The 43,205-nt window shown below is 41.7% G+C and carries 38 protein-coding genes and 1 other annotated feature; of the genes, 28 read left to right on the top strand and 10 right to left on the bottom strand.

Going from position 1 to position 43,205, the window contains the following annotated elements; translation table 11 throughout:
- Window positions 1–132: 132 nt before the first annotated feature.
- A complete protein-coding gene (locus tag BFI01S_RS09865; protein ID WP_048010845.1) occupies window positions 133–765 on the bottom strand; it encodes a GNAT family N-acetyltransferase in 633 nt (210 codons plus the stop codon).
- Between the two features lie 222 nt (window positions 766–987).
- Between BFI01S_RS09865 and acsA the strand changes: the two genes are divergently transcribed.
- Complete coding sequence (acsA, locus tag BFI01S_RS09870) at window positions 988–2,706, top strand: acetate--CoA ligase (protein ID WP_061792470.1); 1,719 nt, start codon at window positions 988–990, stop codon at window positions 2,704–2,706.
- A gap of 117 nt (window positions 2,707–2,823) precedes the next feature.
- Here acsA and BFI01S_RS09875 read toward each other — a convergent pair whose 3' ends face one another.
- On the bottom strand, window positions 2,824–5,724 hold the full coding sequence (locus tag BFI01S_RS09875) for a transglycosylase domain-containing protein (RefSeq protein ID WP_061792471.1): 2,901 nt from the start codon (window positions 5,722–5,724) through the stop codon (window positions 2,824–2,826).
- A gap of 154 nt (window positions 5,725–5,878) precedes the next feature.
- Window positions 5,879–6,104: a binding site (T-box leader), on the top strand.
- Window positions 6,105–6,179: 75 nt separating this feature from the next.
- On the opposite strand from BFI01S_RS09875, the gene tyrS reads away from it, so the two are divergent.
- Window positions 6,180–7,439: a tyrosine--tRNA ligase gene (gene tyrS, locus BFI01S_RS09880; RefSeq protein WP_061792472.1), complete on the top strand. Its 1,260-nt coding sequence runs from the start codon at window positions 6,180–6,182 to the stop codon at window positions 7,437–7,439.
- A 179-nt stretch (window positions 7,440–7,618) separates the two neighbouring features.
- Here the strand turns inward: tyrS and rpsD are convergent, their stop codons facing one another.
- Window positions 7,619–8,221, bottom strand: a complete 603-nt coding sequence (gene rpsD / locus BFI01S_RS09885) for a 30S ribosomal protein S4 (RefSeq protein WP_035330337.1) — start codon at window positions 8,219–8,221, stop codon at window positions 7,619–7,621.
- Window positions 8,222–8,784: 563 nt separating this feature from the next.
- On the opposite strand from rpsD, the gene BFI01S_RS09890 reads away from it, so the two are divergent.
- Both BFI01S_RS09890 and megL read left to right on the top strand, forming a co-directional pair.
- Entirely contained in the window at window positions 8,785–10,653 is a 1,869-nt protein-coding gene (locus BFI01S_RS09890) for a diguanylate cyclase domain-containing protein (RefSeq protein ID WP_061792473.1), read from the top strand.
- Window positions 10,654–10,883: 230 nt separating this feature from the next.
- Window positions 10,884–12,071, top strand: a complete 1,188-nt coding sequence (gene megL, locus BFI01S_RS09895; protein WP_061792474.1) for a methionine gamma-lyase — start codon at window positions 10,884–10,886, stop codon at window positions 12,069–12,071.
- A 53-nt stretch (window positions 12,072–12,124) separates the two neighbouring features.
- Here the strand turns inward: megL and msrC are convergent, their stop codons facing one another.
- A complete protein-coding gene (gene msrC, locus BFI01S_RS09900; RefSeq protein WP_061792475.1) occupies window positions 12,125–12,604 on the bottom strand; it encodes a free L-methionine (R)-S-oxide reductase MsrC in 480 nt (159 codons plus the stop codon).
- Between the two features lie 237 nt (window positions 12,605–12,841).
- On the opposite strand from msrC, the gene refZ reads away from it, so the two are divergent.
- On the top strand, window positions 12,842–13,444 hold the full coding sequence (gene refZ / locus BFI01S_RS09905) for a forespore capture DNA-binding protein RefZ (protein ID WP_235831146.1): 603 nt from the start codon (window positions 12,842–12,844) through the stop codon (window positions 13,442–13,444).
- Here refZ and hisJ read toward each other — a convergent pair.
- Window positions 13,441–14,235, bottom strand: a complete 795-nt coding sequence (hisJ, locus tag BFI01S_RS09910) for a histidinol-phosphatase HisJ (protein WP_061792477.1) — start codon at window positions 14,233–14,235, stop codon at window positions 13,441–13,443. The genes refZ and hisJ overlap by 4 nt on opposite strands.
- A gap of 463 nt (window positions 14,236–14,698) precedes the next feature.
- On the opposite strand from hisJ, the gene ezrA reads away from it, so the two are divergent.
- Window positions 14,699–16,279, top strand: coding sequence for a septation ring formation regulator EzrA (ezrA, locus tag BFI01S_RS09915; RefSeq protein ID WP_369691496.1), 1,581 nt, complete (start codon window positions 14,699–14,701; stop codon window positions 16,277–16,279).
- A 32-nt stretch (window positions 16,280–16,311) separates the two neighbouring features.
- Here ezrA and brnQ read toward each other — a convergent pair whose 3' ends face one another.
- Window positions 16,312–17,655 (bottom strand): branched-chain amino acid transport system II carrier protein, encoded by a 1,344-nt coding sequence (brnQ, locus tag BFI01S_RS09920; RefSeq protein WP_061792478.1) that lies wholly within the window; start codon window positions 17,653–17,655, stop codon window positions 16,312–16,314.
- Between the two features lie 333 nt (window positions 17,656–17,988).
- Here brnQ and BFI01S_RS09925 point away from each other — a divergent pair, with 333 nt between their 5' ends.
- The 6 genes from BFI01S_RS09925 to rarD all read left to right on the top strand — a co-directional run bounded on the left by BFI01S_RS09925 (window position 17,989) and on the right by rarD (window position 25,160).
- Entirely contained in the window at window positions 17,989–19,134 is a 1,146-nt protein-coding gene (locus BFI01S_RS09925) for a cysteine desulfurase family protein (protein WP_061792479.1), read from the top strand.
- Window positions 19,134–20,339, top strand: a complete 1,206-nt coding sequence (thiI, locus tag BFI01S_RS09930) for a tRNA uracil 4-sulfurtransferase ThiI (protein WP_172581974.1) — start codon at window positions 19,134–19,136, stop codon at window positions 20,337–20,339. The genes BFI01S_RS09925 and thiI overlap by 1 nt, the downstream gene beginning before the upstream one ends.
- Window positions 20,340–20,439: 100 nt before the next feature.
- On the top strand, window positions 20,440–20,643 hold the full coding sequence (locus tag BFI01S_RS09935; RefSeq protein WP_035330326.1) for an alpha/beta-type small acid-soluble spore protein: 204 nt from the start codon (window positions 20,440–20,442) through the stop codon (window positions 20,641–20,643).
- 175 nt (window positions 20,644–20,818) lie between these two features.
- Window positions 20,819–22,408: an acyl-CoA synthetase MbcS gene (mbcS, locus tag BFI01S_RS09940; RefSeq protein ID WP_061792481.1), complete on the top strand. Its 1,590-nt coding sequence runs from the start codon at window positions 20,819–20,821 to the stop codon at window positions 22,406–22,408.
- Window positions 22,409–22,501: 93 nt separating this feature from the next.
- Window positions 22,502–24,097: an amidohydrolase gene (locus tag BFI01S_RS09945; protein ID WP_061792482.1), complete on the top strand. Its 1,596-nt coding sequence runs from the start codon at window positions 22,502–22,504 to the stop codon at window positions 24,095–24,097.
- A 130-nt stretch (window positions 24,098–24,227) separates the two neighbouring features.
- Window positions 24,228–25,160, top strand: a complete 933-nt coding sequence (gene rarD, locus BFI01S_RS09950) for an EamA family transporter RarD (protein WP_061792483.1) — start codon at window positions 24,228–24,230, stop codon at window positions 25,158–25,160.
- A gap of 37 nt (window positions 25,161–25,197) precedes the next feature.
- Here the strand turns inward: rarD and BFI01S_RS09955 are convergent, their stop codons facing one another.
- Window positions 25,198–25,998, bottom strand: a complete 801-nt coding sequence (locus BFI01S_RS09955; protein ID WP_061792484.1) for an NAD kinase — start codon at window positions 25,996–25,998, stop codon at window positions 25,198–25,200.
- 253 nt (window positions 25,999–26,251) lie between these two features.
- On the opposite strand from BFI01S_RS09955, the gene sppA reads away from it, so the two are divergent.
- The 9 genes from sppA (at window position 26,252) to BFI01S_RS10000 (ending at window position 33,972) form a co-directional block, all read left to right on the top strand.
- Entirely contained in the window at window positions 26,252–27,262 is a 1,011-nt protein-coding gene (sppA, locus tag BFI01S_RS09960; RefSeq protein ID WP_061792485.1) for a signal peptide peptidase SppA, read from the top strand.
- 15 nt (window positions 27,263–27,277) lie between these two features.
- Window positions 27,278–27,862, top strand: coding sequence for an RDD family protein (locus tag BFI01S_RS09965; protein WP_061792486.1), 585 nt, complete (start codon window positions 27,278–27,280; stop codon window positions 27,860–27,862).
- Window positions 27,863–27,950: 88 nt separating this feature from the next.
- Window positions 27,951–28,646, top strand: a complete 696-nt coding sequence (locus BFI01S_RS09970; RefSeq protein WP_061792487.1) for a DUF2953 domain-containing protein — start codon at window positions 27,951–27,953, stop codon at window positions 28,644–28,646.
- Window positions 28,647–28,663: 17 nt separating this feature from the next.
- Window positions 28,664–29,128 carry a GerW family sporulation protein gene (gene ytfJ / locus BFI01S_RS09975; RefSeq protein WP_061792488.1) on the top strand — a complete coding sequence of 155 codons (465 nt, stop codon included), beginning with the start codon at window positions 28,664–28,666 and terminating at the stop codon, window positions 29,126–29,128.
- A 130-nt stretch (window positions 29,129–29,258) separates the two neighbouring features.
- Window positions 29,259–29,759, top strand: coding sequence for a thiol peroxidase (gene tpx, locus BFI01S_RS09980; RefSeq protein WP_061792489.1), 501 nt, complete (start codon window positions 29,259–29,261; stop codon window positions 29,757–29,759).
- A 126-nt stretch (window positions 29,760–29,885) separates the two neighbouring features.
- Window positions 29,886–30,869 carry a class I SAM-dependent methyltransferase gene (locus BFI01S_RS09985; RefSeq protein WP_061792490.1) on the top strand — a complete coding sequence of 328 codons (984 nt, stop codon included), beginning with the start codon at window positions 29,886–29,888 and terminating at the stop codon, window positions 30,867–30,869.
- A gap of 292 nt (window positions 30,870–31,161) precedes the next feature.
- Window positions 31,162–32,349, top strand: coding sequence for an acetate kinase (locus BFI01S_RS09990; RefSeq protein WP_061792491.1), 1,188 nt, complete (start codon window positions 31,162–31,164; stop codon window positions 32,347–32,349).
- Window positions 32,350–32,578: 229 nt separating this feature from the next.
- The gene (locus tag BFI01S_RS09995; RefSeq protein ID WP_048008345.1) at window positions 32,579–33,418 is read left to right on the top strand and encodes an EcsC family protein; all 840 of its coding nucleotides are present in this window, start codon (window positions 32,579–32,581) and stop codon (window positions 33,416–33,418) included.
- A gap of 41 nt (window positions 33,419–33,459) precedes the next feature.
- The gene (locus BFI01S_RS10000) at window positions 33,460–33,972 is read left to right on the top strand and encodes a MogA/MoaB family molybdenum cofactor biosynthesis protein (protein WP_061792492.1); all 513 of its coding nucleotides are present in this window, start codon (window positions 33,460–33,462) and stop codon (window positions 33,970–33,972) included.
- A 35-nt stretch (window positions 33,973–34,007) separates the two neighbouring features.
- Here BFI01S_RS10000 and BFI01S_RS10005 read toward each other — a convergent pair whose 3' ends face one another.
- Window positions 34,008–34,322, bottom strand: coding sequence for a hypothetical protein (locus BFI01S_RS10005; protein ID WP_061792493.1), 315 nt, complete (start codon window positions 34,320–34,322; stop codon window positions 34,008–34,010).
- Between the two features lie 240 nt (window positions 34,323–34,562).
- Here BFI01S_RS10005 and pbp4b point away from each other — a divergent pair, with 240 nt between their 5' ends.
- The 3 genes from pbp4b to argH all read left to right on the top strand — a co-directional run bounded on the left by pbp4b (window position 34,563) and on the right by argH (window position 38,743).
- A complete protein-coding gene (gene pbp4b / locus BFI01S_RS10010) occupies window positions 34,563–35,954 on the top strand; it encodes a penicillin binding protein PBP4B (RefSeq protein WP_061792494.1) in 1,392 nt (463 codons plus the stop codon).
- 189 nt (window positions 35,955–36,143) lie between these two features.
- Complete coding sequence (locus BFI01S_RS10015; protein ID WP_061792495.1) at window positions 36,144–37,352, top strand: argininosuccinate synthase; 1,209 nt, start codon at window positions 36,144–36,146, stop codon at window positions 37,350–37,352.
- A complete protein-coding gene (argH, locus tag BFI01S_RS10020; RefSeq protein WP_061792496.1) occupies window positions 37,349–38,743 on the top strand; it encodes an argininosuccinate lyase in 1,395 nt (464 codons plus the stop codon). The genes BFI01S_RS10015 and argH overlap by 4 nt, the downstream gene beginning before the upstream one ends.
- Window positions 38,744–38,780: 37 nt before the next feature.
- On the opposite strand, the gene BFI01S_RS10025 is transcribed toward argH, so the two are convergent.
- Complete coding sequence (locus BFI01S_RS10025; protein WP_048008351.1) at window positions 38,781–39,233, bottom strand: universal stress protein; 453 nt, start codon at window positions 39,231–39,233, stop codon at window positions 38,781–38,783.
- A gap of 109 nt (window positions 39,234–39,342) precedes the next feature.
- Between BFI01S_RS10025 and BFI01S_RS23345 the strand changes: the two genes are divergently transcribed.
- Both BFI01S_RS23345 and ald read left to right on the top strand, forming a co-directional pair.
- Window positions 39,343–39,510 carry a hypothetical protein gene (locus BFI01S_RS23345; protein ID WP_169799749.1) on the top strand — a complete coding sequence of 56 codons (168 nt, stop codon included), beginning with the start codon at window positions 39,343–39,345 and terminating at the stop codon, window positions 39,508–39,510.
- A 142-nt stretch (window positions 39,511–39,652) separates the two neighbouring features.
- Window positions 39,653–40,774 (top strand): alanine dehydrogenase, encoded by a 1,122-nt coding sequence (gene ald / locus BFI01S_RS10030; protein ID WP_061792499.1) that lies wholly within the window; start codon window positions 39,653–39,655, stop codon window positions 40,772–40,774.
- A gap of 111 nt (window positions 40,775–40,885) precedes the next feature.
- On the opposite strand, the gene BFI01S_RS10035 is transcribed toward ald, so the two are convergent.
- Window positions 40,886–41,983 carry a M24 family metallopeptidase gene (locus BFI01S_RS10035; RefSeq protein ID WP_061792497.1) on the bottom strand — a complete coding sequence of 366 codons (1,098 nt, stop codon included), beginning with the start codon at window positions 41,981–41,983 and terminating at the stop codon, window positions 40,886–40,888.
- A gap of 163 nt (window positions 41,984–42,146) precedes the next feature.
- Here BFI01S_RS10035 and BFI01S_RS10040 point away from each other — a divergent pair, with 163 nt between their 5' ends.
- Together BFI01S_RS10040 and BFI01S_RS10045 are read left to right on the top strand one after the other, a co-directional pair.
- A complete protein-coding gene (locus BFI01S_RS10040) occupies window positions 42,147–42,827 on the top strand; it encodes a metal-dependent hydrolase (protein ID WP_061792498.1) in 681 nt (226 codons plus the stop codon).
- 116 nt (window positions 42,828–42,943) lie between these two features.
- Window positions 42,944–43,192, top strand: coding sequence for a hypothetical protein (locus tag BFI01S_RS10045; protein ID WP_061792500.1), 249 nt, complete (start codon window positions 42,944–42,946; stop codon window positions 43,190–43,192).
- Window positions 43,193–43,205: the final 13 nt, after the last annotated feature.

Consider the following 43,205-nt stretch of genomic DNA (forward strand, 5'->3'; position numbering starts at 1 on the left):
CCCCACTTTTCCTCCTTTGATTCCTCTGAGTCTTGAAGTGGGGGTCTTACTGCCCGTTAGACTGCGTTAAAATATATGGAGATACACTCATGCAGGAAAAGTCATAGCATGAACTATGTATTTACACTTCTATTAATACATAAAGCGATTCATAAAGCGCAAGCGGTCAAATTGCTGGACAGAATCCTGGTCTACTCTTTTTCCGATTCGGGCCATCAGGCAGTTTGCAGGGTGAGAACTGATTTCCGGGTCATCTGTGGCGTACCATTCAAGACCGCCTGCATTCATCATCTTTTCCATGATTTTTCGATATTCCCATACATTCAGGCCAGTTCCTTTTAAATCCCAATGCCAATAATACTCTGTCGTTATAACAATATAATCCTCCATAGCATCATCCATCATAGATACTTTCAGCAGGTTCTTGCCTGTTCCAGAACCCCGGAAAGCAGGAATCACTTCTATGGCACCCAATTCAATTAAATTATCCATCTTACCTTCAGACCAGCGTTCAAGAGGATCAGGATACAGGTAAGTAACATAGCCGACAATGGTATGTCTGTCACGGGCTACTATAATTCTGCCCTCAGGCAATCCCGCAATCTCAACCAGGGCTTTATGCTGCTGAGCCGGCGGCCTGAAAGCGACAAGATCTTTATGAAACTCATAATCAGCCAATTTTTCGGGTGTAATTGGCCCCTCAATGATTAATTTTCCATTGGCTGTTTTTAATTCCTTTGCATTATACGTTTTGTTATGTTCCATGTATTCACCACCCAGGTAGCATGATCAATGTATCTTCTATTATACATAAAAACGCGGATGATAAAGCGCTTTCACATAATTTTCTGTGTAATTTAAAAAAGTTTGTGACAATTTTCGAATTTGTTCATAACTTTATTTTTCTCCTCCAAAATTTTAAAAATTGAGAAAATATAATGTTTATACTATAATAATATCAAATCTAAATAAGGGGGAGAACGATTTATGAAAGTGGAAGCGCTGCCAGTAACACAAGGGGACTTCAATTTAAAAAATTATGATGAATTTTATGAGAATTTTAACTGGGCTGATGCAGAAAAAGAATTTTCCTGGAAAGAAACCGGTCGCATGAATATGGCCTATGAGGCGATCGACCGTCATGCGGAATCTTTCAGAAAAAATAAGGTTGCCCTTTATTATCGCGATGGACAGAGAAATGAGAAATATACTTTCAAAGAAATGAAGGAACTATCCAATAAAGCGGGAAATGCATTAAAAGCATATGGCGATGTTGAAAAAGGCGACCGGGTGTTCATCTTTATGCCGCGTTCTCCTGAACTCTATTTTGCCGTGTTGGGGGCTGTTAAGCTGGGGGCTATTGTGGGTCCTCTATTTGAAGCTTTCATGGAAGGGGCTGTCCGTGACAGGCTTGCTGACAGTGAAGCAAAAGTCCTGATTACAACACCTGAACTTTTGGAACGAGTGCCTGTTGACAAGCTGCCTGCTTTAAAGCATGTTTTCCTTGTTGGGGAAAATATTGAGGAAAACGGGCCATATGTTGATTTTAATAAAAGAATGGCTGAATCGGGCAGAAAGCTGCCAATTGAATGGGTTGACGGAAACGATGGGCTTATTTTGCATTATACTTCCGGTTCAACAGGCAAGCCAAAAGGGGTGTTGCATGTACATAATGCAATGATTCAGCATTACCAGACAGCTAAATGGGTGCTGGACTTAAAAGAAGAAGATGTATATTGGTGCACTGCTGATCCAGGCTGGGTAACCGGTACTTCATATGGCATTTTCGGCCCTTGGCTGACAGGGACTTCAAACCTTGTGGTCGGGGGCAGGTTCAATCCGGAGACTTGGTATAAAATGATTGAGGAGTATGGCGTTACAGTTTGGTATAGTGCTCCGACTGCTTTCCGGATGCTGATGGGAGCGGGCGATGAGGTTGTGAAAAAATTTGATTTAAGCTCCCTTCGCCATGTCCTCAGTGTCGGTGAACCGCTAAATCCTGAAGTAGTCAGATGGGGTACAAAAGTCTTCAACATGCGCATCCATGATACATGGTGGATGACTGAAACAGGTGCACAGCTCATCTGTAATTATCCTTGCCTGGAAATAAAGCCGGGATCCATGGGTAAGCCGATTCCGGGTGTTAAGGCAGCCATTGTCGATGATCAGGGAAATGAACTGCCGCCTAACCGTATGGGCAACCTTGCGATTAAAAAAGGCTGGCCTTCCATGATGCATGCCATCTGGAATAACGAGCAAAAATATGAATCTTATTTTATGCCGGGTGATTGGTATGTTTCCGGAGATTCGGCTTATATGGATGAAGATGGATATTTCTGGTTCCAGGGCCGTGTAGATGACGTTATCATGACATCTGGCGAACGTGTAGGACCGTTTGAAGTAGAGAGCAAGCTGATCGAACATCCGGCTGTTGCAGAAGCTGGGGTTATCGGCAAGCCGGATCCTGTCCGCGGCGAAATTATTAAAGCGTTTGTTGCTTTACGGGACGGGCATGAACCTTCTGAAGAACTGGTGGAAGAAATCCGCCAATTTGTTAAGAAAGGCCTTGCTGCCCACGCTGCTCCGCGTGAAATCGAATTCCGCGACAAGCTTCCAAAAACCCGCAGCGGCAAAATCATGCGCCGTGTGCTTAAGGCATGGGAGCTGGATCTGCCAACCGGTGATTTGTCTACAATGGAGGATTAAGAAAGTTCAAGGCCACTGTTCAAAAACAGCGGCCTTCATGTGTTTATATGAAAGGTGCTAAACCAAGAAAAAAGCAGAAATCCAGCTAATGGATTCCTGCTTTTCGTTTTAATCATTTTAAGCAGCTGTGTCTCCGCCTTCACCGGATTCTGATGGTTTTTCTTCCGTGGGCTTTTCTTCGGCTGGCGGGTCTTTTGGTTTTTCTTCCTTAGGCTTTTCTTCTTTTGGTTTTTCTTCCTTAGGCTTTTCTTCTTTTGGTTTCTCTTCTTTAGGTTTTTCTTCTTCCGGCTTTTTGCCGATTTCCACTACATTGGAAGGAGCAGATTCTCTGCCGGCAATGTCAACGGCTGTTACATAGATCGGGCCGCTTCCAGCCTTAAAGCTCAGGGAGGAGCCAGCTTTTATGGTAGCGACTTTTTTGCCTCCGTTATAGACGCGGTAACCTATTACATCATTTTCAGGGTGTGCCCCCCATGTAATGCTTTCACCCGAAGCTTTTATTCCTGGAGCTGCCGGGGCTTTACCGTTGTCTTTGAGCTGGTCAGCGCTAGTGAGTATGCTCTTCCAGCGTTCTTTATTCGGAATAAGAGTACTTAGGTTTGCTTTAATGCCGAACAGTTTTTGAATATAATCCGGATTCACTACCATTCCAGGTTCAGTAAACTCTTCTGGTGTTGAATCAAGGGCCATATATTTTTTATCGCCAATTCGTACAAGTTTTCCATTGCCGAGGCTGTCATCCACTTTTGCAGGAACAAATTTGGCATTGAATAAATCAGTCTCGACTAGGCCAGCTCTGGAACATGCCTCTGAAGGAAGCAGGCCGGAAATGGCACAGAATGAACGTCTTACGATTCCGCCCGGCATTTTAAAGCTTTCGCTTGGGTCCACAAGGTCAGGGGCAACATCATATGCTGCATTCATCAGGTCAGCCCACAGATAATTATTTCGCAGGCTGTAGCTTAATGGGCCAGGGGCCTTCAATGATTTAGGCGTATCATAACCAGACCAGATGCCGAACGTGACATTCGGGTTGGATGCCACAAACCAGGCATCTATGAATTCAGTACCAGTACCTGTTTTCCCCGCCCAGTCAGAACCAAACTTCAATCTGCTCTTAATTGATGTGGCAGTTCCGCTGTTAATAACGTCTCTCATCATATCGATTGTGAGGTACGCTGTCTGCGGGCTAAATACATCAACAGGCTCGGATTTATGCTGGAATATGACGTTCCCTTCTTTATCTGTGATTTTTTCAATCAAATAGGCGTCAATAAATTTCCCGCCATTAGCAAATGTAGTAAAGGCGTTTGTATTTTCTTCTACTGTTACGCCGTATTCAAGTGAACCGATGGATGTAGCCAAGTTTGTATAGTCAGGGCCGATAAGAGAAGTAAAGCCCATTTTTTCCAGGTAAGAAGCAGGCCGCTGTCCGACTATTTCCTTATAGAGCTTTACAGCAGGGACATTGTATGAATGCTTAAGTGCATGTCTGGCCGAAACGAGCCCGCTATAGGTATTTGTATAATTCTTTGGCCAAGGTCTGTTTAGTCCCGGAGCAAGGTGCAGCGGCACATCAGGCAGAATAGTGCCCGGCGCGGCTTTTCCAAGTTCTATTGCCGGGGCATAGACTAAAAGCGGCTTCATGGTTGAACCATTTTGCCTTAGAGCGCTTGTAGCATGGTTCAGCTGCTCGCGTTTGTGATCGCGTCCGCCAACAAAGCTGATAATTTTACCGGTTTTATTTTCAATTAAGATCGCACCTACTTCTACAGGCTCCATGATTTGCTTGTTTTCGCCAGTTTCCGGATCCTTTATTGTCTCAGGTTTGTCAGGGCCGTAATAAGGGTAGTTATCTTTGACCTGCTGCATCTTATCATAAATATCTTTGTTAATGGTTGTATGAATTTGGAAGCCATTCTGGCGGATTGTCCGGTCTGCAAGGGTCCTGTATTCCTCGCGGAGCTCGTCGTCTTCTTTTAAGTCCTGTTCTTCATATCCGTCATTTTTTGCGAGAATCTTAGTCATGATGTTTACTGCACGTTCTTCAATTTCATACGTCAAATATGGATATTTTTCCAAAGGGCTTTCTGAAGCTGCTGTGAAATCCTTTGTCAGGTCATATGCCAAAGCTTCTTCGTATTGCTTCTGGTCAATCTTTCCGTCATCATACATTCTTTTCAGAACGGTTTTCATCCTGGAAAAACCAGGTTCCAGATTCTCTTTGACCGTTCCCTCTCTTGTAAAAGGAGTGTAGCCGAATGGACTCTGAGGAAGCCCTGCAATGAATGCGGCCTGAGGCAATGTTAATTCTTTTGCACTCACTCCAAAAATGCCTTTGGCAGCTGCTTCAACTCCGGCAATATTACGTCCGGATGCATTTCTTCCAAAGGTAGAAACATTTAGATATGCTTCCAATATTTCTTTTTTATCAAAGAATTTCTCAAGCCGCAAAGCAAGCAGAATCTCTTTTGCTTTCCGCTCGAAAGAAACTTCATTCGTTAAGATTTGGTTCTTTATAAGCTGCTGTGTCAGTGTACTTCCGCCGGATTGAACGGATGAATTTGTTACTTCCTGAAACAGTGCACGCATAATCGCTTTTGGCACCACACCGTCATGTTCGTAGAAATATTCATCTTCAGTAGCCACTACTGCGTTAATTAAGTGTTCCGAAACATCATCAAGCTTAACTTCCTCACGTTCCAGGTCTGTTCTGAGCTTTCCGAGATATACATTATTTGCAAAGTATAGTTCTGATGTTTCTTCATAGTCATAAATATCCTTTTTCATGCTGGCATAGGATCGGATGGGTTCATCCTTTACAAGCGATGCGAAATAACCGGCTCCCAGTCCTCCCGCAAATGCACCGCCAATGACAGCCAGTATGATAAAAAGCAAAGTAATATTCCAGATGACCTGGTATGTAATACTTGCTCCTTTAGCTGCTTTCTTATTACCGAAAAGGCCCGGAGTCTGCCTCAATTTATCCATTATCATCTGAAACTTTTCTTTCATCATATCAATCCCCCTAAAATCACATTTATTATAGCACAATGTGACAGCCGAATATGACATGGTTCGCCATTTATCTGAAATTTCCTTTTTTTGCACAGGCATTTGACATTTGGCTCATTTTTATGATAAAAATATTCTATCTTAGACGTTAAATATTTTATAGGCATTGATGGGAATCCAGTAATGCTTCTATCCCTGTTTCAGAAAGCCGGCGTGTGCTGCGAGCCGGTACAAATAGAAGGATGAATTACCTCCCTGAGCTTTCCACTGTCAACCTGCACAGCAGTTATAGCAGTGGACGGATTATCCGTTATTCTGAAAGAGTGGAGGAAATTTGTCCTCAATCTGGGTGGTACCGCGCAAAATGATCATGCGTCCCTGCATAATTGCAGGGGCGCTTTTTGTATGGTTAAAACCTTTAATGCCTTGAAAATAGCCGTTAATTAGGAGGAATTATGATGAGCTTACTTGAAGATCTGCAATGGAGAGGAATTGTTTATCAGCAGACAGATGAAGAGGGGATCCAGAATACTCTCGAGAAAGAGAAAATTTCTTTATACTGCGGTGTTGATCCCACTGCTGACAGCATGCATATTGGACACCTGCTGCCATTTTTAACGTTAAGACGCTTTCAAAAAGAAGGCCACCGTCCAATTGTACTTGTTGGCGGAGCTACTGGACTTATTGGTGATCCAAGCGGCAAAAGCGAAGAGCGGAAGCTGCAGACTCTTGAAACAGTACAGTATAATGTGGACTGCATAAAGGGCCAGCTGAAAAGAATTTTTGATTTTGAAAGTGAAAATGGTGCAATCATGGTTAACAACTACGATTGGGCAGGCTCCATGGATATCGTTACGTTCCTGCGTGATTACGGGAAACATGTCGGAGTCAATTACATGCTCGCTAAAGACACCATTTCTTCCAGACTGGAAACAGGTATTTCCTTTACTGAATTCACTTACACCATTCTGCAGGCAATGGATTTCCTGCATTTATATGAGAACCATAACTGTAAAATGCAAATTGGCGGAAGCGACCAGTGGGGGAATATTACAACCGGACTTGAACTTATCCGCAAAATGGCGCCTGAAGGTTCCAAGGCTTACGGCCTGACAATCCCTCTTGTAACGAAAGCGGATGGAACAAAGTTCGGCAAAACGGAAAGCGGAGCAATCTGGCTTGATCCGGAGAAAACATCTCCTTATGAGTTTTACCAATTCTGGATTAACACAGCAGATGCGGATGTAATTAAATACCTAAAATTCTTTACCTTCTTATCCCGTGAAGAAATTGAAGATCTTGAAAAAGCTGTTCAGGACGAACCGCATCTCCGCAAAGCCCAAAAAGCACTTGCTAAAGAAATGACACTTCTGATTCATGGGGATGCAGCATTAGAACAGGCTATCAAAATTACAGCAGCCCTCTTCAGCGGAGATATAAAAAACCTTTCGGCCTCAGAGATTAAACAAGGCTTTAAGGATGTTCCATCTTATGAGCATTCAGAAGGAGAGGAATTGGGCATAGTTGACTTGCTTGTTGCTGCCAAAATCTCTCCATCCAAACGCCAGGCGCGTGAAGATGTGACGAATGGCGCTGTTTCAGTAAATGGAGAACGCATAACAGAGCTTGATTATACTCTTACTGATAAAGACAAGATTGAAGGTCAATTTACTGTCATTCGCCGTGGAAAGAAGAAATATTTTTTAATTAAATACTAAAACGAAAGCCCTCCTGTGACGGAGGGCTTTATTTAGACATAATTGAATAAAAAATGGGGGTACAGATAGCTGATCCTGTTGATTAACGGTGAAAATGTAGGCAGATCAGGAGAAATGGGAGTTATTCCAGAAGATGCAACAAAAAAAACTGCCGAAATGCTTCGGCAGTTTTAATATTATTAACGAGAGTAGAATTCAACGATTAGAGATTCGTTGATTTCAGCTGGAAGTTCAGAACGCTCAGGCATGCGAGTGAAAGTTCCTTCTAGCTTGTCTGCATCGAAAGATACGAAGTCAGGTACGAAGTTGTTAACTTCGATTGCTTCTTTAACGATGTCAAGGCTGCGAGATTTTTCGCGAAGTGTAATTGTTTGACCAGGTGCTACGCGGTATGATGGAATATCAACACGAGATCCATCAACCATGATGTGACCGTGGTTAACAAGCTGGCGAGCTTGACGGCGAGTGCGGGCAAGACCTAAACGGTAAACAACGTTGTCAAGGCGTGATTCAAGAAGAATCATGAAGTTTTCACCGTGCTTACCAGGCATTTTGCCGGCTTTATCGAATAAATTGCGGAATTGACGCTCATTTACTCCGTACATGTGACGAAGCTTTTGCTTCTCCTGTAATTGTAAACCGTATTCAGAGATTTTTTTGCGCTGGTTTGGACCATGTTGTCCAGGAGCGTAAGGACGCTTTTCTAATTCTTTTCCAGTACCGCTTAGAGAGATTCCAAGACGACGGGATAATTTCCAGCTTGGACCAGTATAACGAGCCATTTAAGACTCCTCCTTTTGTGTTTTTATTTGGGTAAAATAAAAACAGAAACAGATGCGCACAACAATCATGTTCATTTTGTTTTCATGTACCTTCGCCCTAGCAGCAGAGGGTTACACAGTACCCCATCCCCAGAAACATGTAAGTCGCCAAAGGCGGCTGAAGCCAGATAATGCTAACTTCAATGCTCTGGTTGAGGAACAAAATGAGTACATCAAGGTGCTCACATAGGCTGCAATATTTTACACAAGGAGTATTATATAATTTTCAGAGGGTAAAAGTCAAGGTGATCTTTATTTTTTACTTATTTGGATTTAAAGCATGTAGTAATTATAAGGCAAAGTTTTTTTCTAAACCATATTTCACAGTAAATTAGAAAACTAGCAGGAGTCTCTTTGAAACTGTGATATAATAAAGAAAAATTTGGCAGAGGACTATCCTGCTGAAAACCGGAATTGAAACGAAATAGCCACATCTATACCGGGATTATTAATTTTGGTCCGTTATAATATACCTTATTGGTTTAAAGATTCATGATCTGAGACATTTGATGGGTGATAAGAAGATGGATACACTTGAACGCCAAATCATACTTAATTTAAAAAGCCGATTTTTTGATATTATCGATACGGAGAACGGTTTCTTTCATTATGAAAAACTACTGAATGAAATGCTTTCTGCCATTCAAGCCCTTACTGAAGCGGATGAAATAACTCTGTACGTCTTTAATGAATGGAAGCAGGAGTTTTTTGCAGAAGCTTCCACAAATCCGGATGCTTTACATTCACTTGCTTTTTCAGGTGATTTAAAAAGATGGGCTAAAACAAACAGAGAGTTCCTGAGGTTAGGCACTGAGATTAAGGAAGAACAAATTATGATTCCTCTTGTAAAGGGAAGCCAGCTGCTGGGCTGCATGCTTCTAATAGGGGCATCAGGCAGTTTTTACACCTATCCAGAAAAAGTATTTCAGGAACTTAGCGAAGAATGCGGGCAATTCCTCGATAAAGCTCAGGGTATGGCCAAAATTGCTTCTGAAGAAAAACGCTATAAACAGCTGTACCGCGTTACTGAGAAATTCCATTCCTCAATGGATATGGATATGGTGCTGGGGGAAATTATCTTTACTCTCCAGGAAATGTACCCCACGTTTACCTATTATCTTCTGCTGTCCCAGGATAACAATAATCATGGAGATCTGCCAATTAGAGACCTTGAATATGACAGCGAAAATATCGCGGCCATGCAGGCTTATGTCACGGGGGCTGTTCAATTTGAAGATTCCCTGCAGGAAGTTCGCTCTATCCTGTATGCTCCATTAAAAGGGAAACAGGGGGTATATGGCGTGCTTCAAGTTATTGCGCCTAATACCATGATATTCCCTAAAAATGAAATTGAATTTATAACTCTTCTGGCCAATACTGCAGGCAGTGCACTGGAGAATGCGCAGCTTTATCAGCAGTCCAAGCGGCTGATAGCGGATCTTCAATTAATTAATGAAACATCCCACCGCCTGAACTCAAATTTGCGTCTTACAGAAACGATGAACTTTATGTCAGATCAGATTATGCAGTCCTTTGAGGCTGAAGAGGCCGGTTTCATCCTGATATCTTCTGATGATTCTGATGTGAATATAATTCAGGGCAGCACTGAATTTTTTCATACCAAAGAGGCAGAAAGCTATATTCAGTATATGAAGAAAAAGATCATCAGGGAGAAAGAGTCTCTTTTTATTGGAGATTTTTCTTTACAGTTCGAGGGTGCTGCGAGCTGCTATAAATCCATTATGGCGGTTCCGATGACCCAATCTGGAGTATTAAAGGGATTTGCGCTTGTCATGCACAGTTCTCCTTATCATTTTTCATTTGAAACATTCAAACTGCTGCAATCATTGATTCATCATTCCACGCTGGCCTTTACCAATTCAATGCTGAGAGAAGAGCTTGAAAAGATGGTTGTAACCGATCACTTAACAAAGCTGTATTCCCGAAGCTATCTGGATGATCGCATACATCAGTCCATGAATGAAGATCACGAAGGAACCTTTTTGCTGGTTGATATAGATGATTTTAAAATGGTGAACGATACATACGGACATCAGGTAGGCGATGAAATCATTATTCAAGTAGCCAATTTAATAAACAGCAATATTCGCGGCACTGATATAGGAGCAAGATGGGGCGGTGAGGAGCTGGCTCTTTACCTGCCCAATGTTTCATTGCCAGCAGGTGCGCTTATTGCTGAACGGCTTGTCAGAAAGGTATGTCGGATCACAGAACCCCAAGTAACCATTTCATGCGGCGTGTCATATTGGAGCAGGGGGAAAAAAGATTCGTATGCTGCACTGTTTAAACGGGCTGACAGGGCATTATATACTGCTAAGAATACAGGTAAAAATAAAGTGATACTTGAGTCGGCATCAGATTCATTCATATAGGGACTGCCTTAAGGAGAGGCAGTCTTTATTAATGGATAAACATGATTAAATTCTGAAGTTAGATTGCTCCAGGCGTTATCAGCTCAAGATCATAAGCCGATAGGCGAGCGCCTTCGCCTTCCGTTTTTCCAAAACAAAATACTTTCAAAAAATATACTGTTATCATATGCTGAAAGAGGGGCTTATTATGACAAAAAATGTAAGCGTTTTCAGTAAAGGGGAGAGTTATAATGGATAGAAATCAACGGTTTAATTTCGAGACGCAGGTCATCCATGAAGGATACGATGCAGAAAGCTTTAAGGGAAGCTTGGCGCCGCCTATTTTTCAGACGTCTACTTTTACTTTTGAGACAGCACAGCAGGGGGAAAAGCGTTTTGCTGGTGAAGAAGAAGGCTATATCTATTCCCGTCTGGGCAATCCAACGGTAAAGATGCTGGAAGAAAGAATGGCCGCACTTGAAAAGGGAGAAGCTGTCCTTGCTTTTGGTTCGGGTATGGCCGCGGTTTCAGCTGTTCTGTTTGCTTTAACCAAAACGGGTGATCATATTTTATGTTCCCAGGGAGTGTATGGCTGTACATTTGGACTCCTGGAGATGATGGAGGAAAAATATAAAATCAGCCATGATTATTCAGCGATGGAATCAAAGCAGCAGCTGCTTGATGAAATAAAGCCGGAGACTGTCTGTATATATGTTGAAACTCCAATAAATCCAACAATGAAATTGGTGGATTTGAAGATGGTTGCAGAAGTAGGGAGAGAGAAAGGAATTCCAGTTGTGGTTGATAATACTTTCTGTTCTCCATATTTACAGAATCCGATTGAGCTGGGCTGCGATATTGTCATTCACAGTGCGACAAAATACATCGGGGGCCATGGTGACGTAATTGCCGGCCTTGTTGTAGGCTGCAAAGAATTTTTGAATGAAGTAAGGATGACTACTCAAAAAGACATTGGGGGTATTATTTCACCTTTTGATGCCTGGCTGCTGCTCCGCGGCTTGAAAACACTTGCAGTCAGACTTGACAGGCACTGTGACAATGCTGAACAGCTTGCATCATACTTATTAGCGCATCCAAAAGTGGAAAAAGTTTATTTTCCGGGAGACAGCAGTAATGCAGATTATGATATTGCGCAAAAACAAATGAGAAAGCCAGGCGGGATGATTTCCTTTACTCTAAAGGGAAATAAAGAGACTGCTCAGGAATTTATGAACAGGCTGAATCTTATAAAAATTGCCGTGAGTCTTGGGGATGCCGAGACACTAATTCAGCACCCTGCAACTATGACACATGCAGTGGTTCCAAAGGAATACCGTGAAAAAATGGGCATTGAAGATACATTGCTGAGGCTTTCAGTCGGCCTTGAATCATGGGAAGATATCAGGGAGGATCTTTCCCAGGCTCTTGAAGGAGTCTGAAATGTAAAAGAGATGGCCGTTCTCAAATGGCCATCTCTTTCTTTTGAAATCTTTTACAGGAAGGATACAAGTACCATTGAGAAGTCTTCCAGGTATTTTTGGTCAAGTTCATCAAACCGGTTTTTTTCTGGAGAATCAATATCCAGCACACCAAGAAGAGTGCCTTCTTTGACAAGCGGAATGACGATTTCAGACTGTGAAGCTGCGTCACAGGCGATATGTCCAGGAAATTGATGGACATCTTCAACACGGACTGTTTCCATTTGCTTCGCAGCTGTTCCGCACACGCCCTTGCCAAGGGGGATTCTTACACATGCAGGCAGACCCTGAAATGGCCCGAGAACAAGTTCGCCTTCTTCCACCAGGTAAAATCCTACCCAGTTTGTACGTTCCAGGAATTGATTAAGAAGAGCAGATGCATTGCTTAAATTGGCAATGATGTTCGTTTCTCCTTCAAGAAGAGCAGAAAGCTGTTTAATCAATAATTGATAATTTTCTTCACGGGTTCCCTTGTATGATTCGACACTAAACATCACAAATCACCTTGCTTTCTCAAAGATATACGAATTTCCTGGCAGATGAACAGGAAATTAGAAGGACATTGTCGAGAACTTTAAAAAGGATAAGACGATTTTAGCAAGAATGTTTAATTATCACAACAAATCCGTTTTTAACATGCGATGAATTTAGTTCACTCATATGTGTTTGAACCGAGAGTTTACAAAAGAAAGCGAGGCGGGAACTTTGAAAAAAATTCAAAAGAGGCAATTGTGTCTGCCGCTATCTCCTTATTTAATACGAAGGGTTTCTCTGGGACTACCATCCGTGATATTGCAGGCAAAGCTCAGACGAATCCAGCGAATATCGCATACTATTTCGATAACAAACACGGGCTGCTTGAATATTGCTTTACTGCGTTTTTTGAAGGGTATATTCAGGAGATAGAGAAGGGGTTTTCATTTCTTGAGCAGGGGGCGGCCCTGAGCCTGAAAAAAATGGCGCAAAATATCATGGTTTATCAATTTGAACATAGCCATTTAACAAGATTGATACTTCGGGAAATTTCAATAGATTCACAGGTAGTAAGGGAAATCATGTCCACTTATTTAGCAAAGGAAAAGTTTTTTCTTGGCAAGGTGCTCGAAAGGGGCATGAAAACAAAAGAGTTCCGTATCCATTCAGCTAATTATATGATTATCCAGCTGAAAGGACTCCTGTCCATGCCATTTCTGAACACACATTATATGTCTGAAGTTCTGCATGTATTTCCTCATGAAAAATATTTCGCGGACAAATACACAAAAGAGATCTTCAATTGGGTTGATGGAGTCCTGTGCAACCATGCCGGAAAATCTTATGCTGCTGTACTCTAAAGGTGTTTCATTCTATCAAGGCCCTGACCCATTTCCTTTGCCTGATGAGAATCGGACCCATAAACCAATGTAATGCCTTTTTGGGCCGCTGCTTCTGCAGCCCAATCCGGAGGATAGGACTCTTTGCATAACGGCTTGGCAAAACCGGCTCCGTTATAGTCGAGTTCATAGCCTTGATTATGCACCTCATCAAGTATTTGGGTTATTTCCTCTCTATATTCCCGATCAGCGGGATATTTTTTTTGAAATTTTTTCACCAGGGTGATATGCCCAACCCTTTTTGGTTTAAACGGTCCTAAATCTGCTTTTATAGATAAAAGCAGGGTGCGGAAATAATTCATATAAACTGCTTCAATAGAACCATACTCTTCGATCATTTTTGCAAAAACATCCGGGCTGTAGTCCAGGCATTCGTAACGGCTGCCATGCTTTAGAAAATGCACAGATAAAATAGAATCATCCATGTATTTTCCATTTTTATCGAGGAATTCTTTAATCTCCCGTTCAAAGCCTTCAATGTAATCCACTTCAAGCCCCGCATTAATCCGGATTTTTCCTTGATAATCTGCTTTTATTCTTGAAATATCAGTAAAATATTTTTCAAGCTTCTCCTTGCGCATCGCACTGTCCCGGGCAGGTGCCGGGTCCTCAAAGCCATCAGGGAGCGGAGCATGTTCAGTAAAAGAAATCTCCTTAAACCCCAGACTTATTGCTTTTTCAACATAATCTTCCAATGAATCTTTTGTCCCGTGCGGGCAATAGGGTGTGTGGATGTGGCCGTCTTTTAGCATATGAAGAGCTTCCTTTCTGTAATGGTTTAATTGATGCAGTACTCAAGTCTCTTTTTTACATATCTCCTAAATAAAGAAGGAAATCTTTTATAAAAAGCGAATTGTTTGTATTTGAACAGTTCATATAGTTCAATTAAAAAATACAAATGATATAGTTATTTTCCGAAAATAGCATTTTAGGTGAAATATTAAAGAAGAAATTCATAAAAAAATGAAATAAATAATCAAAAAATGTCGTTTACATGGTATCATAAAAGCATTGAAAATAACATGTGAAATAAAGAAACACCTCACGCTATTAAATAAAAACTTTACATATATATACTGGCTCGGGAACAGAACAGGGGGCTTTAAAAATGGAATACATAATTGGAGCTATAGTCATTCTTTTATGCCTATATCTCACCGGATATTTTTTGAAAAAAAACATTACAAAGAAATTGACAGGCTGGAAACATGGAAGATGGACATAACGGACCGCCCTGTTCTAGATGAAATGTCTAGAGTTAAAAAGCTGAATATGACGGGGCAGACAGAGGAATTATTTGAACGCTGGAGAAATGAATGGGATGAAATAGTTACATCACAGCTTCCGGATGTGGAAGAATTGTTATTTGATGCTGAAGAGAGCATAGATAAATACCGCTTTAAAAATTCCCAGGAAATTCAGCAGAGAATAGAAAAAAGATTAACTGAGATAGAAGAAAACATCAAAAACCTGCTTACTGAATTGAATGAGCTGGTAGGCAGTGAAGAGAAAAATAGAGCGGAGATTGAAGAATTGAAAGAAATGTACCGCCAATGCAAAAAGTTTCTCCTTGCACATCGCCACACATTCGGCAAATCTGAAAAAATTCTTGAAGAACAGCTGGATGAAGCATTGGCCAAATTTGAAGAGTTCGATGACAAAACCGAAAAGGGCAATTACCTTGAAGCACGTGAAATTCTTCTTGTAATCAAAGCGCTGATTGAGGATTCTCAAGCCAAAATGGAAGCTATACCAAGTTTGATGGTTGACTGTCAATCCAAGATCCCTTCCGAGCTGGAAGAGCTGAGAGATGGGTATAAGGAAATGCTGGAGCAGGGCTATCTGCTTGATCACCTGCAAATAGATAAAGAAATTGAGAGGCTTGAAGAACTAGTAAATGGATTTGCCGGCTCCATAGATCAAGCACAAATCGAGGAAGTTCAAACAGGAGTCGAAGAGATTAAAGATAATATTGAACATCTGTATGATCTGCTCGAAAAGGAAGTACATGCCAGACATTACTTAAGCCAGCAGGATGAGGCAACAAGAACCATGCTTTATAATAACCGTGATATGAACAACCAGCTAAAGACAGAGATGGCTGCTGTCCGGAATAGCTATCATGTTCCAGAAAAGGATCTTGAAATTCAAATCCACCTGGAGAAAAAAATAAATCAGCTGTTCAAAAAATTCGAATTGCTGGATCATAAGATTAACAGCCAGAGTACTCCCCATACAGTTTTGAGAGAAGAGCTTGCGGAAGTCAAAGAACATATTGAGGAGATTTCAGATGAGCAGACAGCCTTTGCCGAAAAGCTCCAGGCCTTACGAAAAGACGAAATGTCTGCAAGGGAAAAAGTAAAAGAATTAAGCAAGAAAGTGGCAGAAACAATAAGGCTTATCTCCAAAAACAATGTGCCTGGAGTTTCCCAGGAATATAAATATTTGATTCAGGATGCAAAAGAAAGCATAGATAATGTGCTGGCCAAGCTCGATGAAAAACCATTGAATATTCCTGCGGTTCAGCAATATCTTGAAGTTGCGGTGCTGACTGTTGATAAGGCTGCTGATTCTGTGAGTGATATGATTGAGACGATCCTTCTAGCTGAGAAAGTCATCCAATATGGCAACCGGTACAGAAGCAGTTATCCATCTATTGATAATGGATTAAGGGAAGCAGAGGCTTCATTCAGAAGCTATGAATATAAAAAAGCACTGGAGCAGGCTGCTGCTTCAATTGAAGAAGTCGAGCCGGGCGCGATCAAGAGAATAGAAGAAATGATAACTGAGCACTAAAAAACCAGATCCGATTGGATCTGGTTTTTTGTTTAGTCATTTACAGCAATTGGCTTTTTAGCTTCTCCGAAAGCTATTGCCAGGAAGAAACCTATTACAGCTCCTGCCATGGCAGGCACAATCCAGCCGATTCCTTCAGCAAAGAATGGCAGGAATTGCAGTGAGTCTGTGATGAGGGATACATCCATTCCAGCTGTTTTTAAGCCATCCACAAAACTAATTAATCCTGTCGGAATTAATGCTCCTATATATACCACAGAGTAGCCATTAAAGGCATTGTGCATAAAGGATAGCAGTATCAGCACAATGGCCAGCGGATAAATTATGATTAAAATTGGCAATGAAAGTTGAATCAGCTGAGTTAAACCAATGTTTGCAACCACCATACTGAACAGTGAAAGGATGATTACAATGGTTTTATAGGACATTTTTGGGAGCAGTTTATGAAAGTATTGCGCACAAGCGGAAACGAGTCCGATTGAGGTTGTCAGGCATGCTACCGTTATGGCCAGCCCAAGGATCACTGCTCCCGCAGATCCAAATAGATAATGAGAAGCGGCAGATAGGATAGCGCCGCCATTATCCAATTCACCTATAGCTTCCGTACTTGTTGCACCGATATATGCAAGAGATAAATATACTGCCGCAAGACCGGCAGCAGCTATCAGTCCGGCAGTAATGCAAATCTTCATTAGTGAATGTTTATTTGTCACACCCATACCCTGTATTGAACTGATAACGATAATACCGAATACCAGAGCTGCAATTGTATCCATCGTCAGGTAGCCTTCAATGAAGCCTTTAAAGAACGGCCCCTCAGCATATGCTCCCACTGGCGCCTGCAGTTCGCCCATAGGAGTAATGATGCTTTTTATAACCAGAACAGCAAGGATAATGAGCAAGGCAGGTGTAAAAATATTGCCGATTCTATCCACTAATTTCGATGGATTGAGAGAAAGCCAGGCTGTGATGCCAAAAAAGGCAATGGTATAAACCAATAACGAAAAAGGACTGTTGGAAGCGGTTTCAGATAAGAACGGAGTAATCCCAATTTCATAAGCAACTGTCCCTGTACGCGGGATTCCGAAAAATGGCCCAATGGCTAAGTACATAATAATAGTAAAAATAATTCCATATAAAGGATGTACGCGGCTTGCAATTGTCTGTAAATCACCATTTTTGGCAATGGCGATAATTCCTAATAGCGGCAATCCCACCCCTGTAATTAAAAATCCAATAATAGCAGTCCATACACTTGTGCCGGCAGCTTGTCCCAGGAAGGGAGGAAAAATCATATTTCCTGCCCCAAAGAATAGAGCAAATAACATGAGTCCGACGGCGAGAATTTGTTTTGGTGCCAATGTTTTATTCTCCATATATATCCTCCTGAAATAGTTCCATATCATAATGTTTAGAACATTTTCATATTAGCACAGGAACTGAAAAAAATGTCGAAAAAATACGAAGTCTTAATATTTAGTATTTTATAATAATAAATTCGAAAAGTACTATGCTCAAATTACAATAATATCAGCTTTCCACGTGTAAATTAATCCATTCATTTAAATAAATTGTTCAAACTTGCTTAATTTAAATAGTAAAGAATTGACTATTTGATTTAAAAGCTTCAATTACAATTTCCAATCTTCACTTGTTATGATATGATTTAAAGTTGGCTAAAGGGTTATCGGAACGGAAAGGAGAAGACCGTGATTTATTTAGATAACAGTGCAACAACTAAACCATATAAAGAAGTGCTTGATTCTTTTATTAAGGTTTCTTCAGAATACTTTGGGAATCCCTCTTCCCTGCACGAATTTGGAGGTAAGGCAGAGAGGCTGCTGATGCAGGCGCGTGAGCAAATTGCCCAATTGCTGAATGTTAAGAACAGCGAAGTGTATTTCACATCCGGAGGGACAGAGAGCAATAACCTTGCTATAAAAGGAACTGCATTAATGCATAGAAAAAGAGGCAGCCATATTATCACCACCGGACTGGAACATGCTTCTGTAAGGGAAACTGCGGATCAGCTGAAGGAATTGGGCTATCGAATTACCGTAATTGAACCGGACAGTAAAGGTATTGTCCATGCCGAAGACATTGAAAAGGAAATTACACAGGAAACTGTTTTAGTCTCTGTTATGCACGTAAATAATGAAATTGGTTCCATTCAGCCAATAAATGAAATAGGTGAGATGCTGAAGAAGCATGCGCGGGTTATATTCCATGTAGACCATGTCCAGGGGATCGGCAAGGTGCCCCTTGACCTTTATCAAGCCCGCGTTGATTTGTGTACGATTTCAGCTCATAAATTCCACGGTTTGAAGGGGAATGGGGCTTTGTTCATTCGTGATGGACTTCGTCTTTCGCCGTTGCTCTCCGGGGGCAATCAGGAATGGAAAATGAGAAGCGGCACAGAAAATGTAGCTGGCATTGTGGCGATGGCAAAGGCACTAAGGCTTACAATGAATAATATGGAAAGGCATTTAAGCCGGCTTACATCCATCAAAACCTATATTATGGAGGAGATAGGAAGAATTGAGGGCATTACAGTGCACACACCTAAAAAAAATTCTGCTCCTCACATCGTCAATTTCTCCATAAAAGGATTCAAAGCAGAGGTATTTGTCCACGCTTTAGAAGAGCGCGGAATTTTTATATCAACTACAAGTGCCTGCTCTTCGAAGAAATCTGCTGCCAGCAGTACCCTGATGGCTATGGGGATTCCTGAAAAGGATGCGAAAAGTGCAGTCCGGGTCAGTTTGTCTTATGATAATACGAAGGAAGAGGCAGAGATTTTTATACAGGCGGTAAAAGAGACTGTTATTAGGCTAAGAGAGGTTATGAAATCATGATAAATTATGATCGTATACTTATAAGATATGGAGAAATCTCCACAAAAGGCAGAAACCGCAATAAGTTTGTCGATAAACTAAGAAAAAGCATATACGATGTGCTGAATGAATTTCCCGGCATCAAGATAGAATCTACAAGAGACCGAATGTACGTTGTTTTGAATGGCGCTGATGGCAGAGAGATTGCTGATCGCCTTAAAGGCATCTTTGGCATTCAGTCATTCAGCCCTGCTGTTAAAATCAATAAAGATATCGAAGAAATGAAAGCCGCAGCATTGGCGTTATTTTTAAAACATTATAATGAAGGAAAGACTTTCAAGATTACGGCTAAGAGAGCCGATAAAAGCTTCCCTTTAAATACTGACGAACTTAATCATGAATTTGGCGGGCACCTCCTGAAGAATGTGCCGGGTCTAAAAGTGAACGTAAAAAAACCGGATATCAATCTGCAGATTGAAGTTCGCGTAGAAGCGGCTTATTTATCATGCGAAACCATTGAGGGGGCTGGCGGACTTCCTGCAGGTTCAAGCGGAAAAGCCATGCTTATGCTCTCCGGGGGAATTGACAGCCCGGTAGCAGGTTACTTATCCATGAAGAGAGGTTTGGAAATTGAAGCTGTCCATTTTCACAGCCCGCCTTTCACGAGTGAGCGCGCGAAGCAAAAAGTAATTGATTTGACAGAAAAACTTGCGAATATTGCTGGAACCATTGTTCTCCATATTGTCCCATTTACAGAAATCCAGCAGCTGATCCATCAGCAGGTTCCGTCGAATTATACGATGACAACTACAAGAAGGCTGATGCTCCGGATCACTGATGAAATCCGCGATAAAAACGATGGCCTGGCCATCATCACCGGGGAAAGCCTTGGACAGGTAGCAAGCCAGACACTTGAGAGCATGTTTGCCATTAACGATGTCACGACAACACCTATCCTGCGGCCGCTGATCACAATGGATAAATCAGAAATCATCGACATTGCCCAAACCATTGATACGCACGATATATCGATCAGGCCATTTGAGGACTGCTGTACCGTTTTTGTTCCTTCATCACCAAAAACAAAACCAAAACGCGACAAAGTCCGCCGCTTTGAAAGCTTTGTTGATTTCGAACCTCTAATCGCAAAAGCAGTTCAGGATACCGAAAAGATGATTATTAAACCTCAATCGCTCAATGAAGACTCTTTTGGGGAGTTATTTTGAGATAAATGCAGGTAAAAAATAATACAACAATTACCAATTAAATAGTGTATATGGCCATGTGATTCTACACATTCTATACTCACAAGGAGGTGAAAATCACATGGCAAACAACAACAGCTCAAACCAACTTCTAGTTCCTGGAGTACAACAGGCTCTTGACCAAATGAAGTACGAAATCGCTACAGAATTCGGTGTAAACCTTGGTGCTGAAACTACTTCTCGCGCTAACGGTTCTGTAGGTGGAGAAATCACTAAGCGTTTAGTTCAAATGGCTGAACAGCAATTAGGCGGTTTCCAAAGATAATTAAATAATATGGCTACAAGGAGCAGGAATCATTCCTGCTCCTTATTTTGATGCCAAAAAAACTTTTCAAAAAATAAATAATTTTAAATTTTACAATAATTTAGTATAATAATTTCTATAGAATATACAGCCATGTTTATACACCGGAAAAAGACATTGTCAGGGGGAGATTTTGATGAAACGGGAAGACTTAATCGCACCGGAGAAGTACAATCTCGTATCAGAAATGGAGCGGTTTGCCGGAGATAAGGACAAACTTGCAATTAAGTGGGAAGATGAGCATGGAGAAAAGAAAGAGATTACATACAGTGAACTGATTCACAATGCAAACAGAATTGGAAGCGTTTTCTTAGGAAACGGTTTGAATAAAGGGGATGTTATTCTTATCATTGTTCCAAGACTGATTGAGGCGTATCAGGTTTACATTGCATCACTAAAAGCGGGATTTGTTGTTATACCAAGTTCAGAAATGCTTCGTTCGAAAGATCTGCAATACCGCATTAATCATGGCGATGTTAAAGCGATCGTAAGTTATTATCCATATGTTGACCAATTTAAGGATATTAAGGAAGCAGAAGCCCTGCCGAAATTTGTGATTGGCGGAAATGCTGATGGCTGGATCGGTCTGGACGAGGAGATGAAACAGGCTTCACCGGAACTTTCATTGGCTGATACCTCCCGGGATGACATGGCATTTCTTTCATATACATCAGGAACAACCGGAAACCCTAAAGGTGTAGTACATACACATGGCTGGGCATTTGCTCACCTAAAAACAGCAGCACCGAACTGGTTATGCATTAATGAAGGTGATACAGTATGGGCAACTGCAGGCCCCGGCTGGCAAAAGTGGATCTGGAGCCCGTTCCTTTCCGTTCTCGGTTCTGGTGCCACTGGAGTTGTCTACAATGGAAAGTTTGAGCCGAAAAAATACTTGCAGCTATTAGAGGATTATCAGGTAAATGTCCTTTGCTGCACACCAACTGAATACAGGCTGATGGCAAAGGCTGACAATATTCATGACTACAAGCTTCCGGCCCTTCATAGCGCTGTTTCGGCGGGTGAACCGCTCAACCGGGAAGTGATTGATACATTTAAGAAGCATTTTAACGTCAATGTCCGTGATGGGTATGGACAGACTGAAAATACCCTCCTTGTCGGCATTACAAAGGATATGGAGCTAAAAGCAGGCTCAATGGGCAAACCGACTCCAGGCAACAGAGTCGACATTATAAATGAAGACGGTGAAGTATGTGCTGTGGGTGAGACAGGAGATATCGCTGTCCATATAGAAACTCCTGCACTCTTTAAAAATTATTATAAAGACCCGGAAAGAACTGCTATGCAATTCCGCGGTGATTACTATATTACCGGAGATAAAGCAAAGAAAGATGAAGATGGCTATTTCTGGTTTGAAGGCCGCGGTGATGATATTATTATCAGCTCAGGCTATACGATCGGACCATTCGAGGTGGAAGACGCACTTGTAAAGCATCCGTATGTAGCTGAATGTGCAGTTATAGGAAGTCCTGATGAAGTGCGCGGATTGATCGTTAAAGCATTTGTTGTATTAAGGGAGGGTGTCGACCAAAACGATCCTGACCTTGTTTCCAAGCTCCAGGAGCATGTAAAAGAGCTGACAGCTCCTTATAAATATCCTCGGAAAATTGAGTTTCTATCAGAGCTGCCAAAAACAACTTCGGGAAAAATCATGCGTGTGGAATTGCGGAAAAAAGAAGCGGAAACTTCTTCAGCGCAAAACTGAATGCTATGAAAAATGCAGGCGGGAATTCCGCCTGTGTTTTTGTTATACTATGGTAAACGTGAAATTTTAGTATATTAAAGGAGAAAAGATTTTATGGGAACGCTATGGCACGGGGGGCCGATATATACCCTTCAGCAGGAAGGCCATCAGATAGAGGCCGTTTATACAGAAGGCAGCCAAATTATTGAGATTGGCGCCTTGGGAGATTTAAGGGATAAGTATAAAGAAGAGATTCAAAAGGAGATCGATCTGCAGGGAAGCACCATGCTGCCGGGATTTGTGGATAGCCATATGCATCTCATCGGGCATGGCGAAAGGCTGATAAGGCTCGACTTATCTGAGCACACATCAAAGCAGGAAGTGCTTCTGGCTGTTAAGCAATTCTCAGAGACAATAGAAGAGGGAGAGTGGGTCATTGGGGAAGGCTGGAATGAAAATTTATGGGATCAGCCGGAGCCTATATATGCTTTAGAGCTGGACAAATATGTTCCCAATCATCCTGTTATGCTGAAACGTGTGTGCAGACATGCCCTTGCAGTCAATTCTCTTGGATTATTCAAGGCAAATATTACTGAAGATACAGAATGTCCTCCTGGAGGAGTAATTGAAAAAGATGAATTTGGAAAACTAAATGGACTTTTGAAGGATCAGGCCCAAGAGCTTTTATACAAGGTGATGCCTGCTGTCTCCGAAGGGTATTTAAGGAAGGCGCTTAACGCTGCTATTAATGATGCCTATAAGCTCGGATTGACAGGAGGGCATACTGAGGATCTCAATTATTATGGAGGGTTCACCCAGACCTTTCAGGCCTTCAAGCAGGTAATTGAGGAGGAAGGTCTTTCTTTCAGGGCACACCTGCTGGTTCATCATGAAGTTGCTGATGAAATGAAGGAATCAGGCGGAGGATTTTTAGCGGGAAGTAAACATATAGAGTTTGGTGCTATGAAGATATTTGCCGATGGAGCTTTGGGGGGAAGAACGGCTTTATTAAGCCATCCCTATGCAGATGACCCATCCACATCGGGAGTTGCTATTTTCTCACAGGAGCAGCTTGATGCTCTAGTGGAGAAAGCCCGCAATCATGAAATGCCGGTTGCTATCCATACGATTGGAGATTTGGCATTTGAAATGGCATTAAATGCAATAGAAAAGTATCCATTGGAAAGGCTGGGGAGAGACAGGCTGATTCATGCCCAAATATTGCGCAAGGAGCTTATTGAAAGGGCTAAAAAACTGCCTTTAATCCTTGATATCCAGCCGAGATTTACAGCCTCAGACTTTCCCTGGGTGATCGACCGTATTGGTGAAGAAAATATGGAGTATTGCTACGCATGGAAGACACTGCTGAAAGAAGGAGTACATTGTGCAGGAGGCTCTGACGCACCGATTGAGCCTGCCAATCCATTTCTTGGAATTCATGCAGCTGTTACGAGAACAAACATAGATGACCCGCATAACACAGTCTATTATCCAAGTGAAGCATTATCTGTTTATGAAGCAGTATGCTTATTCACAAAAGGCAGTGCATATGCTACCTCTCATGAAAATGATAGAGGTGTCATACAAGAAGGATATCTGGCCGATTTCACTATTCTAAATGAAGATATTTTTAAAATGCCAATAGGACAAATTGCAGCCGTTACCGTAAACAAAACCGTTATTGACGGAAAAATAGTATTCGAAAGATAAATGAAAATGTCAGGTACTTTTACAAATAGGTGCCTGGCATTCTTTTTGGCAGGAAAAAATGATTGCAAACATTTTTAAGGCAGACTTATAATATAAATATTTCGATACTAGAAAGAATTGAGGAAATGCAATGAAAAATAATGAAGTGCAATTGGGTGCTCTATACGCAGGGTTTGCTTACTTTTTATGGGGTATTTTGCCCATTTACTGGAAGTTAGTGGACCACGTGCAAGCAGATGAAATTTTGGCTAACAGGATTTTTTGGTCATTCTTCTTTATGCTGATTATTTTGCTGGCCTCCAAAAAGTGGAATGCTTTTGCTGCAACATTTAAAGGATTTAAAACAAACAAAAAGCAGCTTTTCGCCCTTGTGATTGCCTCCATTCTGATCAGCACCAACTGGTTTTTATATATTTATGCGGTCAACACCGATCAGATGATTGAGGCCAGTCTTGGCTATTATATTAATCCGCTCGTAAGTGTGATTCTGGGCATGCTGGTTTTTAAAGAGAAACTATCACCTGCGCAATATGTATCTTTTGGATTTGCGTTTGCCGGAGTTATGATTTTGACTGTCAGCTATGGGCGGTTCCCCTGGATAGCCATTGTTCTCGCATTATCCTTTGGCCTTTACGGGCTGGCCAAAAAGCTTATAAAAGTGGATTCGGCTGTTGGCTTAACGCTGGAAACATTAGTAGTGACTCCGATCGCATTTATTTATATGGTTATGCTTTTTATGAATGATAAGCAGGCTTTTCTGCATGTTTCGCCAAGCACCGACTTGCTTCTTATTGGTGCAGGTGCAGCCACAGCAGTGCCGCTCTTGTACTTTGCCAAAGGAGCTCAAAAGATACCGATGTCCATGCTTGGCTTTCTGCAGTATATTGCGCCGACAATAACGCTGATTCTGGGAATCTTCGTTTATCATGAGCACTTTACAAAACTTCACATGCTTTCCTTTATGTTAATCTGGCTGGCTTTAACGATTTACTCTGTTTCGCGGACAAAACTTTTTGCCCATTGGGAAACAAAACTGAAGCGCGGGAAAGGTATTGGCATATAGAAAAAAGAGTTTCGCACGGACATGCGAAACTCTTTTTTTATAAAAATGTCCTCTTCACTTTTTCCCAGAAGGAATTGTCCTTCAGTTTTACGGTCTTAATGATTTTGCTGCTTAGTTTTATATTAATCTTTTCAACATGCTGAATGCTTAGGGCTTCATTGTCCATTCCCATTGTAGGATGGTCATTGCCATCTTGAACCACTTTGAGAGTCAGCTGCCGGTTTCCGCTCAGGATAAAAGAGGATCCAAGTGTACGATAGCGGTTGTTATTCAATGAAGCGAGTTCGCTTACCTGCATGCATGGCAGCAGCGGGTCAACAACAGCTCCATTTACAGACTTATTATATGCTGTGCTTCCGGTTGGAGTTGCAACAATCATTCCGTCCCCGCGGAAAGTTTCAAAATGAAAATCATCGATAAAGACATCGATTACAAATGTTTTAATTATGGCGGAGCGGATGCTGAATTCATTTAAGCACTGAAAGGATGTCTGGTCATCAACTGTAACATCAATAGTGGGATAGCGTCTTACTTCTACTTGTTCATTTGTCATTGCCTCCACCATCTTGTCTGTATCATCAAGATGGAAATCACAGTACAGGCTCAGGCTTCCAGTCGTTGAAATACCGGCATACAAACAGTCATCTCTATAGCCTGTTTTACGGACAGCCTGCAAAAACGTTCCGTCTCCCCCAATGCTTACAATGATATTGGCTTTTTTGAAGTCATTGACGATCGTAAAGGCATGCTCCTCAGCCAGGCTGTAAAGAGGTGCTACTTTTTCCATCGTTTCTTCATCTTTTTTGTGATAAAAGTATATATTGCGTCTTTCAGGCATATTCATTCCTCCAAGCAGTAAGAAAGTTATGAAATTTCAGTTTAAAAAATGTCTTGATGATTTTCTTTCCTAAATAATTCAAATTTTGCTATGATTATGGATGTTGAATTCAGTTTACCTTTTTTTGAAACATTTTTAAAGTTTTATACGTATGAAGAATATGTGACAAATAGGTTTTCCGGTAATCATAATCAGTCAAGCATGGCGGCTGGTTATGTTATAGGTGGAAGCATAATAAAAGGAGGATTTCTTAATGAATGGAAAACGTTGGGCTGCTCTGGGAATAGCAGCAGGTCTGTTTGTATTTTCCGTTGTGCTGAATTTTGTGACTGCATTTGCATTTACGGATTTTGAAAGCTCGGTAAATGAACTGTTTGCAGGAGGCAATGAAGCATTTTTGGAAGAAGTCATTGAAGAGGGAAATGCACAGAAAAAGATTGCCGTGCTGGATGTGAATGGAGTGATTCAGGATACGGGTGATGCAGCTTCTTTATTTGTAAGCCCGGGATATAATCACAAAGGATTCATGGATAATCTTGACTATGTAAAAGAAGACAGTACAGTAAAGGCGATAGTCATTAAGGTTAATACCCCAGGCGGAGGGGTAGTGGAAAGCGCCGAAATACATGATAAGATTATTGAAATCCAAAAAGAAACAAAGAAGCCGGTATACATATCAATGGGATCAATGGCTGCATCAGGAGGCTATTATATTTCCGCTCCGGCTGACAAGATTTTTGCCAGTCCCGAGACATTGACCGGTTCTCTGGGTGTTATCATGCAGGGCTATAATTATGCCGGGCTTGCTGAAAAATATGGTGTCGAGTTCGTTACGATTAAAAGCGGTCCATTTAAAGATATCATGAGCCCTACCAGGGAGATGACGGATGAGGAAAGAAAAATCCTTCAATCCATGATTAATAATTCATATGAGGGATTTGTTAAAGTTATTTCGGAAGGCCGCGGATTAACTGAGGCACAGGTGAAGGAAATTGCGGACGGCCGCATTTATGACGGGCGGCAGGCGAAAGAATTGAATCTTATTGATGGTTTTGGCTATGACGATGATGTTATTGAACAATTAAAGAAAGACCATAAATTAAATGGTGCGCAGGTTGTAAAGTATACTGAGAATTTCGGGTTCGGCTCCATGTTCAGCATGGGAGCGCGAAAAATCATGGGTGATGATCTGGAAATGGCAGGAGTGATGAAGTTGTTATCACAGCCAAACTCACCGCGTTTAATGTATCTTTATGCTGAATAGGGAGGGGGAGAAAAGATGACTTCAAATGATCCGAATGAAAGAGAGCTTGCCCATCCTGATTTAAGGCAGGATGAAGGCGAGAGCGAGTCAGCCTTTGATGAAGAGGATCAGGCTGGTAAGGAAACGGTCACACAGGCAGAAACCCTCCCCATTCAAAAAGCTCCGGCACCTATCAGGTTTGCCGGTTTCTGGATGAGATTTTGGGCTTATCTTTTAGATTTGGCTGTGGTTGGCAGTGTAGACCGGATATTGATCAATCCTATCTTTAGAGCATTGGATATTCCTTTGCATGAAAGCAATTTGTTTGCTCCGATTTCCATAGCAACTGCCATTACGTTTTACGCTTATTTTGTACTGATGACAAAGTTTTTTGGCCAGACGCTCGGGAAAATGGTATTTGGTTTAAGAGTAGTAGATCTTAAAGGGGAAAAGCTGACATGGGGCACAATTTTGTTCCGTGAATGGATCGGCCGTTTTATATCAGTGAGCATTTTTATAGGCTATGTCATTGTAGCCTTCCTGCCGAAGAAACAGGGACTGCATGATCTTTTTGCAGATACATCTGTTGTTCACGAAAGGCAAAATGAACAAGTCATTTAATGGAGAAATGGAAGCCTGTCACCGCCTGGTGGCAGGTTTATTTTTTTTCAGTTGGGCATAATACAAAGCTGAAAGGGTGTGAAAAATAGTGAAGTGGCTCCTGATTGCTGTAATTGCCCTCATACTTCTTTTAATTCTAGTTATGATAACAAAGCTAAAGATATATTTTCATTTTTACCATGGAAATGATAATGATTATTTGAAAATCCATTTGAAAGCCTGGCTTGGGCTGATCCGATACAAAATTGAAGTCCCGCTGATAAAGGTTGATGATAACTCGCCAACAATTGTCGTAAAGGATAAGACGGCAGCAGGACCACAGGAAAATCCATCCGGCAAAGATACAAAGCAATTCTCTGCGGCTGATCTTGTTAATGGTTTACATGACATGAAAACTATGCTTAATCATGTCGTGAACCTCCACAAAATAATACGGAAATTTCTAAAGCGTGTAACCATCAGGAATCTTGAATGGCATACTTTTGCAGGCCTTGGGGATGCAGCCCATACGGGGATGATCACCGGGGCTCTCTGGGCAATAAAAGGGAGCATTCTAGGAATAATAAGTCATTATATGATACTGAAAACGCCTCCCAGCATCACAGTTACTCCCCATTTTCAATTTTCCGTTTCACAAACAGCCATTTCATGTATGATTCATTTTCGGGTCGGGCATGCTATGTTAGCAGGAATTAAACTGATCAAATATTGGAAAGGCGGACGGCCGGACTTCAGGACAAAGCCGCTTTCTGCCTTATCTGATGATGGGACTAAAACTGTCTAAAAGAGGAGGAGCAATGAATGTCTGACCATCCTATTCAAGGGCTTATGACAACTGCCATGGAAAACCTGAAAGAGATGATTGATGTTAACACGATAATCGGGGATCCAGTAGAAACCCCTGATGGCAGTGTGATTTTAACCGTTTCAAAAGTTGGCTTTGGCTTTGCAGCAGGAGGAAGCGAATTTATGCTTGATGGACAATCAGGTGAGGAAAAGGGCCACCCATTTGGCGGGGGGAGCGGAGGCGGTGTCTCCATCACACCAATCGCCTTTTTGATTGTCAATTCCCAAGGGGTGAAAATGGTTCATCTTGATGAAAGCACTCATTTGTATGAGAAAATTCTTGACCTTGCCCCGCAGGCTGTAGATAAAATTCAGCAGATGTTTAATAAGAAAGAAAACGGCTCCGGCGGCCAGCAAGGCCAAAACCAGCAGGAAAACAGTGACGAGTACAACAGGCCTAAACAGGATCTTGATATCTAAGAGGAGAAGGAAGTTAACTTTCCTATGGAGAGTTAACTTTTTTCTTGGAATGTATCCTTATTAATTGCAAAAAAGATTCTGAAAAGATATGATTTACACTGTACATAAGTGATTAAGGAGGACGATTTAAATGGCATCAATTACGTTCAAAGGAAATCCTGTAACATTGCTGGGCAATGAAGTAAGAGTAGGAGATAAAGCTCCTGAATTCAAGGTACTGGCAAATGACCTATCTGAAGTTACACTTGCTGATTCAAAAGGGCAAGTACGTCTAATCAGCGTAGTTCCTTCTATCGACACGGGCGTTTGTGATGCACAGACACGCCGTTTTAACGAAGAAGCTTCCAAGCTTGATAATGTTAAAATTCTTACTGTAAGCGTAGATCTTCCGTTTGCTCAAAAGCGCTGGTGTGCAGCAGCAGGCATTGAAAATGTTCAAACTGTTTCCGATCACCGTAACCTGTCTTTCGGAAAAGCTTATGGGGTAGCCATCCAGGAACTTCGTCTATTGGCTCGTGCCGTTTTTGTTGTCGATTCGAACGACACTGTAACATATGCAGAATATGTTAGTGAAGCAACAGATCATCCAAACTATGAATCAGCAGTGGAAGCTGCTAAACAAGCGAAATGATATAGAAAATTGGAAGCTCCGGATTTGTTCCGGGGCTTTAATTTTTTTGTTCCTCAGCACCAAACTTGTGAATGAACCAAAAGCCCGTTAAAATAGGAAAAAGAATAAGGACGGGAGGAATATGCTGTGAAAATAACTCCGGTTGAGGATTTATTTACGATTTTAAACGAAACGGCTGTTATTATGCAGGATGAACTGCATTGTACATACTTAGAAGCTCTTGCTGAAACAGGAGAGAATTTATTTCATGAAAGTATTCTTCAGGATGAGCTCAGTGAATTAACAGTCAAAAGGCTCAGGAAGAGTTATGAATCCATTGACTTAAGCGGCTGCACAAAAGAAGAAATCAGAAAATCCTTTCAGCTTGCGATATTAAAAGGCATGAAAGAAAATGTGCAGCCCAATCATCAAATGACTCCTGATGCAGTGGGAATGCTGATGGGGTATCTTGTCGAAAAGTTCATTCAGGAAAAAAGTTTCCGCCTGCTGGACCCTGCAGTAGGAACAGGAAATTTATTGACTACCGTTATGAATCACCAAAGCGGTAAAGTGATTGAGGCAACCGGGATTGAGATTGATGACTTATTGATCAAGCTTGCTTATATTAATGCCAATTTACAGGAGCACCCTATTCAATTCTTCAACCAGGATAGCCTTGAACCGCTGTTTATCGAATCTGCTGATGCGGTAGTAAGTGATTTGCCTGTCGGGTATTATCCGAATGATGTCCGTTCAGCCGAGTATAAGCTAAAAGCGGATGAGGGGCATTCCTATTCTCATCACTTATTTATTGAGCAGAGCATGAGTCATGTGAAAGCCGGCGGCTATTTATTTTTTATTATACCAAATGGTATTTTCGAAAGTGATCAGGCTCCTAAGCTGCATGAATTCATTAAGGAAAATGCCTACATTCAAGGATTGATACAGCTGCCGCTCACCATGTTCAAAAATGAAAAAGCGGCCAAAAGCATATTCATCCTTCAGAAGAAAGGGGAAGGAGTCACTCCCCCTAAGCAGGCTCTCCTGGTCAACTTGCCAAGCTTATCCAAAACAGCAGAAGCCGAAAAAATCCTCAAGAAAATTGATGTCTGGTTTAAAGAAAGCAAATAAGGATAAACGAAAAAGAAGCTGAGCATTTGCCGGCTTCTTTTTAAATGAATAAATATAAGGAAGTATCAGAAAATATTTAATTTAACATGAAAACGATATCATTGCAAGGTGCTTCTTGAAATGTTTTGCATACAGTGTTTAAATGGAAAATTGAGAGATATTAATTGTGTCCGATGCACAAAATAAAGTTGTATTACTTTATATCGCCTTATCACACATTGTTATATAAAAGTATGGGTTTAAAGTGACAGATCAGTCCCTTTGAAACATCTTCTAAAGGAGCGGTAGCTTTATGGCAAAAATCATTGCAATTAACGCCGGCAGTTCTTCATTAAAATTTCAATTATTTGACATGCCGAGTGAAGAAGTTATTACAAAAGGCTTAATCGAGCGTATTGGGCTGGATAACGCAGTCTTCAATATTTCTGTAAATGGCGAAAAAATCAAGGAAGTAACAGATATACCAGATCATGCAGTAGCAGTTAAAATCCTTCTGGACAAATTAACAAATCTGGGGATCATTAAATCTCTTGATGAAATCGAAGGCATTGGCCATCGTGTTGTTCACGGCGGTGAGGCTTTCAATGACTCTGTAGTCATTACGGATGAAGTGCTTGCAAAAATAGATGAACTATCTGAGCTTGCACCCCTTCACAACCCGGCTAATATTACGGGAATCAAGGCATTCCAGCAGGTTCTTCCAAATGTGCCTGCAGTGGCAGTATTCGATACTGCGTTCCATCAGACAATGCCTGAAAGCTCCTTCCTATATAGCTTGCCATATGAGTATTATGAGAAATATGGCATTCGCAAGTATGGGTTCCATGGCACTTCCCATAAATATGTATCAGAGCGTGCAGCAGAAATGCTTGGCCGTCCCCTTGATCAGCTTCGGCTCATCTCCTGTCACTTAGGAAATGGAGCAAGCATTACAGCTATTGAAGGCGGAAAGTCAATCGATACATCAATGGGCTTCACTCCATTAGCGGGTGTTACAATGGGAACGCGATCAGGTAATCTTGACCCTGCTCTTATTCCATTCATTATGGAAAAGACAGGCTTGAATGCAGATGAAGTTCTTGATGTTCTTAATAAAAAGAGCGGAATGCTTGGTGTTTCCGGCTTCTCCAGTGATCTTCGCGACATTGAAATTCAAGCTGTCGAAGGAAATGAAAGAGCAGAATTGGCTCTTGAAGTATTCGCAAACAGAATCCATAAATATATCGGATCCTATGCTTCCCGCATGTATGGCGTAGATGCTATCATTTTCACAGCCGGAATCGGTGAAAACAGTGATGTCATCCGTGAACGCGTTCTTCAGGGACTGGAATTCATGGGCGTTTACTGGGATCCCGCATTAAACAAAGTGCGCGGTGAAGAAGCATTCATCAACTACCCTCATTCACCAGTTAAAGTCATGATTATCCCGACCAATGAGGAAGTTATGATTGCACGTGATGTTGTGAGATTGGCAAAATAGTATTCATAACAAGGCAAGGGCTTAACGCTCTTGTCTTTTTTTTATCGCAGTCTAACGGGCAGTAAGGCCCCACTCCAAGACTCAGAGGAATCAAAGGAGGCTAAGGAAAACCCCACTGATTGAAGTTTCACTTTATCGGGATTTATTGCCCACCACTTGGAGAGAGGAATTCCCCATCCAACTTATGCTATACTGAGTCCAAGAAAAATTGTTTTTGGGAGGAATTGCGATGCCATTGAACGAACGGGAAGAAAGCGTTTTGGCAGGTATTCAGGAGTGGGAAAACAAGCTGTTGAGTTATGAGCCCAATGATTTGGAAATGGTTTATGATAAATCATTGGAGGGGTCTTTTTCACTGTTGCCAGAAGAAGTCCAGCAGCAATTTTTTTCGGCAATGGATAGCTGGCTGTTTCATCTTCATGCGCTTATTCAGGGTTCACAGCTTCAAATGGATGCGAAAGAGCGAATTTTGACGGCAGGACGTGTATTTCATTCTGATATCGAGACGATCGAAGATCTAAAGCAATTAAATATCGACCAGCTTCAATACATAGCTCAGCAGCAAATTGCCCGGCATCGTCTTTATTCTTTTGCACAGGGCGGCATTGCGGGGTCAGGCAGCTCTCTCATGCTGGGGGCAGATATTCCTGCAATGGCGGTTATTAATCTTCGTGCCGTACAGCTGATTGCCATGACCTATGGTTTTGAGGTTAATACTCCATTCGAAATGATGAGCTCTCTTAAGGTTTTTCACGCAGCCACACTGCCGCCGCGCATGCAGGGCAGTGCTTGGGAAGAATTAATGAATGAGCTGAAGAATCAGGAAGAATTCTATTTTTATGAAGGAAAAGAAGAGTTGACTGATATCACCTGGATTGAGCAGCCAATGAAACAGCTTTTTAAAGGAATGGCTATTTTCTTTTTCCGCAGAAAATCGATTCAGGGTATTCCTTTTATCAGCATGGCTATTGGAGCAGGGACCAATTACCAGCTGACAAGAAAAGTAACAGAATTTGCCCATAAATATTACCAGATGAGATATCTGCATAGAAAGAATGATCAGCAGTGAACTCAAGGATAAATAGGATCTTTAAGTAAAGGTGGTGCCAAGTGAGTACATTAGAGCATAAAAAAGAAGCGCCAAAAGAAGTTAGATGCAAAGTGATCACCGTGAGTGATACGAGAGATGAAGAAACGGATAAAAGCGGAAAGCTGATGATTCAGCTGCTTGAAGAGGCAGGGCATATTATAGCTGACTATGAAATCGTCAAGGATGAAAAAACTCTCATTCGACAGGCTGTATTAAAAGGCTGTGAAAACCCCGGGATTGACGCTGTGCTAACGAATGGAGGCACAGGTATAGCCCTCAGGGACGTGACGATCGAGACGGTGAGACAATTATTTGATAAAGAAATTGATGGATTCGGCGAATTGTTCAGGATGCTGAGCTACACTGAAGATATCGGGTCTGCGGCCATTCTTTCACGGGCTGCTGCAGGCACAGTGCAAAATAAAGCAGTTTTCTCAACACCGGGATCATCAGGGGCAGTCCGCCTTGCGATGAATAAGCTGATTCTGCCTGAACTCGGGCATATCGTCAGGGAACTAAGAAAAGATTTATAAGAGGCCAAAAACCTTTCCGCTGCGGAAAGGTTTTTTTATGAATGCATCTTCCCTGAAATATCCTGATTCGTTCGATACCATAGCCACAAATCATTTATAACGGATGCCAGTTCTGAAATTTCACTGTTGAGTCTGCATGATCTTTCAAAATTGCCCTCATCTGACAGCTCAGACTGTTTCCTGTTAATATCCGCCTCAAGCTCGGCAATGCGGTCAGGAATCCTGCCTCTTATTTTTTCCCATTGAAACAAAATCATCTGCTGTGTTTTTGGTGAATATTCATCCCATTCCCGGTCAAAAGCGGGTATAGGAATGCCAAGACGGCCATTATGTGAAAAATGCTCCTCCATTATGAATCCCCCAAACAATAATCTTGTTTTTATTTTACTATAAAGATGTTTTCGGTGCATGGTTGTTTTAGTATTCAATCGTTTTCTGCAGATACTACTATGGAACTAATATGAAGATAGATGAACTTGGTTCACAAGTACTGATTTAATAGAAAGGCTAAGGTATTGGTTTACAGCTTTAATAGATATCGATAGTATATTGACTATTAAGAATATTAAAACAAATAATTGGGGGAGAATATGAAAAGATTTATAGCGCACTTAACAGTATTAGGCCTGGTGGTGGGTTTGCTTTTGCCTTACCCCGCTGCAGCCGTGGGAGAGGAATTGGGCAGAACAGGAAACAGCAGCTCAGAAGAGCAAGTATTTAAGCATAAAAAACCATTAGAATATCCAACCTTGTCAAAAGCAAATCGTCCCGAGGATGCAGGCTTTTCTTCCAAAAAGCTCAGAGAGGTCGATAAGATGATCGAGGAAGAAATAGAAAATGGTTTTCCGGGTGCAGCTTTAGTCGTAATTAAAGATGGCAAGATTGTTAAAAACTCCGCATATGGTTCAGCCAAAGTCTTTGATGGATCTGATCCGTTAAATCACCCGCAGAAAATGAAGACAAAAACCATGTTTGATTTAGCCTCAAACACGAAAATGTATGCCGTTAACTTTTCACTGCAGTATCTTGTCAGTGAAGGAAAGATCAATCTTGAAGAAAAAATCCAGCATTATTTTCCTGAATTTAAAGATTCAGCGGACGATGAAATAAAAGGGAAAGGTGAACTCCGGATCATCGACTTGCTCCACCATACTGCCGGATTTCCTTCAAGCATCCATTATCATAATCCTGAAAGGGCGGGAGAATTGTATTCCCAGGAACGCAGTAAAACGCTTTCCATGATTTTAAAAACTCCCCTTCAGTATGAACCTGGCACCAAACAGGTTTACAGTGACATTGACTATATGCTGCTTGGATTTATTATTGAAAAAATAACTGGAGAACAGCTTGACCGTTATACTGAGAATCATATTTATAAGCCTTTAGGGTTAAAGCATACTTTATTTAATCCTCTCCTCAAGGGATTCAAAGAAAAGGATTTCGCTGCAACTGAACTTCACGGCAACACAAGGGATGGCGTCATTTCATTTCCTAATATCCGGACCTATACCCTCCAGGGAGAGGTTCATGATGAGAAGTCCTTTTATTCAATGGATGGAATATCCGGGCATGCAGGTCTCTTTTCCACGACTTCAGATCTTGCTGTCCTGATGCAGGTGATGCTTAATGATGGGGGCTATGGAAATATAAAGTTATTTGATAAACAAACAATTGATAAATTTGTAGAACCTTATGATATGAATCCTACATATGGGTTAGGATGGCGTTTGAATGGAGATTCAAGTATGGAGTGGATGTTCAGCGAGTATGCCGGGAAAGAAGTATTCGGGCATACCGGCTGGACAGGAACAGTAACGGTGATAGACCGAGAAAATAATTTAGCAATCGCTCTCCTGACAAATAAAAAACATTCTCCTGTCATCGATCCATTAAAAGATCCGCATAAGTTTCAAGGTGACACATACAGTATCAGTCAATATGGAAGTGTAATTTCAGCGGTTTATGAAGCATTAAATCACTAAACTATTGCAGGCAAAAGCCAAAACAGAGCTTTTGCCTTTTTTTATTGGAAAAATTATATTTATTTTTATACATTTTTAAGAATAAGTATTGATTTTTAAAGAAAAGGTTGTTAAAGTAAGAGAATAATAAATGAATAAAAACATAATTTGATTGTATATTTATACGTATAATCCAAGGAGGAAATATATATGTCTCAAAATAAAGTAGTTCTTGCATACTCAGGCGGTTTGGACACATCAGTTGCGGTTAAATGGCTGCAGGATCAAGGTTATGCAGTTGTTGCCTGCTGCCTTGACGTTGGGGAAGGAAAAGATCTGAACTTTATCCAGAAAAAAGCTTTAACTGTTGGAGCAATACAATCCTATGTGATTGATGCAAAAGAAGAATTTGCTAATGAATATGCATTAATAGCGCTGCAGGCACATGCTTTATACGAAAATAAGTATCCATTGATCTCTGCTCTTTCACGCCCGCTGATCGCCAAAAAGCTTGTTGAAGTAGCAGAAAAAGAAGGTGCAGTAGCAGTCGCGCATGGATGTACCGGCAAAGGAAATGACCAGGTTCGTTTTGAAGTGGCAATTCAGGCTCTAAACCCTGATCTTCAGGTGTTAGCTCCGGTTCGTGAATGGAGCTGGTCACGTGAGGAAGAAATTGAATATGCAAAACAAAACAATATACCTATCCCAATTAACCTGGATTCTCCATACAGCATTGATCAAAACTTATGGGGCAGAAGCAATGAGTGCGGAGTTCTGGAAGATCCATGGGCTGCTCCTCCGGAAGATGCATACGATCTTACCGTTTCTCTTGAAAAAGCTCCTGATACACCTGATACGGTTGAAATCGGTTTTGAAAAGGGTGTCCCAGTCAGCTTGAATGGCAATAGCATGAAGCTTTCCGAACTTATTGCCGAACTGAATGAGCTCGCAGGCAAGCATGGGGTTGGGCGTATCGACCATGTGGAAAATCGCCTTGTCGGCATCAAATCCCGTGAAGTATACGAGTGCCCGGGTGCGATGACACTTCTGAAAGCCCATAAAGAGCTTGAGGACTTAACGATGGTTAAAGAAATGGCCCACTTTAAACCGGTTATTGAGAAAAAAGTGGCTGAACTTATATATGAAGGATTGTGGTTCTCTCAGCTTAACAATGCGTTATCGGCTTTCCTGAAAGAAACACAAACATTTGTAACAGGAACAGTCAGAGTAAAGCTCTTTAAAGGCCATGCAATTGTTGAAGGAAGAAAATCTCCTTATTCCCTATACGACGAAAATTTAGCAACATATACTTCAGATGATGAATTTGATCATAATGCGGCAGTTGGCTTTATTAAACTATGGGGGCTGCCGACAAAAGTGCAGAGCATTGTTCAAAACAGCAAGAAGGTGACAGTGTGAAAAAGCTATGGGGAGGCAGATTCACAAAATCTGCTGAAGAATGGGTAGATGAATTCGGAGCATCAATTTCGTTTGACCAGGAATTGGTTATGGAAGATATCGAAGGAAGCATGGCCCACGTTTCCATGCTTTCTAAAACAGGAATTATTACTGAGAAAGAAGCAGAAAAAATCAAAACAGGCCTTCAGCAGCTAAAAGAGAAAGCAGCCAAGGATGGACTGGATTACTCAGTAAAGCTAGAAGATATTCATTTAAATCTCGAGAGCCATTTGACTGAACTGACGGGACCTGTCGGCGGCAAACTTCATACCGCAAGGAGCCGAAATGACCAGGTGGCAACAGACATGCATTTATATCTCCGCAAGCAGGTGGAGCATATTGTTGAATTGATTCAGGAAATGCAGGAAGAGTTAATCATCCAGGCTGAAAATAATGTGGAAACCATCATGCCGGGCTATACGCATCTGCAGCGGGCACAGCCAATCTCTTTCGGCCACCATCTAATGGCTTATTTCTGGATGCTTGAAAGAGACAAAGAGCGATTTTCTGAAAGCTTAAAAAGAATCAATCTATCTCCTCTTGGAGCAGGGGCTCTGGCTGGAACCACTTTCCCAATCGACCGTGAGTATACTGCTGAACTTCTCGGATTTGAAGGCATCTATGAAAACAGCCTGGATGCAGTCAGTGACAGAGACTTTATTATTGAGTTTTTATCCTCAAGCTCAATCCTGATGATGCATCTGTCACGTTTAAGTGAAGAATTCATCCTTTGGTCAAGCCAGGAGTTTCAATTCATTGAACTGGACGACAGCTTTGCAACTGGCAGCAGCATTATGCCGCAAAAGAAGAATCCGGATATGGCGGAACTCATCCGCGGTAAAACGGGTCGTGTATACGGTAACCTCATGGGTCTCTTGACAGTACTAAAGGGTCTGCCGCTAGCTTATAATAAAGATATGCAGGAAGATAAGGAAGGGATGTTTGATACTGTAAAGACAGTCACAGGTTCACTGAAAATCTTTGCAGGAATGATCCGCACCATGAAGGTTAAATCAGAGCAGATGGAAAAGGCTACTAAAAATGATTTTTCCAATGCTACTGAACTGGCGGATTATCTGTCTGATAAAGGCATTCCATTCAGAGAAGCACATGAGATCGTTGGGAAATTGGTCCTTGTCTGTGTACAGAAGGGATGCTTCCTTGGAGGTTTGCCGCTTGATGATTTCAAGAATGCCCATCCATTGTTCGAAGAAGATATTTATGAAGTGCTGGATCCATATACAGCTGTCAAAAGAAGAAATAGTGCAGGCGGAACAGGATTCAAACAAGTAAGCATCTCGATTGAAAAAGCGAAGGAATTCCTCGGCACTAAAGAGTTTGCCAATAAATAATAGAAAAATGGCGCTGCAGCAAACAGCGCCATTTTTTCTATTCTTCTTCTTTATCCGTTCTGACTACGAGGACATCACAGCGGGCATAGCGGGTAATATGTTCAGATACACTGCCGATGATGAAACGTTCAACCGCGTTCATGCCTGTTGCACCGCAAATGATGAGGTCAACATTGTGCTTTCTGGCAATATCCTTTGGAACTTTCACTTTAGGAGAACCATAGTCAACTTCATATGTTACATTCTCGATGCCTGCATCCATAGCCGTTCTTTTGTATTTTTCCATTAATTCTGTTGCGAAACGGTCAGCTCTTTCTGCAATCGTGCGGTCATAGGCTTCAACAGTGGCAAACGTGCGAGTATCAATGATATGTGCCAATACCAGGGAAGCGTTATTGCGCTTGGCAATTTCAATTGCCTTTTTAAAAGCCCATTCTGCTTCAGTTGAACCATCTACAGCGACTAATATGTTTTTATACTTCATGCCCATTTGAATCTCCTCCTTTACCTATATTATACATCTATAAAAACTGAATATCTGTAACAAAAAATCGAACAATAGTAAGGCTGATAAAATTTATGAAAAGGAGCAGATGAAGTTGGAAAAGAGAGAACCAAAAGCAGAATCCGGATATTTTTTTGATGAGCAGGGTGCCAATGAAGTTAGCGCACAAATCATGAATGCTTATAACAGCGGTGTTATTGATCAGCCCAATGCCGAGTTTGACATGGAGGCTCACGAGCGGAATGAAGGCAATCTGCAATAAGAAAGCAAGCTCTCATAAATGAATGAGAGCTTTTTATATGCGGTATGGAAGGAGAAAAATAGGCGAAGGAATTGTATACTTTTCCCTAACCCAGCCATATAAAGTTAATAGCGATATCACTAAAAATACGGAGGTATGCGGAATGCGTATCGGAGTTCCAAAGGAAGTAAAAAACAATGAAAACAGGGTTGCCATGACTCCTGCAGGTGTTATGAATCTTATCCAATTTGGCCATGAAGTTTATATAGAAACGGGTGCCGGAATCGGATCTGGCTTTTCTGATAGAGACTATATGAGTGCAGGCGCACATATTGTTCAGACAGCAGAAGAGGCATGGGCCATGGAAATGGTAATGAAGGTAAAGGAGCCGATACAGAGCGAATATATGTATTTTCGGGAAGGGTTAATTCTCTTTACATATTTGCATCTGGCTGCTGAACCTGATTTGACAAGTGCTTTAATAAATAATAAGGTTGCGGGCATTGCTTATGAAACAGTCCAGCTTCCTAACCGGACTTTGCCTCTATTGACTCCAATGAGTGAAGTAGCCGGAAGAATGGCAGCTCAGGTAGGAGCACAGTTCCTTGAAAAAATACATGGAGGGAAGGGAATTCTGCTATCGGGTGTCCCGGGTGTGCAGCGTGGGAATGTTACTATAATCGGCGGCGGGGTTGCTGGAACCAATGCGGCAAAAATGGCAATTGGTCTTGGTGCCAAGGTGACTATGATCGATTTGAATCCAGATCGCCTTCGGCAGCTTGATGATATCTTTGGAAGAGAGGTAACAACTTTAATCTCAAATCCTTATAATATCGCTGAAGCTGTTAAGGATTCAGACCTTGTCATTGGAGCTGTACTGATTCCGGGTGCAAAAGCTCCTAAGCTTGTGACGGAGGAAATGATCAAAACGATGAGCCCGGGTTCTGTTATCGTGGATATCGCCATTGATCAGGGAGGGATTTTTGAAACAACTGATCGAATTACTACCCATGACCACCCCACATATGAAAAACATGGCGTCGTTCATTATGCGGTAGCTAATATGCCGGGGGCAGTTCCGAGAACATCAACTATTGCACTGACAAACGTGACGGTACCTTATGCAGTTCAAATAGCAAATAAAGGCTGCAAAAAGGCATGTCTGGATAATGAGGCTTTATTAAAGGGAGTCAATACATTAAATGGCTGCGTGACATACAAGGCGGTTGCTGAGGCCCATAGCCTTGACTATTCAGATACGAGAACACAATTAGAACAGCATTAGGAAAAGCGGAAGGCGCCCGCTTATCGGCGACACACTGATCTAAATGCAGAATTTATATGAAAAATCCGGGGCAGGTTAGCTCCGGATTTTCTGTGGAATTTGTTCAAGTCTCTATTTAATAATCTGAAGTTCTTTCGGGAACTTCGTCAAAACTTCTACTCCGTCTGCTGTTACAGCAAGGTCATCTTCAATCCTCACTCCGGCAACACCTGGGACATAGATACCCGGTTCGATGGTGAAGACCATACCTTCTTCAAGCAAAAGCGGGTTTGTTTCTGTTAATGAAGGGTACTCATGCACGCTCACACCCAGCCCATGGCCCAATCGATGCGGGAAATAGTCGCCGTATCCGGCTTCTGCTATCAGGTTTCTTGCTGTCAGGTCAATATCTGCGCAAGTGACTCCCGGCTTGCTCGCTTCCACCGCTGCAAGCTGAGCTTTTAAGACCGTATCATAAATTTCTTTCTGTTTATCACCGATATCACCGTACGCTACAGTTCTTGTAATATCTGAGCAGTAGCCATTCCAGACAACTCCGAGGTCAAACAGGACTAAGTCCCCTTTCTGAATCTTCGTCATTCCTGGTGTGCCGTGAGGGGAAGCTCCGTTAGCACCCGTCAGGACCATGGTAGAAAAAGACATTTCATTAACGCCTTTTTTCTTTAATGCGTACTCTACAGCAGCCAGAACATCCAGTTCCGTTTTTCCTTCCTGGATCTCGGCACAGCCTGTTTCAATGGCGAAATCGGCGAGCGCACAAGCTTCGCGGATGGTTTCCAATTCTTTTTCATCTTTAACCATACGAAGCTGACGAAGTTTTTCTTCTGCCGAAACGAATGATGCACCGCTGAACAGGGCGGTGATTGCTTCATAGCGCTCCACATTCATATGCTCTTTTTCGATTGCTGTTTTATTTACTTTTCCGATTCTTTTTTGTATGGATGTCTGGATAAATTCCCAAGGGTTCTGAATATCGCTGTAGCCAATAATTTCATGGCTCCAGCCGGCCTTTTTGGCATGTTCTTTTTCCATGGCCGGACATACGAGGAATGGCTCTTCTTCCTGGAAAACAGCCAATCCAAGCAAGCGTTCATGTGGGTCGCTTAAAAAGCCGCTTAAATAAAATATATTATCCGGTGATGTTACAAAAGTGACTTGTATATCTTTTTCCTTCATCCACTGTGACAGTTTCTGCAATCTGTTATTCATAGTGAACCTCCTTATGTACTGATACTTTGAGAGTAGCAACTAAATACGATATTGTAAACTTTTTAAACATTGCCAATTCGGGTATATATTAAAAATGGAGCAGGAATAACTTGATTTCTGTTGAAGTAACATACATAACTTTAAATTTGAGAGGAGCATAAAATTGAAAGTATCATTTCATGGCCATGCAGTAGTGAAAATCGAATCACAGGGCAAAACCATCTTAATAGATCCTTTTATTACCGGGAATGATTTAACAGACTTAAAAGCTGAGGATCAGAAGCCAGATGTTATCATTGTCACCCATGGACATGGTGACCATCTTGGGGACACGATTGAACTGGCAAAGCGCAATGATTCTCTTGTCATTGCCAACTTTGAGCTTGCCACCTATCTTGAGTGGCAGGGAGTAAAAGCGCATGGAATGTCGATCGGCGGCGGATATGATTTTGACTTTGGAAGAGTCAAGCTGACACCTGCATTTCATGGAACAGGCCTCGAGACGGAAAATCAGGAAATCATCTACCTGGGAATGCCTGCCGGTGTGCTCATCACATTAGAAGGAAAAACCATTTATCATGCAGGAGATACCGGACTTTTCTCTGATATGAAGCTAATTGGCGACCGCCATCCGATCGATTTGGCATTTCTGCCGATTGGAGACAATTTTACAATGGGGCCGGATGATGCAGCATACGCAGCAGAACTCCTTGGTGCCAAAAAGGTTGTTCCTATTCACTTCAACACATTTCCGCCAATCAGGCAGGATCCCCATAAATTCATCAGCATGCTCGAAGATGGGGTCGGGCAGGTTCTCGAAGCAGGGGAAACAATCGAATTGTAATATGAAAACGCAGCTTCTAATGGAGGCTGCGTTTGTTTTTTATAACTAAATTCGAATCATTTTCCCAGCCTGTCCGCATACATTTTAGGGAGGACAGGATAAAGGAGGAAGCGAAATTGAACAAAAACCGATATTTGCTGTGCCTGCTGCTGTGCGGCTTGATGCTTTATTATGCAGCTCCAAGAATGGGTGTATTTAATGGAGGAACTGAAGGGATTTTTGCCATCAGCTGGCTGGCCCTTGCCCTTTTTGTCATTGCCGGGAACCTGACTGCATTGCTGTATGCGCCAAAAAAAGCGGCTGTTTCGGGGAAACAGGTGCGCAAATTGGCAGATAGGAAGCGGGTGCGCTCCTTCGGCAGATAATGAAGATTGCCGG

This window comes from Cytobacillus firmus NBRC 15306 (genome assembly GCF_001591465.1).
GTDB lineage: Bacteria > Bacillota > Bacilli > Bacillales > Cytobacillaceae > Cytobacillus > Cytobacillus firmus.

Bases quoted from the DNA above. Each gene is read 5' to 3' on its own strand.
- msrC (WP_061792475.1), bottom strand. From the start codon at position 12,604: ATGTTTAGTGTCGAATCATACAAGGGAACCCGTGAAGAAAATTATCAA.
- ald (WP_061792499.1), top strand. From the start codon at position 39,653: ATGCGTATCGGAGTTCCAAAGGAAGTAAAAAACAATGAAAACAGGGTT.
- megL (WP_061792474.1), top strand. From the start codon at position 10,884: ATGGATAGAAATCAACGGTTTAATTTCGAGACGCAGGTCATCCATGAA.
- rpsD (WP_035330337.1), bottom strand. From the start codon at position 8,221: ATGGCTCGTTATACTGGTCCAAGCTGGAAATTATCCCGTCGTCTTGGA.
- BFI01S_RS09890 (WP_061792473.1), top strand. From the start codon at position 8,785: ATGGATACACTTGAACGCCAAATCATACTTAATTTAAAAAGCCGATTT.
- rarD (WP_061792483.1), top strand. From the start codon at position 24,228: ATGAAAAATAATGAAGTGCAATTGGGTGCTCTATACGCAGGGTTTGCT.
- tyrS (WP_061792472.1), top strand. From the start codon at position 6,180: ATGAGCTTACTTGAAGATCTGCAATGGAGAGGAATTGTTTATCAGCAG.
- BFI01S_RS09945 (WP_061792482.1), top strand. From the start codon at position 22,502: ATGGGAACGCTATGGCACGGGGGGCCGATATATACCCTTCAGCAGGAA.
- BFI01S_RS09935 (WP_035330326.1), top strand. From the start codon at position 20,440: ATGGCAAACAACAACAGCTCAAACCAACTTCTAGTTCCTGGAGTACAA.
- BFI01S_RS09995 (WP_048008345.1), top strand. From the start codon at position 32,579: ATGCCATTGAACGAACGGGAAGAAAGCGTTTTGGCAGGTATTCAGGAG.
- acsA (WP_061792470.1), top strand. From the start codon at position 988: ATGAAAGTGGAAGCGCTGCCAGTAACACAAGGGGACTTCAATTTAAAA.
- BFI01S_RS09990 (WP_061792491.1), top strand. From the start codon at position 31,162: ATGGCAAAAATCATTGCAATTAACGCCGGCAGTTCTTCATTAAAATTT.
- mbcS (WP_061792481.1), top strand. From the start codon at position 20,819: ATGAAACGGGAAGACTTAATCGCACCGGAGAAGTACAATCTCGTATCA.
- hisJ (WP_061792477.1), bottom strand. From the start codon at position 14,235: ATGCTAAAAGACGGCCACATCCACACACCCTATTGCCCGCACGGGACA.
- BFI01S_RS09865 (WP_048010845.1), bottom strand. From the start codon at position 765: ATGGAACATAACAAAACGTATAATGCAAAGGAATTAAAAACAGCCAAT.
- BFI01S_RS09965 (WP_061792486.1), top strand. From the start codon at position 27,278: ATGACTTCAAATGATCCGAATGAAAGAGAGCTTGCCCATCCTGATTTA.
- BFI01S_RS10015 (WP_061792495.1), top strand. From the start codon at position 36,144: ATGTCTCAAAATAAAGTAGTTCTTGCATACTCAGGCGGTTTGGACACA.
- brnQ (WP_061792478.1), bottom strand. From the start codon at position 17,655: ATGGAGAATAAAACATTGGCACCAAAACAAATTCTCGCCGTCGGACTC.
- ytfJ (WP_061792488.1), top strand. From the start codon at position 28,664: ATGTCTGACCATCCTATTCAAGGGCTTATGACAACTGCCATGGAAAAC.
- tpx (WP_061792489.1), top strand. From the start codon at position 29,259: ATGGCATCAATTACGTTCAAAGGAAATCCTGTAACATTGCTGGGCAAT.
- BFI01S_RS10035 (WP_061792497.1), bottom strand. From the start codon at position 41,983: ATGAATAACAGATTGCAGAAACTGTCACAGTGGATGAAGGAAAAAGAT.
- BFI01S_RS09875 (WP_061792471.1), bottom strand. From the start codon at position 5,724: ATGATGAAAGAAAAGTTTCAGATGATAATGGATAAATTGAGGCAGACT.
- BFI01S_RS10025 (WP_048008351.1), bottom strand. From the start codon at position 39,233: ATGGGCATGAAGTATAAAAACATATTAGTCGCTGTAGATGGTTCAACT.
- BFI01S_RS09955 (WP_061792484.1), bottom strand. From the start codon at position 25,998: ATGCCTGAAAGACGCAATATATACTTTTATCACAAAAAAGATGAAGAA.
- BFI01S_RS10005 (WP_061792493.1), bottom strand. From the start codon at position 34,322: ATGGAGGAGCATTTTTCACATAATGGCCGTCTTGGCATTCCTATACCC.
- pbp4b (WP_061792494.1), top strand. From the start codon at position 34,563: ATGAAAAGATTTATAGCGCACTTAACAGTATTAGGCCTGGTGGTGGGT.
- ezrA (WP_369691496.1), top strand. From the start codon at position 14,699: ATGGACATAACGGACCGCCCTGTTCTAGATGAAATGTCTAGAGTTAAA.
- sppA (WP_061792485.1), top strand. From the start codon at position 26,252: ATGAATGGAAAACGTTGGGCTGCTCTGGGAATAGCAGCAGGTCTGTTT.